Genomic DNA, 40,811 nt, shown 5'->3' with positions numbered 1-40,811 from the left:
CCTCGGAGGAGGCGCGGGCCGTCGTCACGGAACTACGGGACGTCACTTGGCGGCGTCGTCCTTCTTCTCGTCCTCTTCGCCCTCGATCACGGGGATGAGGGAGAGCTTGCCGCGGGAGTCGATCTCGGCGATCTCGACCTGGACCTTGGCTCCGACCGCGACTACGTCCTCGACGTTCTCCACACGCTTGCCACCGGCGAGCTTGCGGATCTGCGAGATGTGCAGCAGGCCGTCCTTGCCCGGCATGAGGGAGACGAACGCACCGAAGGTGGTGGTCTTGACGACCGTACCCAGGTAACGCTCGCCGACCTCCGGCATGGTCGGGTTGGCGATCGCGTTGATCGTGGCGCGGGCGGCCTCGGCCTGCGAGCCCTGCTGGGCACCGATGTAAATGGTGCCGTCGTCCTCGATCGTGATGTCGGCGCCGGTGTCCTCCTGGATCTGGTTGATCATCTTGCCCTTGGGGCCGATGACCTCACCGATCTTGTCCACCGGGATCTTGACCGTGATGATCCGCGGGGCGTTCGGGGACATCTCGTCCGGGACGTCGATGGCCTCGTTCATCACATCGAGGATGTGGAGGCGGGCGTCACGGGCCTGCTTCAGCGCGGCGGCCAGGACCGAGGCGGGGATGCCGTCGAGCTTGGTGTCGAGCTGGAGCGCGGTGACGAACTGCTTCGTACCGGCGACCTTGAAGTCCATGTCACCGAACGCGTCCTCGGCACCGAGGATGTCGGTCAGGGCGACGTAGTGGGTCTTGCCGTCGATCTCCTGGGAGATCAGCCCCATGGCGATACCGGCGACGGCGGCCTTGAGCGGCACACCTGCGTTCAGCAGCGACATGGTGGAGGCGCAGACCGAGCCCATGGACGTCGAGCCGTTGGAGCCCAGCGCCTCGGAGACCTGACGGATCGCGTAGGGGAACTCCTCGCGCGACGGCAGCACCGGCACGATGGCGCGCTCGGCGAGCGCACCGTGGCCGATCTCGCGGCGCTTGGGCGAGCCCACGCGGCCGGTCTCACCGACGGAGTACGGCGGGAAGTTGTAGTTGTGCATGTAGCGCTTGCGGGTCACCGGGGAGAGGGTGTCCAGCTGCTGCTCCATGCGGAGCATGTTGAGCGTGGTGACGCCCAGGATCTGGGTCTCGCCACGCTCGAACAGCGCCGAGCCGTGCACGCGCGGGATGGCCTCGACCTCGGCGGCGAGCGTACGGATGTCCGTGACGCCACGGCCGTCGATGCGGACCTTGTCCTTGATGACGCGCTCGCGGACCAGCTTCTTGGTCAGCGCGCGGTAGGCACCGGAGATCTCCTTCTCGCGGCCCTCGAACTGCGGGAGCAGCTTCTCGCCGGCGATCTCCTTGATGCGGTCCAGCTCCGCCTCGCGCTCCTGCTTGCCGGCGATGGTGAGCGCCTTGGCGAGCTCGGTGCTGACGGCGGCGGTGAGCGCCTCCAGGACGTCGTCCTGGTAGTCGAGGAAGACCGGGAAGTCGCCGGTGGGCTTGGCAGCCTTGGCGGCGAGGTCCGACTGGGCCTTGCACAGGACCTTGATGAACGGCTTCGCGGCCTCGAGACCGGCGGCGACGATCTCTTCGGTCGGGGCCTCGGCACCGTCCTTGACGAGCTGGATGGTCTTCTCGGTGGCCTCGGCCTCGACCATCATGATCGCGACGTCGCCGTCCTCGAGGACGCGACCGGCGACGACCATGTCGAAGACGGCGTCCTCGAGCTCGGTGTGCGTCGGGAAGGCGACCCACTGGCCCTTGATCAGGGCGACACGGGTGCCACCGATCGGGCCGGAGAAGGGCAGGCCCGCCAGCTGCGTGGAGCAGGAGGCGGCGTTGATCGCGACCACGTCGTACAGGTGGTCGGGGTTGAGCGCCATGATCGTCTCGACGATCTGGATCTCGTTGCGCAGGCCCTTCTTGAAGGAGGGGCGCAGGGGCCGGTCGATCAGGCGGCAGGTGAGGATGGCGTCCTCGGAGGGGCGGCCCTCGCGGCGGAAGAAGGAGCCGGGGATCTTGCCGGCGGCGTACTGCCGCTCCTCGACGTCGACCGTGAGGGGGAAGAAGTCCAGCTGGTCCTTGGGCTTCTTCGACGCGGTGGTGGCCGACAGCACCATGGTGTCGTCGTCCAGGTACGCAACGGCGGAGCCGGCGGCCTGCTTGGCCAGGCGGCCCGTCTCGAAGCGGATGGTGCGGGTGCCGAAGGTTCCGTTGTCGATAACGGCCTCGGCGTAGTGGGTCTCGTTCTCCACTAGCGTTTTCTCCGATACATATCGTCTTCTCGCCCCCACGCCCGTGTGGCGGGGGACGGTGCGGAGAAGCCCTCCATCGGCGGGCCGGTCTTCGATCGAAGCACCCGGGTTGCAGTGTCCGGGGGCCACTACCGAGGACCGGCGGCGGGGAGGCTGCTTCTCACTCGTCTGTAGGACGTCCTGGGACCAGGTTACTGAGAATCGGCTCAGCTTGGCATTCCGGTCGTCCGGGCGAGCCGGACACGTCCCGTGCATACAGCAAAGGGAGCGGCTCCCTCAGTCGTGGGAACCGCTCCCTTCACGGCGTCTTACTTGGCGCCGCCGGCCGCACCGCGGCGGATGCCGAGGCGGTCGACCAGGGCACGGAAGCGCTGGATGTCCTTCTTGGCCAGGTACTGCAGGAGGCGGCGACGCTGACCAACCAGGATCAGCAGACCACGACGGGAGTGGTGGTCGTGCTTGTGGACCTTGAGGTGCTCCGTCAGGTCCGAGATCCGGCGGGAGAGCATGGCCACCTGGACCTCGGGGGAACCGGTGTCACCCTCCTTGGTGGCGAACTCGGACATGATCTGCTTCTTCGTAGCGGCGTCGAGCGACACGCGGTACTCCTCTTTGATGTTCGATGCGCCCGCGAGTGCCCCTGGTCTTGATCTCAGGGGGTCTTCCGTTACTCGGGGGCGAAGGTCCGATGAGCGCAGCCCTCAGGATGATCCGGGGGCGCGTACACAAACGGCCGTCACACAGCGTACCAGGCCGACGGAGCCGGGCTGCCCGGGGGTTCGTGGCCCCTGGAGGCGCCCCGGCGCACGGTGTCCTCGGTCACGGGACGGGCTTGGTCCAGTGTCCCCCCGGCAGGCCTTGCCCCGGGGCAAACCTCTCCGGTCGCAGCACTAGCCGGTCAGGGCCCTGGCTCTGGCGAAGATGTCCAGTACGGCCAGGCAGAGCGGGACCAGGGAGAGGAGAAGGGCGCCCTCCGCGAGGTCGAGGAGGCGGCCCCAGAACGGGGAGAGTCCCTTGCGCGGAATGATCAGGCCGATCGCGGTGAGCAAGGTGGCGCCTGCGGCCACGGCGGCGGAGAGCCAGATCGTACGGATGTCCAAGGAGCCGCGGTCGCCGTAGCGGGCCAGCTCGTACAGCAGGTCGGCCGGCGGGTTCAGGCAGAGGCCGAGGATCAGCAGGGCGATCGCGCCGATGCCCGCCACCAGAGCGCAGACCACCTGTGACGTGTAGCGGAAGAGACGGGCGCGCAGCAGCATCGCGAGGCCGGTGGCGAGAGCGAGGAACTGTCCCCAGATGTTGTCGGAGAATCCGAGGACGGCAGCGGACCCGACGACGACCGCGGCGCAGCCGCCGACCAGGCCGAGCAGCATCTCGTGACCCCGGCGGGCCTGGGCCGCGATGCGGTCGGCGTCGACGGGGACGCCCTCGGGGACGGTGTTCGGGTCGGCGAAGGCGTCGTCGTATCCGGCGGGGGCGGTGCGCGGCGACGCGTAGCCGATGGGCAGCCGGGCGAAGCGGGCGGAGAGACCGGGCAGGAAGGCGACGAGTCCGAGGGCGACCGGGGCGCAGACCGCGGCGGTCCCGGTGGCGGAGGACTCGGTGAGGATCGCCACGAAGGTGGCGAGGGTGCCGACGGTGGCGAGGAAGGTCGTCGCGACGAACGGGGCGTCGCCGCTGGGAATGAGGGCGACGAGCACGACCGAGGCGATGAGCACGGCGACGCAGCCGAGCAGGAACTGGAGACGGCCGCTGCCCTGGCCGGCGTCCGGGCCGATGATGCCGGAGCCCCCGATGAGCACGAGGGGCAGGGCGCCGATGCCGAGGGCGACGGCGGTGGCGCGGTCCGCGTAGACCCGGGCGCGTACCCCCGCGTACGCGGTCAGCAGCAGTCCGGCGCAGCCCGCGATGATGCCGGGCAGGCTGTGCATGTCGTGCCGGAGGGGGTCGGCGAACCAGAGGACGAAACCCATCAGCACGAGGAGCAGGACGCCGCCCACCAGACCGGCGCCGTGCAGCAGTTCGTCGCTCCACAGGTGCCGGTCGCGGGTGACGGCCGAGGCGACGGCGTCCGAGACGTCGTCGAAGACGGCGGGGGGCAGCGACTGTGCGAACGGGCGAAGGCTGAGGAGTTCACCGTCGAGCACCTGCTGGGCGGCAAGGGTGCGCGCGCCGTCGAGGACGGTCCCGTCGCGGCGTACGAGGTGGTAGCCGGCCGGGGTACCGACCGGCTGGGTCTGACCGGTGAGCCGGAGGATCTCCGGGTAGACGTCGGCGGCGGCGATGTCCACCGGAAGAGCGACATCGATACGGCTGTCGGGCGCCACGACAGTGACCCGGCAGAAGCCCGTCGCTGCAGTCGTACTCACGTGTCTGGTCCCCCTGATTCGCGGTTGCGCACAGTGCGCGCGCCACACTACCGGGAGGGACGAAGGTCATCGGCAAGTAGGATCGCCGTCGCGCGGAGGGACGTTCGCGCGCAGAGCCAGCCACGGGGGGTCCGGCGCCGGTCCGGTCGGCCTTCCGCCCGTCCGTTCCGAGGGATTGGTGTTCCGGTGAGCCAGATCGTCGTGAAGCGAGCTCCGCGGTCACTGCCGCCGGAACTGCCCACGGACGCATTGACGTTGGAGGCCCCTCCCGAGCTGCCGCGCGGTCAGCAGGAGGGCATGCTGATGCAGATCCTGCCGGTGCTCGGCATGGGGTCGTCGGTGGTCTTCTTCTTCTCTCCGCAGGCCCCTCCGTTCATGCGGATCATGGGGGTTCTGATGCTTGTCTCGACCGTCGGAATGGTGGTCGCGCAGCTGGTCCGGTACCGCCGCGGTACGCAGGGGCAAATGGCGGATGTGCGGCGCGACTACCTCAAACACTTGGCGCAGACGCGGCGTGCGGTGCGTCGGACCGCACGCGCCCAGCGTGACGCACAGCTGTATCTGCAGCCCGCCCCCGAGCAGTTGTGGTCGGTGGTCGCCGAGGGCAGCCGGGTGTGGGAACGACGGGTCGGGGACAAGGACTTCGGGCAGGTGCGGGTCGGCCTCGGGGCACAGCAGCTGTCGACTCCGCTGGTCGCTCCGGACACGGCTCCGGTGGATGAGCTGGAACCGGTGTGCGCGGGGGCGATGCAGCGGTTCCTCGCGGTGCACGGGTCGTTGGACGGGCTGCCGATGGCCGTGTCGATGCGGGCGTTCTACCACGTGACGGTCTCCGGTCAGCCCGAGGCGGCGCAGTCGGCGGCGCGCGCGATGGTCGCGCAGCTGGTGACGCTGCACTCCCCCGAGGATCTGCTGGTTGCCGTGGTGGCGGCGCCGGGTGCGGTGGCGCGCTGGGACTGGACGAAGTGGCTTCCGCATGTCCAGGTTCCGGGGCAGATCGACGGGGCCGGCACGAAGCGGCTGTTCAGCGATGATCTGAACGAGTTGGAAAAGCTGTTGGCGAGCAGGCTGGAGGGTCGGCCGCGGTTCGGCCGGGAGAGCCGGCCGCTTCTGGACCGGCCGCATGTCGTAGTGGTGCTCGACGGTGGGACGGTGCCACCGGACTCGCTGTTCGCTGCGGCCGAGGGGCTGCAGGGCGTGACGATCGTCGAGCTGGTGTCCGCCGAGCTCGACGAGCCGCGCGGCGGTCTTTCCGTGGTGGTGCGGCCCGGGCTGCTGCGCCTGGAGTCGGGGGCGGGTCTGGCGTACGAGGGTGTTCCGGACGGGATGTCGCTCCCGGAGGCGGAGGCGCTGGCCCGGCAGCTGGCGCCCCTGCGGATGGGCGGGGGCGACGACGAACCGCTGCTCGCCAACCTGGACTTCACGGATCTGCTGAACCTCGGCGACGCGGGGTCGGTCGACGTGGCACGCACCTGGCGGCCTCGGTCGGTCTCGGAGCGGCTGCGGGTACCGATCGGGGTCGGCGAGGACGGTCGGCCGGTGATGCTGGACCTGAAGGAGGCCGCGCAGGAGGGCATGGGTCCGCACGGGCTGTGTGTCGGGGCGACGGGGTCCGGCAAGTCGGAGCTGCTGCGGACAGTGGTGCTGGGGCTCGCGGTCACGCACTCCTCGGAGACACTCAACTTCGTGCTGGCGGACTTCAAGGGCGGTGCGACGTTCGCCGGGATGTCGCACCTGCCGCACGTGGCGGCGGTCATCACCAATCTGGCGGACGATCTGACGCTCGTGGACCGCATGGGTGACGCGATCCGCGGTGAGCTGCAGCGCCGGCAGGAACTGCTGCGCTCGGCCGGCAACCACGCCAACATCCACGACTACGAGAAGGCGCGCGCGGCGGGAGCGGCTCTGGAGCCGCTGGCCTCTCTGGTCCTGGTCATCGACGAGTTCAGCGAACTGCTGACCGCCAAGCCGGACTTCATCGACATGTTCATCCAGATCGGCCGCATCGGCCGGTCGCTGGGTGTGCATCTCCTGCTCGCCTCGCAGCGTCTGGAGGAGGGCAAGCTGCGCGGGCTCGACACCTATCTCTCGTACCGGATCGGTCTGCGGACCTTCTCGGCCGCCGAGTCCCGTACGGCGCTGGGGGTACCCGACGCGTATCACCTGCCGTCGGTGCCGGGCTCCGGCTATCTCACGTTCGGTACGGACGAGATGACCCGGTTCAAGGCGGCGTACGTGTCCGGGACGTACCGCACAGGTGGTCCCGACCTGTCCGTGGGGACGCTGCCGATCGAGCGGCGGCCCGCGGTGTTCAGCGCGCTGCCGGTGCCGGTGGTGTACGCCGCGCCGGATCCGGCGCATGTGGTGGCCGCGCGCACGAGGGCGGAGGACGACGCGCTCGCGGACACGGTGCTCGATGTGATCGTGCGGCGTCTCGAGGGTCAGGGGGTGCCCGCCCATCAGGTGTGGCTGCCGCCGCTGGACCGGGCGCCGACGCTGGATCAGCTGCTGCCGGGGCTCGCACCGACCGCGGAGCGAGGATTCACCTCGACGGAGTACACGCCTGGCGGGCTGACCGTTCCGCTCGGGCTGATCGACAAGCCCTTCGAGCAGCGGCGCGAGGTGCTGCACCGGGACTTCTCGGGAGCGGCGGGCCACATGCTGGTCGTCGGCGGTCCGCAGTCCGGCAAGTCGACGCTGGTGCGCACGCTGATCTCGTCGTTCGCGCTGACCCACACCCCGCGGGAAGTGCAGTTCTACGGGCTCGACTTCGGTGGCGGCGGCATGGTGTCGCTTGCGGAGCTGCCGCATGTCGGCGGGGTGGCCTCGCGGCTGGACCCGGAGCGGGTACGGCGTACGGTCGCGGAGGTCGCCGGCGTACTGAACAGGCGCGAGGAGCTCTTCCGCGCGCACTCCATCGACTCCATCGCCACCTACCGGCGCAAACGGGCCCTCGGCGAACTCCCCGGTGAGGCCTGGGGCGACGTCTTCCTGGTCGTCGACGGCTGGGGTGGCTTCCGGGCCGAGTACGAGATGCTGGAGCAGGTCGTCACGGACATCGCCGCGCGCGGTCTCGGGTACGGCATCCACGTCGTCATCACGGCCGCCCGGTACATGGAGGTGCGGGCCGCGCTGAAGGACCAGATCCTCGGGCGGCTCGAACTGCGGCTCGGCGATGTCATGGACTCCGAGTTCGACCGCAAGGTCGCGGTGAACGTGCCGCAGGGCGTCCCGGGCCGTGGTCAGGTGCCGGAGAAGCTGCACTTCATGGGGGCGCTGCCGCGTATCGACTCCAGCAGCAGCGCTGCCGATCTCGCCGACGGTGCGGCGGCGTTCGTCGAGACGGTGAAGACGAACTGGGCGGGGTCGGCGGCCCCTGCCGTGCGCGTGCTGCCGCGCAAGCTGCCTGCCGACCAGCTGCCGAAGGGCTTCGAGTTCCCGCAGCGGGGCATCGCGATCGGGATCGACGAGACCGATCTGGAGCCGGTGTTCGTCGATTTCGAGACGGATCCGTTCTTCCTGGTCTTCGGCGAGAGCGAATCGGGGAAGACGAACCTGCTGCGGCTGATCGCCAAGCAGATCTCGGAGCGCTACTCCCCGGACGAGGCGAAGCTCGTCGTCGGCGACTACCGGCGGGCCCTGCTGGGTGCGTTGCCGGAGAGCCATCTGCTGGAGTACGCGCCGATGGCGAGCTCGATGCAGATGCATATGGAGGCGCTGGCCGGCGTGTTCGCTCGGCGGCAGCCGCCGACGGATGTCACGCCGCAGCAGTTGCGCGACCGCAGCTGGTGGACCGGGCCGCAGATCTTCGTCATCGTCGACGACTACGACCTGGTGGCGACGAACGCGGGCAATCCGCTGGCCCCGCTGGCGGAGTATCTGCCTTTCGCACGGGACACGGGTGTCCGGTTCGTCATCGCGCGCAACTCGGCCGGGGCGTCGCGGGCGATGTACGAGTCGTTCATGCAGCGCATCAAGGAGCTGGGGGCGCAGGGCGTGGTGCTGTCCGGCGATCCGTCCGAGGGCGATCTGATCGGTTCGGTGCGCGGGCATGCGATGCCACCGGGACGCGGTTGCTTCGCCTCGCGGCGGCGGGGGAACCCGCTGGTGCAGATCGGACGGCTGCCGGAGCTGCGCTGAAGCGACGGGGGCCACGCCGCGGGCAACCGCACCCGGTTCGCACGCGTGCTCCGGTGAGGTTGCGTGCAGGCCGGTCGCAGCACCAGTGCCCCTCCCGGCAAGCTTTGCCGGTCAAGGCACTAGCACTGCGGTACGGAGGCTGTCCATACCGGCCGGTGGGGCGTGGGAGCGGCGATAGTCTGCACGCGGGCGACGCAACGTACCGCCGTGGGAGAGGGAAGGCACCTGATGGGCACACAAGCGGAGAAGGACGAGCTGTACGCACTCGACATCTCGGGGGTGGAGTGGCTGAGTGCCCCCGGTACGGAAGACGTTGAGGAGCGCGTCGAGATCGCTCATCTGCCGGGCGGGGCAGTGGCGATGCGGTCCTCGCTGGATCCGGAGACGGTGCTGCGGTACACGGAGGCCGAGTGGCGGGCCTTCGTCCTGGGCGCGCGGGACGGCGAATTCGACCTGACCTAGGACTCCGTACGGACAGGGGAAGGGGCTGCTCCGGTGGGTGTGCCCCTTCTCCGTGTGTGGTGCGCGGTCAGTACGCCTCGGTGAACGCGCGCGAGGACTTGAGGTCAGTGGCGCGGTAGTGGTCCTTGCCGTTCTCGATGATCTTCGCGACCTCCTCCAGCCGGTCCTTCATGTCATCGGCCCTGCCCCTGTACTTGTGCTGGAGGGCCACATACTCCCGGTGGGCCTCGCCGTCCCAGGTGTCGGTGACGACCTTCAGCGCGGCGTTCATCTCCTGCAGGTCCTTGACGATGTTCTTCGAGACCGCACGGATGCGGTTCGCCATCTCCTGGACGCTCTCGTACCTGACCTTGGTGTTCGAGTCATGTCCGGTCATTGTCTGCTCCTCGGTGCTCGGCTGGTGTGCGGAAGGCGGCTGCGGCGTGGTTCAGACGCCGTTCAGCCCGGAGGTGTTGACGGGCGACGCCTGCCCCTTGACCGCGCCGAAGGCCGCACGGACCTCTTCGTCGTTGGCGTTGCTGAGGTTCTTGGTCTCGCCCACCGCGTTCAGAAGGACGTTGAGCATCCGGCGGATCTGGTCGTGATCCTCGTTGATCATGATCTGTGCGGAAGTGAATCCCGACGCCCCGACACCGGTCCATCCGACGGCAGCCGTCTCAAGGATGTTGGCCAGCTCCCTGGACTGCCTGGACACCGCTCCCGCGGTTTCGATGATCTTGTTCTTCGCCTGGGTGATCGGATCGTCGGCGAGTCCGAAACCGCCTGAAGGGTTGGTCATCCGGAGGTCCAATCTCTCGGTTCCCGGTCCCGGCCGCATCGTGCGGCCAGGCTTTCTTCCAGCCCCGAGTACTCCTGGTGCGGAATCGGGGAAGCGCGGGGACGGGGAGGGGTACGGCGGTGTCCCCGCGCCCCTGGACCGGATGCGACCACGTGTCGTTCCCCCGTCACATTCGTGAAGTCGACTCCTACCCTAGCCACTTCACCGCCTCCCACCGACTGCACTTTCCGAGAGTGGAGTCAGTTCACCGGAACGTGTGCTCTCCGCTCACTGCACACCCCGCCGTCGCCGGAGATCTCGGACGACGGTCGCGATGCCGGCGACCACGGAGATCAGCACGGCCGCCAGGACCACTGCGTACGTCGCATACCGCTCGCTGCGCTCCTGCGAGGTCTCGGACATCGACAGCCGTGCCGGGTCGGGGGCCTGGGCCTTCGGCGGTCCCGCGTCCGGGGTCGCGGCGTCCTGCGGGGTGTCGTCGCCGGAGAGTGCACGGACCGGGTCGACGACGCCCCAGCCGACGAAGTCGTCATGGCCGTTGACGGAGCGTTCAGCGGTCTGTTCGATCCGGGCGACGATCTGGGCGGCCGTCCATTTCGGGTACTTGGCGCGCATCAGGGCGGCGACCCCGGCCACGTACGGAGCGGAGAAGCTGGTGCCGTTGTCGGTGCACTGGCCGTAGCCGGGGACGGTGGAGACGATGTCGACACCCGGTGCGGCGACGCCGACGAACGCACCGGCCTGGGAGAAGGGGGCGCGTTCGTTGTTGCGGTCGGACGAGGCGACGGCGAGGACGCCCTCGAAGGCCGCCGGATACGTGCTCCGCAGCTTGCCGTCCATGCCGTCGTTGCCCGCGGAAGCGACCACGACGATGTTCTGGTGGAGCGCCCTGGCCACTGCCCTGCCCAGCGCGGATGCGGGCGTCAGGGGCTTCGTGGTGTCCTGGGAGATGTTGATGACCTGGGCCCCTTCGGCGATCGCATGGTCGATCGCGGTGGCCATCGTGGTGTCCCTGCCACTGTTCTTCTCGTCGTTCTGGCGGATCGGGACGATCGTGGCCTCGGGGGCGAGTCCGACGAAGCCGGTGCCCTTGCGGGGGCGAGCGGCGATGATGCCGGCGACCTTGGTGCCGTGGCCGACCTCGTCGACCGTGCCGTCGCTCTTGCCGCCCTCCAGGTAGTCGGCGCCCGCGGAGGCGTCGACGGCGTCCTGGAGCTGGGGGTTGGTGTTGTCGACGCCGGTGTCGATGACGGCGACGCGGACGCCCTTGCCCTTGGTGTCCTGCCACAGTTCGTCGAGGAGGACCCGCTGCAACGACCAGGGGCGGCCGACGAACTGCTTCTTCATCGGGAACGTGCATTCGCCGCTGCCGTCCAGGGCCGGCCGGCCGGTTCCCCGGGCGTCTTCGGCGGCGTATGCGGCGTGCGGCGCCGCGAGTGCGGCCAGTGCGGCGCCGCACGCCGTCAGCAGGGCCGTCTTCCGGTACAACATTCTTTCCTCTCCCCCGAGTTCCACCGGCTCCGAGCGATTGTCCCGGTCACGAGCCCTGGGGCTGACGGGCGCTGTTGGTGTCGAGCCGGGGCCCCTTGGACAGGAACTCGGACCAGGCGATCGGTACGAGGACGGGCGCCACCTTTTCGTATCCGAGCCTGATCTGCGCCTGGCTGGGCTCGGGGCGGCCGTCCGTCTGGTTCTGCTGGCCGCCGGCTCCGATGTCGGAGCGGGCGGCGTCGCTGTCGCCATTCGCCTGTACCGCGTACCGCAATCCGGTGTCGGTCACCAGGAAGAGTGATCCGTCGGGGCGCGTCTGCGCCCCCCGGACCGGGGTATAGAGGAGACCGCTGCCGGGGGTGACATACGTGCTGGTGCCACCGGTGCCGACAGTGGCGGGGTACGAGGTGCCCGCCCAGGTGCTCAGGGTCGTACGGCCCGTGTCGTCCACCCTGCGCAGTACGCTGCAGATGGTGTCCCGGTCGCCGCTGCCGCCCTCCACGGAGTTCACCTGTTCGGCCTTGCGGGCCGGCCAGTGCGCGGCCTGGCCGGCGAAGGTCGCGCGGTCGGGGACGAAGTCCTGCAGACCGACGGCGCGTGCCTCGCTGTCCAGGTTCAGCCCCGCGGTCTGCGGGGAGTTGATCAGCAGCCAGGCGGTGAACGCGGAGATCGGCTGAATCCTGCCGTCGAGCACGACGTAATGGCCGATGCCTTCGCCGTTCCTGGTTCTGAGGACCATGCCGACCCGGTTCTCCTGGGCGGAGAGCCGGCCCTGGACGTGTGCGGGCGCGCCGACCGTGCCGGGGATCCGCGGGAAGACGATCGGACTGCCGTCGTGCAGTGTGGCCAGCCAGTCGTCGGTGACGGACTGCGGAGGCCGGCTGCCGACCAGCGCGCTGGTCAGATGGCCGTTGTCGGCGGCGGTCTCGTCGATGCGGTACTTGGTGCCGCTCGCGTCGACGAGGTAGCGGGCGCCGGTCTGGCCCTTGACGTAGAGCACCTGGCCGCCGCTGAGCTGCCTTCGGCCTTCGGTCAGCTCGTTGTCGCGTTCGGCGAGGACGAAGGCGGCCTTCTGCACGGTGTTGCCCTTGCCGCCGGGCTGAACGCAGACCGCCCACCGCTTCGCTGTGCCCGCGTCCTTCGCCTCGGGCAGCCGGTCGGGGGCGTACGGGATGCCGAGGATCGGTCCGCGCGGCGGTTTGCCCGCGTCGAGGATCTCGTCGGGGACCTGGATGACCTCGTACTGCTGCGGGGTGAGGAGCAGCCGGGCCGAAGCGAGGTTCAGTACGGGATGCAGCAGGGTCCTTTTCTTCTTGCCCTTGCCGGTGGTGAGCACCACGTAGCGGGTGGTGGACTTCTTGCCGACGATCACCTTGGCGAAGGGCTTGTCCCAGTCCTTGGGTGCCGTGGGCTTGAACATGCCGTAGGCGCCGAAGCCCGCGAGGAGCAGCGCCCCGACCACCATGCTCGGCAGGACGGCGCGCAGCGGGCGCGGGGCGCCCTCCTCGGTGCCGGTGGGCGAGGGTTGAAGGAATGCCGCCACTGTGCGTCTCTTCGCAAAGGTGTACGCGTTGAGCTCATCCCGCCGTGATGCCATGAGTTCGTCTGTCTCCCGTGTCTCCCCGCGCGGCTCCGGGAGTTCGCGTCCGCCGACCCCTGTGCCGGACCCCGGTTGCCGGACCTCGCTGCCGGACCGGCCCCCACTATGCCTGCCGATGGCGGGCGGCTGCGGGGCGGGTAGGCTGATCCAGCCGCCAAAACCCCCGGCGGGACAGGGGTGATCGGGTCGAATGGGGGCCTTATGAACGGGGGAATGCCGGAATGATGGGTTCCGCAACGCGGGCACGTCCGGCCGGTGACACCCGGCCCTCCGGTCCTCCCCGGACCACCGGAACAGCAGCCTCCGGCGTCCCGGACCGAGGCGCCCACGGCCCTGGCGGGCAGGCCGTGCCGCGGCTGAACGGATGCCCCGGGCACATTGGTTCGTTCCGATTGCAACAACTCGTGTTGATCGAGATCGCGGCCGCGCTGCTCTTCGCCGCGTGGGTGGTCGAACCCGTGCTGCTCATCCCGGCCACCGTGTTCGCCGCTCTGCTGGTGATGCTCGCCGTCGTCCGCAGGCGACGCCGTTCGCTGCCGGAGTGGCTGGCCACCGCGCTCGCCCTGCGCGCACGCACCCGCAGGGCCGCGTCGCTGGTGCTGCCCGCGGGTACCGAGCCGGGGATCGCTCCCGTCGTCGAGTGCGAACCGGCGCTGCGTACCTACACGTTCAGCGATCGCGACCGGCGGCCGGTCGGCATGATCGGCGACGGTACGTTCGTCACAGCTGTCCTGCAGATCGAGTCGGACACCACGGCGCTGCGGCCCGACCGGTCCGCGCGGCCGCTGCCCCTGGCGCTCGTGGGGGATGTGCTCCACGTCGACGGCATCCGCCTGGAGTCGGCGCAGATCGTGCAGCACACCCAGCCCGCCCCCGCCCCGCATCTGCCCGCACAGTCCATCGCAGCGCGCAACTACACGCCACTGCAGGCGCAGACGGGATCGCCCGCGCTCCGGATCACCTGGATCGCACTCAAGCTCGACCCCGAGCTCTGCCCGGAGGCCGTTCAGGCGCGCGGCGGCGGCATCACAGGGGCGCAGAAGTGCGTGGTGCGCGCCGCCGACCAGCTGGCCAGCCGACTGACCGGGGCGGGATTCCGCGCGACAGTGCTGACCGAGCAGGAGTTGACGTCGGCGATCGCGACCTCGGCCTGCGTCAGCCGGACGGCGACGGCGCAGGCGAGCCGGACCGGGTCGCCGGTACGGCGCACCGAGGAGACCTCCCGGACCTGGCGCTGCGACGACCGGCATCACACCACCTACTGGGTGGGCCGCTGGCCGCAGTTCGGCACCGGCGGCGGGGGCGGTGCGGGGAACGGCGGCGCGTCGATGCCTCAGCTGGTCGCCCTGCTCACCTCGATGCCGGCGCTTGCCACGACCTTCAGTTTGACGATGAGTCACACCGCACGACAGGAGATCTCGATCGCGGGGCACGTCCGGATCACCGGACGCAGCGACGAGGAACTGCTGGCCGCACGACACGAGTTGGAACGCACCGCGCGCGGCGTGAAGACCTCACTGGTTCGGCTCGACCGCGAGCAGCTGCCCGGCATGCTCGCCACACTGCCGCTCGGGGGTACGCGGTGATGTCGTCCTCCACCCGTGCTCGCACCCGGCTGGGCTTCGGGCTGATCGGACCGCGACGGGGGCGGCACACGGTCTCCGTCGACCAACTGGCAGCACTGGCCCTTCCGGTGGGCGACGACGGCACCGTGATCGGCGTGGACGCCGAAGGGCGGCCCGCCGTGCTGGGCCTCAACCGGCCGACCCCGTACGACGTCACGCTGATCGGCGGGCTTTGGACGGCACAGGTGCTGGCGCTGCGGGCGGCGGCGACCGGCGCCCGGATCGCGGTGGAGACCGGTCGCGCCCACGCCTGGACGACTCTCGCGCAGGCGGCCGGCGGCGGCCGGCCGTGCATCTCGCTGCACGACGTGGGGCGGGTGCCGCCGCAGGGCGCCTCGGCCGGCAGTCCGGTGGTCGTGGTGCGGGACTGCGGCATGCGGCCGCCGCGCGGGCGCGTGGCGGCCGGTCCCTGGCAGTCGGTGCTGACGCTGCTTCCGTATCTGAGTCCCGTGGCGCCCCGGCTGATCGAGAAGTCGTCCCTGGTGGGGATTCAGCGGGTGTCTCCCGATGAAGCAGCGCAGTTCGGGCGAATCGCGCACCTGTCGGCGACCGAGACGCAGGCACTGTCGACCCTGGCGGACGGGGTCACCCTCTGGTGCGGGAAGGGGGATCGGCAGTTCGTGACGACTCGGGCGACCGATGCCGAGAGCGGACTGCTGGGCAGTGCGCGCCGGATGGACTGAGCGTACGGAAAGTTTGGAATTCCGTACGCAGATGTACAAGTTTGACCGCTTCGCCGTTCACAATCCGCCGCACTCGGTTCACTTGAGGGCAGTGAGTGATGCACGGGACAGCCCTTACGGTGCCCTACGGCCTGCCGGAGCGGGCCCGATGACGATTAGGGTGGGTCCGGGCGCGGCAGAAGACCTGCGGGCAGGCAATGCGCGCCCCGAGGGGGAGAGCCGGGCGGTTCGGAATACGGGAACGGCCGCCCCCACCCACCACGGCACAAGGGTGCTCGACCACACCAGGAGGCAAAGTGAACAGCGATCGGGACGAAATCCGAGGGGGCTGGAGCAGGCCCGTCGACGAGTCGTCCGACGCGGAGCCCGCCGAGATGACGGGTGAGTTCACCATCGACTACACCCCGCCCGCCTGGTACACGCAGAACGCGTCGGGGGACTCGTCGGGCGGGGCCGGAACGCACCTGGCGCCACCTCCGCCGCCCAGCGGGGCGCCTGTGTCCGCGCCCGGCCTGCCGGCCGGGGGCGGCTTCGAACCCGACTGGACCCCGGCGCCGCCCGCGCCTGCGCCCGCTCCGCCTGCGGCCCCCGTGGCCCCTGTGGCCCCTGTGGCCCCTGTGGGTCAGACGCCTCCTGTCGCTTCCGCCGCAGCTCCTTCGCCCTCCCCTGCGGAGGGCGCGGGGAACGGTGCGCCGGATCCGTTCGGAGGTGGTGATGTGGAGAGCGGCGCGACCATGCGGTTCTCACCTGCCGCGCTGAAGCGCGAGATCGCGGAGCGGGAGGCAGCTGCACTGGCGGCTGCGGACGGGGTGCGGGTCGGTTCCGGTGCCGGCTCCGAAGCCTCCGGTGACGGCCCCGTCGGTACGGACACGGACGTGACGGGCGGCGCCGATTCCGTACCGTCGGATTCCGTCCGGTCCGAGCAGCCCGATCAGCCCGGCCGGGCCGATGCCGCACAGCCTTCGGACGCGGAGGCCGACAACGGTACGGACTCCGTTGCCGAGGACGCTCCGGATGACGGCGCCGACGCTCCGTCCGACACACCCGCCGACTCCGTGCCCGCTGCTGCCGCTCCGGCTCCGGCACCTCAGGACGCCACGCCGCCCGCCGCCCCGACGCCGTGGGCCCCGGCGCCGCCCGCGCAAGGCGGCCTGCCGCCGCTGCCGCCCTCCTTCCAGCCCGCCACTCCGCAGCCCAACGCGCCCCAGCCGGCGCCGCAGTGGCCCGCGACGACTCCGGCTCCCGCTCCGGCGAGCGAGGCGCCCGGTGGTTACGGATTCCCGAACGCTGCACAGACACCGCAGCCGCCTCAGGCACCGCAGTACCCGCAGCCCGCCCAGCTGCCCGCACCGCAGCCGCCGGCTCAGGGAGCACCAGCGCAGCAGGGCAGTTACGGATTCCCCCAGGCGCCCCAGGCACCCCAGTGGCCCGCACGGCAGGAAGCAGCACAGAGCGGTTACGGATTCCCCCAGGCGCCCCAGCCCCACCAGGCGCTCCAGCCGCCCCAGGCGCCCCAGGCACCCCAGCCGCCGGTTCAGGGTGCTCCCCACCTGCCCACGCCGGTCGCCCCGCAGCCGCCCTCCCACCAGCAGCAGCCGCCGCAGCAACAGCAGCCGCCGCAGGGAACACCCGTGGATCCGCGGACCGGGGCGGCCTGGCCGACGGCGGTCACGCATGACCAGCGCGAGCGGTCCGTACCGGGTGCTCCGCTCGGCTACACGGCGGCCGTGGAGCTCTCCTCCGACCGTCTGGTCCGGGGCAAGCAGAAGGCGAAGAGCAGCCGCGCACCGTCCGCTGCATCCCGCTTCAAGCTGGGCAGCAAGAAGGAGGAGATCGAGCGGCAGCGCAAGCTCGACCTGATCCGTACCCCCGTGCTGTCCTGCTACCGGATCGCGGTCATCAGCCTCAAGGGCGGTGTCGGGAAGACCACGACGACCACCGCGCTCGGCGCGACGCTGGCCACCGAGCGGCAGGACAAGATCCTCGCCATCGACGCCAACCCGGATGCCGGTACGCTCGGCCGCCGGGTGCGCCGCGAGACCGGGGCGACCATCCGTGACCTGGTCCAGGCGATCCCGTACCTCAACTCGTACATGGACATCCGCCGCTTCACCTCGCAGGCGCCGTCCGGCCTGGAGATCATCGCCAACGACGTGGACCCGGCGGTCTCGACGACCTTCAACGACGAGGACTACCGGCGCGCGATCGACGTCCTCGGCCGGCAGTACCCGATCATCCTCACCGACTCGGGCACCGGTCTGCTCTACAGCGCGATGCGTGGCGTGCTGGACCTCGCTGATCAGCTGATCATCATCTCGACCCCGTCGGTCGACGGCGCGTCCAGCGCCTCCACCACACTGGACTGGCTCTCGGCGCACGGGTACGCGGATCTGGTGCAACGGTCCATCACCGTCATCTCCGGGGTCCGGGAGACCGGCAAGATGATCAAGGTCGATGACATCGTGCAACACTTCGAGACGCGCTGCCGGGGCGTGGTCGTCGTCCCGTTCGACGAGCATCTGTCGGCCGGTGCCGAGGTCGATCTCGACATGATGCGTCCGAAGACGCGTGAGGCGTACTTCAACCTCTCCGCGATGGTGGCCGAGGACTTCGCGCGCGCCCAGCAGCAGCAGGGACTGTGGACCTCGGACGGCAGCAACCCGCCGCCGCAGTACGCCCCGCCGATGCCCGGACACCAGATGCCCGGTCAGCAGCAGTACGCACCGCAGCAGCCGGGTCAGCCGTATCCGCCCCAGCAGCCGCAACACCCCCAGGGTCCGGGGCAGCCGTATCCGCCCCAGCAGCCGTACCCTCCCCAGCCGGGCCCCGGCGGACAGCAGAACGGCTGGCAGCAGCAGCCTCCGCAGCTGCCGCCAGCGCCTCAGCAGTAAGGCATCAGAGGTCTGAACCAATGAGGGCCCGCACCGTTCCCACGGTGCGGGCCCTCTGCGTATTCCTGCAGCCCACACGCCATTTGACACACCGTTGACGCGGCTCGACCACCGCTGATAAACCTTCGCTTCACCAGCTGGCGAACCAGAGATCAACCCGCCTTCTCCGTGCGAGTCATGACGCGAGGTCCCTGTCCATGGTCACAAGAGTCCCACCACCCTCCGCTCAGCCACGCTCACGTCTGCGTACCCTCCTGGCTTCCGGTGCCGCGGCCCTTGCCCTGGCCGCGGGGTCGATCGTCCCGGGGATGCCCCTCGGCGCCGCGCCCCAGCAGGCACAGGCCGCCGACAACGGCAAGACGACACTGACTGTCGCGGTCGCGCAGAGCGTCGACTCACTGAGCCCGTTCCTCGCTCAGCGGCTCATGAGCACCAGCGTCCACCGGCTCATGTACGACTTCCTCACCAACTACGACGCCAAGGACAACCACACGATCCCCGCGCTCGCCACCAAGTGGGAGCCGTCCGCGGACAAGTTGACCTGGACGTACACCATTCGGTCCAACTCCAAGTGGTCGGACGGACAGCAGGCCACCGCCGAGGACGCGGCGTGGACCTTCAACAAGATGATGACCGACGAGGGCGCCGCCACGGCGAACGGCAGCTTCGTCGCCAACTTCAGGAAGGTGACCGCGCCCAGCCCGGACAAGCTGGTCATCGAGCTCAAGGAACCGCAGGCCACCATGGCCGCGCTCGATGTACCGATCGTTCCCAAGCACGTCTGGGAGAAGGTCGGGGACTTCTCGAAGTTCAACAACGACACGAAGTTCCCCATCGTGGGGAACGGGCCGTTCATCCTGACCGACTACAAGGTCGACCAGTATGTGAAGCTCAAGGCCAACAAGAACTTCTGGCGCGGTGCGCCCAAGTTCGACGAGCTGGTCTTCAAGACGTACAAGGACCAGGACGCCGCGGTCGCCGCGCTGCGCAAGGGTGAGGTGTCCTTCGTCGCGGGTGCCCCCGCGCTGACGCCCGCCCAGGCCGCGTCCCTCAAGGGCGACAAGAACATCAAGGTCAACGAGGGGCCGGGCCGCCGTTTCTTCGCACTGGCGACCAACCCGGGCGCGCAGACCAAGGACGGCAAGAAGTTCGGCAACGGCAACAAGGCCCTGCTCGACCAGAAGGTGCGTCAGGCGCTCTTCCTCTCGGTCGACCGCAAGACCATCATCGACAAGGTCTTCCAGGGGCACGCCGTCGAGGGCCAGGGGTACATCCCGCCGCGCTACGGGGACTATTTCTGGCAGCCGTCCGGCAGTCAGACGCTGGCGTACGACCCGGCCCGGGCGGCCAAGCTGCTCGACCAGGCGGGCTACAAGCTCAAGGGCGACCAGCGTGTCGGCAAGGACGGCAAGCCGCTCGACCTGCGCATCCTCTGCCATGCCACGGACCCCAACGACAAGGCGATCGGCAAGTACCTCAAGGAGTGGTGGGGCAAGCTCGGCATCGGGCTGAAGGTGGACTGCCTCGACGACGTCTCCGTGCCCTGGTATGCCGGTGAGTACGACCTCGCGTTCGACGGCTGGTCCGTCAACCCGGACCCGGACTTCGTCCTCGGCATCCACACCTGCTCCGCCCTGCCCGCCAAGGCCAAGGAGAGCGCCGCCACGGACAACTTCATCTGCGACAAGACGTACGACGACCTGTACAAGAAGCAGCTCGCCGAGTACGACCCGGTCAAGCGGGCGGACACCGTGAAGCAGATGGAGTCATGGTTGTACGACTCCGGGTACATGAACATCATCGCGTACCCGAACGCGGTCGAGGCGTACCGGACGGACCAGATCAAGTCCATCACCACCATGCCCGAGGCGGCCGGCAACATCTACGGCCAGGATGGGTACTGGAGTTGGTGGTCGGCCGTTCCGACGGCCGACGGCAAGAGCGGTTCGGGCAGTGACAGCGGTGGCAACTCCACCGGTGTCGTCATCGGCATCGTCGTCGCCGTGGTGGTGCTCGCCGGTGGCGGGTTCCTCATCACGCGTCGCCGCCGCACCACGGCGGAGGACCGCGAATAATCACGCGAACGGGATGAGAGGGGCCGGCAGCACGGGTTCGCGACACCCTCCCTGCCGGTCCCTCCAAGTGCAGCACGAGTAACGAGAGTTCCCCATGACAGCTGACAGCACTCCGGCGCTCGTGCAGAACGCGGATGCGGACACCGGCGGCCCGGCTCCGGCCGGGCCGTCGGCCGCCCGCGGCCCACGGGCGCGCAACACCAAGGCCTATCTCCAGTACGTGGCGGCCAAGATCGCGGGAGCGGTCGTCTCACTGTTCGCCGTTCTGGTCACCAGCTTCTTCCTATTCCGGCTCATCCCCAGCGACCCTGTGAAGCAGATGACCGGCGGCCGCCGCGTCTCCGCGGAGCAGCTGGAGTCGCTCAGACACCAGTTCGGCCTCGACCAGCCGCTCTGGAAGCAGTTCACGAGTTACGTGGGTGACGCGCTGACCGGGGACTTCGGTACCTCGTTCCAGTTCCACGCCCCCGTCATCGACAAGATCACCGAGGCGCTCCCGGCGACGCTGCTGCTCACCGGCACGGCGTACGTCCTCTACACGGCGCTCGGCATCTGGCTGGGCACCCGTACGGCCTGGCGCAACGGGTCCCGCAGCGACCGCTTCAACACCGCCTTCGCGCTCACGCTCTACTCGGTGCCGTCGTTCTGGCTCGGTCTGCTGCTCATCATCGTCTTCTCGGTGGGCATCGGCCCGATCCCCGGCATGTTCCCGACGGGGGGCCTGGAGTCAGGAGGGGAGACCGGCTTCGCGTACGTCGTCGATGTCGCCCATCACCTGGTGCTTCCCGTGATCACACTGGTCGCGGTCGGCTACGCGCAGACGCTCCTCGTGATGCGTTCCTCGCTCCTCGACGAGATGGGCAGCGACTATCTGACGACGGCCCGCGCAAAGGGGCTCCGTGACGATGTCGTACGGCGCAAGCACGCCGTCCCGAACGCGATGCTGCCGACATTCACACTGATGTTCGTGAACCTGGGGCATGTCGTGGCGGGCCAGATCCTGGTCGAGACGGTGTTCTCCTGGCCTGGTCTCGGCGGTCTCTTCTATCAGGGGCTCAGCGTTCCCGACCTCCCTCTCGTCCAAGGACTGTTCTTCGTCTTCGCCACTGCGGTGATCCTGGCGAACACCCTCGCCGACGTGCTGTATCCGCTGCTCGATCCCCGGGTGGGCCGATGACGACCGAACCATTGCCCGTGCAGAACGAAGCGGGCGTGACCACGAACCCGCGCGCCCTGGCCCGGGCCCGCAAGCGCCAGTCCCTGGCCCGCTTCTGGCGGGAGTACCGCACGCACCGGGGAGGCCTGTGGGGGCTGGCCGGGCTCATCCTGATCGCGCTGATCGCCGTGTTCGCGCCCACGCTGGCCGGCGCCGACTCGCAGAGCGTCACCGCCGCACCGGGCGGCGCACTCGAGTCGCCCAGCGGAGAATTCCCGCTCGGTACCGACCAGTTCGGACGCAGCGTCCTGGCACTCCTGGTGTGGGGTGCGCGCGTCTCGCTCACCGTGGGACTGCTCGCCGCGTTCCTGTGCGTGGCGATCGGCACGGTCGTCGGGATCGTCGCGGGCCACTTCCACGGCTGGTACTCGACCGTGCTCATGCGGGTCACCGACTGGTTCCTGGTGATGCCGACGCTGGTGCTCGCGATCGCGCTCGCCACCGTGATGGACCGCTCCATCTGGACGATCATCATCGCGATCGGCGTCACAACCTGGCCGACCACGGCCCGGCTCGTCCGTGCCCAGACGCTCGCCGTGGAGTCACGTCCGTACATCGAGCGCGCCCACGCGCTGGGCGGCGGGCACGGGCACATCATGATCCGCCATGTGCTGCCGAACGTGATGCCGCTGGTGCTCGCGCAGACCACGCTCGTGATCTCCAGCGCCATCCTCACCGAGGCCACGCTCGCCTTCCTCGGCCTCGGCGACCCGACCATCACCTCCTGGGGCGGCATGCTCCAGGACGCACGTGAGGCGGGCGCGGTGAGCGCGGGCGACTGGTGGTACCTGGCACCGCCCGGTGTCGCCATCGCCCTGGTGGCCCTCTCGTTCACTCTGTGCGGCCGCGCGATCGAGTCCGTCCTCAACCCCAGATTGGGGGTGGCCCGTTGAATACACCGAGCACACAGAAAGCGCCCCTGCTGGACGTCCGCGACCTCTCGGTCACGTACGCCGGCGGTGCCCGCGCGGTCCGCGGCGTGAACCTCACCGTCGACGCGGGCCAGAAGCTCGGCATCGCCGGGGAGTCGGGCTGCGGCAAATCCACCCTGGCGCTGGCGCTGCTGCGCCTGCTGCCCGCCGGGACGAAGGTCTCCGGCCGGATCCTGCTGAACGGCGAGGACGTCCTCTCCATGAAGTGGGGCCAGGTCAGGGCGGTGCGCTGGGCAGGTGCCTCGATCGTGTTCCAGGGCGCGATGCATTCGCTGAACGCCGTGCACCGCATCGGGGACCAGGTCGCCGAGCCGATCCTGCTGCACAGGAAGGCCACCCCGTCCGGGGCGAGGAAGAAGGTCGGCGAACTCCTGGAGCAGGTGGGACTGCCGGCCTCCCGCGCCGACTCCTATCCGCACGAGCTCTCCGGGGGGCAGCGACAGCGCGTGATGATCGCGATGGCGCTCGCCTGCGATCCGGGCCTGATCATCGCCGATGAGCCGACGACCGCCCTCGATGTGATGATCCAGGCCCAGATCCTGCGCCTGATCGAGCAGCTGGTGTCCGAACAGGACCTGGGTCTGATCATGATCAGCCATGACCTGGCCGTGCTCTCGGACACCTGTGACCGGCTCGCGGTGATGTACGCGGGCCGGGTCGTGGAGGAGGGCCCCGCGTCCCGGGTCTACGAGGACGCGCACCATCCGTACAGCAAGGCACTGTCGGGCGCGTTCCCGCGCATCGGGGACCCGGCGTCCCGGTTCGCGCCCCGAGGGCTGCCCGGCGATCCGCCTGACCCGTCGGCCCTGCCCACCGGCTGCACGTTCCATCCGCGCTGTCCGGTGGCGCTGGACTCCTGCACCACGCAGGACCAGGAGCTGCGGGAGTCGGATGCCCTGCGACGGGCCGCCTGTGTGCTGGTCGAGCAGGGGGCGGCCGGCGCCGCACCCCGGCAGGGTGCCGAGGAAGCAAGGAGCACAACATGACCACCCCCACTCCCCTGCTGAGCGCGGAGGAACTGAAGGTCGCCTTCCCCGGTCGGCGCGGAGCCGCGACGGCGCGCGCGGTGGACGGTGTCGACCTGGACATCCGCCCGGGCGAGATCGTCGCGCTGGTCGGCGAGTCCGGGTGCGGCAAGACGACGCTGGCGCGTTCCCTGCTGGGGCTCGTCCCTCCGACGTCCGGCCGGGTCGCCTTCGGCGGCAAGCCGCTCGCCTACTCGGGCCGTGCCCTCAAGGCGTACCGCAAGCGCGTCCAGCTCGTGCTGCAGGACCCCAGTGGCTCGCTCAACCCGCGGCACACGGTGTACGACGCGGTCGCGGAGGGGTTGCGGATCCACGGGTACGCGGGTGATGAACGGGCGGCGGTCGCGGAGGCGCTGTCCCGGGCGGGGCTGCGGCCTCCCGAGCGGTTCTTCCTGCGCTATCCGCACGAGCTGTCGGGCGGTCAGCGCCAGCGCGTCGTGATCGCGGGCGCCCTCGTCCTGGAACCGGAACTCATCGTTGCCGACGAACCCGTGGCCTCGCTCGACGCCTCGGTGCGCGGTGAGATCCTGGCCCTGCTGCTGCGGCTGAGGGACGAACTGGGACTGTCCGCACTGGTGGTCACGCACGACCTGGGGCTGGCGTGGAACATCGCCGACCGGGTCGCGGTGATGTATCTCGGCCGGATCGTGGAGACGGGCGAGGTCGAGCAGATCCTCACAGCTCCCCAGCATCCGTACACCCGGGCACTGCTGTCCGTGCTGCCGGAGGCCGAGGGCGATCCGGTGATCCTCACGGGCGAGCCGCCGGACCCGACCAAGGTGCCGTCCGGCTGCCGGTTCCATGCCCGCTGTCAGGTCCTCGCTTCCGGTGAGGCCGAGCGGGCGGGGGTGGCGGATGCCTGCCGTACGAAGGATCTTCCGGTGCTCGCGGGCAGCGGGGAGACGCAGGTGGCGTGCCACTGGGCGCACGCGACGGCGGGCGTGGAAGTCTGACGCCCCCGCCCCGGACGGCTCCGGCCGGGACCGCGGGCAGCGGTCCCGGCCGGAGGCGTACGCGAGGAAGGTCAGCCGCGGTCGTTCACCGCGGTCAGTTCGCCGGCCCGCTTCACATCGGCGGCCATCGCCACCAGCAGGTCGTCTATCGAATCGAACTTCTGCATCCCGCGGACGTACGCGAGGAAGTCGACGGACACATGGAGCCCGTACAGATCAAGGCCGACGCGGTCGATCGCGTACGCCTCGACCGTCCGCTCCGTACCGTCGAACTGCGGGTTGGTGCCGACCGAGATCGCGGCGGGCATCGCCTCGTCGCCCACGTTCAGCCAGCCCGCGTACACGCCGTCGGCGGGGATCGCGGTGTGCGGCAGGGTCTCCACGTTCGCCGTCGGGAAGCCCAGTGCGCGGCCACGCTGCGCGCCGCGGACGACGATGCCCTCGACCCGGTGCGGGCGGCCCAGGACCTCGGCCGCGCCCGCCACATCGCCCGCGGCAACGAGCCTGCGAGTGAGGGTGGAGGAGAACGGCTCGCCGCCGCCCGCCTCGCCGCTGAGAACCAGATCGATGACCTCGACGCCGTAGTCGTACGTCGCGCCGAACTCGGTGAGCAGCTGCACGTTCCCCGCGGCCCTGTGACCGAACCGGAAGTTGGGGCCCTCGATCACGAGCTGCGCATGCAACTTGTCGACCAGCACCTTCACGATGAAGTCGGCGGGCGCCAGCTTCGAGAACTCGGTGGTGAACGGCAGGATCAGCAGCGCGTCCACGCCCAGCTCGGCCATCAGCTCCGCGCGCCGGTGGTGCGGGGCGAGCAGCGGCGGGTGGCTGCCGGGCCTTACGACCTCGCTGGGGTGCGGGTCGAAGGTCACGACGACCGACGGCACGCCGAGCTCGCGCGCCCGGTCGACGGCTCTGCCGATGATCAGCTGGTGCCCCCGGTGCACCCCGTCGTAGGAGCCGATGGTGACGACGCTGCGTCCCCAGTCCTGGGGGATGTCCTCCAAGCCACGCCAGCGCTGCACTCTGACCGCTCCTCGCCCGAACCTGTGTACGTGGGTGTATCTCTTATGCAGGTCTAAGACTGCCATGCCCACGACCCGCGGCCTGCATCGGCATCGGCATCGCGGTGGACACCGCCTCCACGGTCCGCCGCGCACCGGGGCCGACGACCGCCGCCCACTCCTGCGGGGCATCGGCCAGCCACCCGGTGACCAGTTCCGCAAATCCGGGCACGTCCCGGGCCAATTCGACCAGCCGACGGTCGAAACGGGCGGCGCCTTCAGCGGTGCGGACCAGCAGCATCCCGGTGCGGTGGACGAGCGCCCGGGTACGGACCGGGGCACGCCGGTCGGATCCGTGGGCCGCCGCGCAGAGCAGCGCGTCGAGGACGATCGGGTCCCGGTGGGCGCCCTGCTCGAGCCGCAGCCGCAGCCAGAACCACGGGCCGAACTCGCCGTACGCCCCGAGCGCACCGGCGCGTCGGACGATGCGCCCCGTGAGCAGCCGGGCCACCCCGAGGTACGGCCTTGCGTCGGGCACCCTGAGCAGCGCCGCGAGCAGGTGGGCGGCCCACCAGGAGGCATCGCGCGGCGGACCGGTCCTCTCGGCGCCGCCGGCCGGTGCCCGGCCCCCGGCTCCCCCGTCCGTCCGTGTCGACAGCCGGTCCATCGCCTCGATCAGATCGGCCAGCCGGTGGGCGAGCGCGGCGGAGCCCTGACGGCGGCCCAGGAGCAGGAGTGCCTGGATCACCGGGCCGATCCGATGGCGCGGTACGGGGAGAGTGCGGGGCTCCCGCGACGCCACCGGCGCTGTCGGTTCGGCACCGGGCAGTGTCCGGCGACTGCCCGGCTGCTGGCTCCGGGGTGCCGGGACACGCTCCTGCGCCACCCTCACCTGTCGGCCCGGCTCGTCCACGTGCCACCGGTGCACCAGGGCCCGCAGCGCCGCGTCCAGGTCCAGATGCGCGCCCTGCACCCGGTCCCCCAGCTCCTCGTGGGCGAAGCGGTAGCCCGCACCCGCCGGGACGAGCAGCCCCTCTGCGAGGACCGCCGTGGCCCAGCCCGTGCACCAGGGGAAGACCTCCTCGAACGCCGCCCGGTCCAGTTCCCCCTGTCCCGGTCCCAGACAGCGCCGTGCGGCCTCGTGGACCCGTCCGGCAACCTGCGCGGCCGGCCGGCGCACCGCCGTGCCCCTGAGGGCCGGGCGGGACGCCGCGGCGATGCGGACCGCGATGCGCAGGCACATCAGGTCCAGATGGGCGCCGAAGACGTCCTCCGAGTCCGGCTGCCCGGGCACGTCCGCGGGGAGCGCCTTGCGTACCTCGGCGAGCAGCCGCAGGGTGAGCGGGTGCCGGTCGTGGCCGGGGGCGAGGGCATCGGACGGGAGGGCGTAGCGCGCCCTGGCCTGTTCGGCCTGGCTCGCGGTGAGATCGGTGCAGAGCACCGCGATGACAGCGCCGGTCTGCGGATCGAGGACGGGCCCGCCGATCGCCGCGCCACGCTGCCGCAGGGCGTCGCTGCCGTCCGTGCCGAGCGCCAACTCCAGGGCGGCGCCGACCCGGTGGGAACGGCCGGCCGCGCCGTACGTCACGGGCACCATGCCCAGCACCCGCGCCTGGCGCCACCCATGGGCGGCGGTGCGTACGTACGTACCCGGGTCGATCCGGTCCTGCAGGACGATCCGCAGCGGCTCCACGCCGAGCACGTCGAGCCCCCCGGTGCGCACGAGCGCGAGGTCCAGCTCCGGGAGCGCGGTGATCGCCTCGGCCCCGACGGAGCGCCTCCGGTCACCTTTTCCGTACAGGACAAGCCGGGCAACTCCGTCGACCGCTTCATGACTGGTCACGACCGTGCCGCGGTCGTCCGCGACGAACCCCGTCCCCCGCGGCCGGCCGGTCGGATCGCAGATCCGTACCAGCGTCGACCGGTCCCCGCTTCCCATGGTCCGACGTTAGGTCGGCGATGATCGGCGCGAGAAGCGCTCGGAGCAAAAGCGCCCCCGAGTGCACCCCTGAATCACTCCGAGCGCCTGCCCCTTCAGGTGAATCAATGGGTTCCGGTGGACAGACCCCAGAGGGGGGATCGTGGAGCGGGCGCGGGGGGCTGCCCGCTCCACGATGGGGACCCGGATCTGCGACCGGCGGAACCCGTCCCGTCAGGCGAAGACGGCAAGGCTCCTGGCCTTGCCCTTCTGTTCCTCGACGAGCACCAGGAAGGTCCCGTCGGGCCCGAAGACCGCGACCGGCCCCGGCGGGTACGAGGGCATGTCCAGCCGCACACCGTTCAGCAGCAGCCTGGCCCGCTTCTCGTCCACGTCCCAGCGCGGGAACGCTGCGGCGGCGGCCTCCGCGACCGGCATCACGGTCAGCTTCTCCTGATGCTGATCGAGCGTCCGCGCCGCATCGAGACCGTACGGACCGACGCGGGTGCGCCGCAGCGCGGTCAGATGCCCACCGACGCCGAGCCCGGCGCCGAGATCGCGGGCGAGGGCACGGATGTACGTACCGGAGGAGCAGACGACGGAGACGACCAGGTCGACGACCGGCGTCCCGTCCTCCGCGACCGCCTCACGGACGTCGTAGACGTTGAAGGACGAGATGGTCACCGGCCGGGCCGGGATCTCGAACTCCTCGCCACCGCGCACCCGGGCGTACGAACGCTTTCCGTCGATCTTGATGGCGCTGACCTTGGACGGCACCTGCATGATCGCGCCGGTCAGTGCGGCGACGCCCACGTCGATGCCCTCACGCCTGACGCCCGACGCGTCGGTGGACGACGTGATCTCGCCCTCCGCGTCGTCCGTGACGGTGTCCTGGCCGAGGCGGATCGTGCCGAGGTACTCCTTCTCGGTCAGCGCGAGGTGACCGAGCAGCTTGGTGGCCTTCTCGACGCCGAGCACGAGAACGCCCGTCGCCATCGGGTCCAGCGTGCCGGCGTGGCCGACGCGGCGGGTGCGGGCGATGCCGCGCATCTTGGCGACGACGTCGTGCGAAGTGAAGCCGGACGGCTTGTCGACGATGACAAGGCCGTCCGGCGTCTTGTTCTGCTGTGTCATTCGGAGGCTGAGCCCTCGTTCTCGTCGGACTCGTCGGCGGCATCCTCCGGCTTGCGGTACGGGTCCGCGTCGCCCGCGTACTTCGCACCGGTCGACACCTCGCGCACCTGCGCGTCCTTGGCCCGCGCCTTGTCGAGGAGGTCCTCGATGGTGCGTGCGTTGTCCGGCAGTGCGTCGGGGACGAAGGCCAGGGTCGGCGTGAACCGGACCCCGGTCTGCCGGCCGACCTCGGAGCGGAGCACGCCCTTGGCGCTCTCCAGCGCCGCAGCGGAGGCCGCCCGCTCCTCGTCGTCGCCGTAGACCGTGTAGAAGACCGTGGCCTCCCGCAGGTCGCCGGTGACCCGGGCGTCCGTGATCGTCACGAATCCGAGCCGCGGATCCTTGATACGCCGGTCCAGGGTCTCCGCGACCACGACCTGGATGCGATCGGCCAGCTTTCGGGCCCGTGCGTTGTCGCTCACCGGTCCGTCACTCTTCCTTCTGGGGGTTGCTTACGGTCCGACGCTTCCGGCGTCCTGCGCTTCCGCGTCGGACGATTTCACGTCTGACAGTTCTGACGTTGTTCAGTCTTCGTCGCTGTGCAGCCGCCGTCGAACCGACAGCAGCTCCACCTCGGGCCGGGCGGCCACCAGCCGCTCGCACCGGTCCAGTACGTCCGTGAGGTGTCCGGTGTCCCCGGAGACCACGGCAAGACCGATCTCGGCCCTGCGATGGAGATCCTGTCCGCCCGTCTCCGCCGCACTCACCGCGTACTTGCGCTGGAGCTCGGCGACGATGGGACGGACGATGGAGCGTTTCTCCTTCAACGACCGTACGTCGCCGAGGAGCAGATCGAAGGACAGTGTCCCCACATACATGGATGTCCGGATGTCCCGCCGGTTCGGGTTCGCGCCCTGCCAGCGCTTGGCAGGGACACAAGAACCGTACACGGAACGGCCGGGGCCGATCGACGGAAATACGACCCGTCGACCGGCCCCGACTGTTGAGGTACGGGTCAGCCTCGCGGCTTCTCGCGCATCTCGTACGTCGCGATGACGTCGTCGATCTTGATGTCGTTGAAGTTTCCGAGGTTGATACCGCCCTCGAAGCCTTCGCGGATCTCGGTGACGTCGTCCTTGAAGCGGCGCAGACCGGAGATGTTGAGGTTCTCCGCGATGACCTTGCCATCGCGCAGCAGGCGCGCCTTGGTGTTGCGCTTGACCTCGCCGGACCGGACCAGCACACCGGCGATGTTGCCCAGCTTGGACGAGCGGAAGATCTCGCGGATCTCCGCCGTACCGAGCTCGACCTCTTCGTACTCCGGCTTGAGCATGCCCTTGAGGGCCGCTTCGATCTCTTCGATCGCCTGGTAGATGACCGAGTAGTACCGGACGTCCACACCTTCGCGCTCGGCCATCTGCTGCGCACGCCCTGCGGCACGCACGTTGAAGCCGATCACGATGGCGTCGGAGCCGGTCGCCAGGTCGATGTCCGACTCGGTGACCGCACCCACACCGCGGTGCAGGACCCGGATGTCGACCTCGTCACCGACGTCGAGCTGGAGCAGCGAGGACTCGAGAGCCTCCACCGAACCGGACGCGTCGCCCTTGATGATGAGGTTGAGTTCCTGGACCAGACCGGCCTTGAGCGCCTCGTCGAGGTTCTCCAGGGAGAACCGGACACCCTTGCGGGCGAAGTTGGCGTTGCGCTCACGGGCGGCACGCTTCTCGGCGATCTGACGGGCCGTACGGTCCTCGTCGACGACCAGGAAGTTGTCGCCGGCGCCCGGGACATTGGTGAGACCGAGGACGAGGACGGGGGTCGACGGACCCGCTTCCTCGACGTTCTCGCCCTTGTCGTCGAGCATCGCGCGGACTCGGCCGTACGCGTCGCCGACCACCATCGTGTCGCCGACCCGCAGCGTGCCTCGCTGGACCAGGACGGTCGCAACGGCACCGCGGCCGCGGTCGAGGTGGGACTCGATCGCAATACCCTGCGCGTCCTGCTCCGGGTTGGCCCGCAGGTCGAGCGAGGCATCGGCGGTGAGGACGACGGCCTCCAGAAGAGCCTCGATGTTGAGGCCCTGCTTGGCGGAGATGTCGACGAACATCGTGTCGCCGCCGTACTCCTCGGCCACCAGCCCGAACTCGGTGAGCTGACCGCGCACCTTGGTCGGGTCGGCACCCTCGACGTCGATCTTGTTGACCGCGACCACGATCGGCACGTCGGCCGCCTTGGCGTGGTTCAGAGCCTCGATCGTCTGGGGCATCACACCGTCGTTCGCCGCCACCACGAGGATCGCGATGTCGGTGGACTTCGCACCACGGGCACGCATGGCGGTGAACGCCTCGTGACCCGGGGTGTCGATGAAGGTGATCCTGCGGTCCTCACCGTTGACCTCGGAGGAGACCTGGTACGCACCGATGTGCTGCGTGATGCCGCCGGCCTCGCCCGCAACGACGTTCGTCTTGCGGATCGCGTCCAGCAGTCGGGTCTTACCGTGGTCGACGTGACCCATGACGGTCACGACCGGCGGACGCGAGACCAGAGCCTCTTCGCCGCCCTCGTCCTCGCCGAACTCGATGTCGAAGGACTCGAGCAGCTCGCGGTCCTCCTCCTCGGGGCTGACGATCTCGAGGACGTAGTTCATCTCCTCGGCCAGCAGCTTCAGCGTCTCGTCCGAGACCGACTGCGTGGCGGTGACCATCTCGCCGAGGTTCATCATCACGGCGACGAGCGACGCCGGGTTGGCGTTGATCTTCTCCGCGAAGTCGGTGAGGGAGGCACCGCGCGACAGACGGACAGCCTGCCCGTTGCCGCGGGGCAGCATGACGCCGCCCACCGACGGGGCCTGCATGGCCTCGTACTCCTGGCGCCTCTGCCGCTTCGACTTGCGACCACGACGCGCCGGACCGCCGGGACGGCCGAACGCACCCTGTGTGCCACCACGGCCACCGGGGCCGCCGGGACGACCGCCGAAGCCGGGACGACCGCCGAAGCCGCCGCCACCACCGGGACGGCCTGCGCCGCCACCGCCACCGCCGCCGCCGGGACGACCGGCGAAGCCGCCGCCACCGCCACCGGGACCGGCCGGACGACCGGCGAAGCCGCCGCCGGGACGACCTGCACCGCCGCCGGGACGGCCTGCGCCGCCACCGGGACCACGGCCACCGCCGGGGCCACCACCGGGACGCGGGCCGGCAGCGGGACGCTGCGGCATCATGCCCGGGTTCGGACGGTTACCACCGGGCGCACCGCCCGGACGCGGAGCCTGCGGACGGGGCATGCCGCCCGGAGTCGGACGGGCACCGCCCTGGCCCTGCGGACGCGGGGCGCCACCGGGGCCGCCCTGCGGACGCGGGGCGCCGGGACGCTCCTGGCCGCCACCGGGACGCGGGGCGCCACCGGGGCGGGGTGCCTGCGGACGGGCCATGCCCGTCGAGCCACCGGAGGTGAAGGGGTTGTTGCCCGGACGGGGACCGGCCGGACGGGCGCCGCCGGGGCGCGGGGCGCCCTGGCCTGCGGGACGGGCCGGACGGTCGCCACCACGGCCACCGTCGCGCTCGCCACCACGGCCGCCGTCACGCTGACCGCCGGCCGGGGCCGGACGGGCGGGGCGAGGACCGGGGGTGGCACCCGCGGGACGCGGGGCCTGCTGCGGCGCGGCCGGCTGGGCCGGGGCCGGAGCGGAGAACTCTGCCGCGGGCACCGGGGTGACCGGAGCGGGCCTCGGCGCGGGCTTGGGACCCGGACGCGGGCCCGCCGACGGCGCGGAGGGCGCGGCAGCGGAAGGGGTGCTGCTGGGAGCCGCGGCCGCGGCCGGCTTGGGGGCCGGGGCGCCGGGCTTCGGGGCAGCGGGACGTGCCGCAGCAGCCGGGGAGGGCGCTGCGGGCTTCACGGGCGCGGCCTTGCGGGGCGCGCCAGGCTTCGCAGCGGACTTGCCGGCGTTGCCGCCGGGCCCCTGCAGTGCGTCAGTCAACTTGCGTACAACCGGCGCCTCGATCGTCGAGGACGCCGAACGGACGAATTCACCGAGTTCTTGGAGCTTGGCCATGACGACCTTGCTCTCGACGCCGAACTCCTTGGCGAGTTCGTATACCCGGACCTTAGCCACTTCGCTCCTTTTAGGTCCGGGTTACCGCCGGACCGTCGCTACTTCATGGGCGTACTCATCGCGTACTCATCGAGTGCTCATCGCAATCTCGACCTACTTCCAACTCGCGAGGTACCTGACCGCACGGGGTCCCGTGCCGTTCTAGTTTCTTACGGTGTCACCCGCTCGACATACCGCTGCAGTGCCGCGGAATCGAACGGCCCCTTGGCCTTGAAGGCCCGAGGGAATGCCCGACGGCGAACCGCCAGATCGAGACAGACAGTGACGGGGTGCACATATGCACCCCGGCCGGGCAGCGTACCGCGAGGATCGGGGACGCACGCGTCCTCATCCACCACGATGCGCAGCAGCTCGCTCTTGGCCGCTCGCTCCCGGCATCCCACACAGGTTCGCTCAGGGCAAGCGCGGGCGTGCGTCCGGCCAGACACGATTAAGTCTACCTCCCCGCACCGACCTCACCCCTTTGGGGCAAAAATCGAACGGATGTTGTCGTGATCTCAGCGGCATGCCGCGTGGATTTATTCCCCGGGACCGCTTCGGTCCCGTACTCCGGACCCGGGCCCGACCGGCCTCCGGACCGTTTCGGTCCATCCTCCGGACGGGCGCCGGTCCACTGCTCGGACCGGCGCCGGTCCCGTACCGGTTCAGCCCCGCTCGGACCGGTCCCGGACCCGCTCGGCCCGCTCGCGGTCGGCGATGTCCCGCTCGGCGTCGGTCTCGGTGTCCGGGCGGATGTCGATGCGCCAGCCGGTGAGGCGGGCGGCGAGGCGGGCGTTCTGCCCCTCCTTGCCGATGGCGAGCGAGAGCTGGTAGTCGGGGACCGTGACCCGGGCGGACCGCGCTCCGAGGTCCACGACCTCGACCTTGCTCACCCGGGCGGGCGACAGCGCATTGGCGACCATCTCGGCCGGGTCGTCCGACCAGTCCACGATGTCGATCTTCTCGCCGTGCAGCTCGGCCATGACGTTGCGTACGCGTCCGCCCATCGGCCCGATGCAGGCGCCCTTGGCATTCAGACCCGAGCGGGTCGAACGGACCGCGATCTTGGTGCGGTGGCCGGCCTCGCGGGCGATCGCGCAGATCTCCACGGAACCGTCGGCGATCTCCGGGACCTCCAGCGCGAAGAGCTTCTTGACCAGATTGGGGTGCGTCCGGGAGAGGGTCACGGACGGACCGCGGACGCCCTTGGCGACGCGCACGACATACGTACGCAGCCGCAGCCCGTGGGTGTAGTCCTCGCCCGGCACCTGCTCCTGCACCGGCAGGATCGCTTCGAGCTTGCCGATGTCGACCAGGACGTTCTTCGGGTCCTTGCCCTGCTGGACGACACCGGTGACGACATCGCCCTCGTGGCCCGCGTACTCGCCGAACGTCTTGTCGTCCTCGGCGTCGCGCAGCCGCTGCAGGATGACCTGCTTGGCGGTGGTCGCGGCGATCCGGCCGAAGCCGGACGGGGTGTCGTCGAACTCCTTCGGCTCCTGGCCCTCTTCGAGGTCGGCCGGGTCCTCCTTCGCCCACACCGTCACATGGCCGCGCTCGTTGAGCTCCACGCGCGCACGGCGGTAGCTCCCGTCGGTGCGGTGGTAGGCGATGAGGAGGGCCGACTCGATCGCCTCGACGAGCACGTCGAAGGGGATCTCCTTGTCCTGTGCCAAGCCCCTCAAGAGCTTCACATCGATGTCCACGGCTACGCCTCCTCTTCCTTCTTGTCCTTGCGGTTGAATTCGATCTCCACGCGCGCCTTGGCGATCCCGTCGAAGGGGACCCGGCGGGACGTGGGCTTGCGACCCTTGACGCCCGGCACTTCGAGGTCGAGCCCCTCGTCGTCGACGGCGATGATGCGGGCGACCAGCTCGCCGCCCTCATGCAGCTGCAGCTTGGCCAGGCGGCCGGTGGCGCGTACGTAGTGGCGGTGCTCCGTCAGCGGACGGTCGGCACCGGGAGAGCTCACTTCGAGGACGTACTCGTCCTCACCCATCGCGTCGGTCTCGTCGAGCTTCTCGGAGATCGCGCGGCTCAGCTCCGCACAGGCGTCGAGCTCCACGCCCTCGTCGGAATCCACGACGATGCGCAGCACACGTCGGCGGCCGGCCCGGGACACCTCGATCTCTTCAAGATCCAGCTGCTTGGCGCTGACGAGCGGTTCGAGCAGCCCGCGCAGCCTCTCGCTCTGGGTGGTGCTCATCCGGGTGACTCCTCGGCCGCGTGTGCTGTTGTGTGGTTCGTCGCGTGTCAGGTCAAAGGGTATCCGGTCCCGAGGGGTGTTGCCGTCCGCCGACCGGTCGGCCGCGGGTACGCTCGCCTGCGGTGATCACTTCAGGACAGATCCAGTCAGGACAGATCAACGCCCGAAGGAGAAGCAGGTGCGGCGCACGGGGACGACGCGCAGGGATGCGCTCACCGTAACGGGGGCGATCGCCCTGGGGGCGGCGCTGGCCGGCTGTGGGGACGGCGACAGCGGCGCGGGCCGAAAGGGTTCTGCGCCGGCCGGTGCGCGGGAGTCGGCGGCGAAGGCGGAGAACGCTCTGCGATTGAGGGCCGCGCGTACGAGCGGCACCCTGCTCGCCCAGTACGAGCAGGTCGTCGCCGCCCATCCGGCGACCGCGGCCGGGCTCGCACCGCTGCGTGATGCCGTAAGGGCCCATACGGAGGCACTGTCGCCCGCGGCGGACGGAACGGCGCGGCCGCGTGCCGACGAAACCGCGGGCACGACTGCGATGCGCGGCGCGGACCGGGCACCGGCCGTCTCGGGTTCGCCCGCCCCCTCGGGTTCGCCCACCGTTTCGGGTTCTCCCGCCGCCGATGCCAGGACCGCCGTCAAGGAACTGGCCGCGGCGGAACGCCGCACCGCCAACACCCACACGGCGACACTCCTCACAGCGCCACCCGAGCTGGCCCGGCTGCTCGCGTCGATCGCGGCCGCCGGTGCAGCCCACGCCTATCTGTTGACCGAACTGGCCAAGGAGACCTCGTCATGAGTGCGCAGACGCTGCAGGCGGCGCAGGCATCGCTCGCCGCCGAGCACGCGGCGGTGTACGGGTACGGGGTGGTCGGCGGCCGGGTCGCCGACGGCCGCCGGGCGGAGGCCACGGCCGCCTACCACCAGCACCGGGCCCGGCGCGACGCACTGATGCGGACCGTGCGTGACCTGGGCGGTGAGCCGGTGGCGGCGGAGTCCGCGTACGCTCTGCCGTTCGCGGTGCCGGATTCGGCAGCAGCGGTGAAGCTCGCCGCCGTGCTGGAGGACCGGATCGCAGGCGTCTACTCCGACCTCGTACGGGCTGCCGGGGGGCCGCTCAGGCGAGAGGCCGCAGACGCACTGCGGGAGGCCGCGGTGCGTGCGGTCCGCTGGCGGGGCAGCGGCGTAACCTTTCCCGGACTCACCGAGCGGTCCGCCGACGGCACCGCCTGAGCGGGCGGGCCTGCTGGGCTGACGCGAAGCCCGGGACCGGTCCGACGGACGCGACCGATGCGAAGACCGGGACCGGTCCGACGCACTCAAGAAGGCTCTGAAAGGGAACACAGCACGTATGGGTTTCGAACCGCCGCAGCGTCTCGTGCGAGCGCTCGGCGAAGTGCACGGGGAGAGGGCCGCCGCCGACTGGCTGGCGCGGCTCCCCGAGCTGATCAACGAGTCGCTGTCCGCCAACGGGCCGGAGCTGGCTCTCGAGCGTGTGGCTGCCCCCGGTGGGCGCAGCAGCCTCGTTCTGCTGGTGCGCCGCGCCGACGGCACCCCGGCCGTACTCAAGATCGCTCCGGCCGGGGCGGCGCCCGACCTGGAGCAGGCGGCGCTGGCGCACTGGAACGGCTGGGGAGCCGTCCGACTTCTCGGCTCCGGCGGCGAGGCACTGCTGCTGGAACGGCTGCATCCCGAGGTGTCGCTGCGCTCATTGCCGGAGGCGAAGGCACTCCTGGAAGCGGCGGGTACGGTACGACGGCTGTGGGTCGAGCCGCCCAACGGGCACTCGTTCGAGACGGTCGCCGAGCGGACCGGCCGGCGCACCGACCCGATGCGGGCCGCCGCCGCGGCCGACCCGGCGCTCGAACCTCTGGTCTCCGCGGCCCTGGCCGCGCGGGAGGAGCTCGTCGCCCACTCCCCCGAAGTCCTGCTGCTGCACGGCAACTTCCGCCAGAGCAAGGTGCTGGCGGGGGAACGGGCGCCCTGGCTGACGGTCGGCCCCGAGCCACTGGTCGGCGAGCGTGCCTACGACCTGGCGCGGCTGGTACGGGACCGGGTGGAGGACCTCATCGCCTCCCCGGGCGGCCCCGTGACGGCCCGTCGCCGGATCAACAAGCTCGCGGATTCACTGGACGTGGACCGGGAACGGCTCCACGGCTGGACGTTGTTCCGTGCGGTGGAGTCGGGCACCCGCGCGCTGACCGTCGGCCGTCGTCAGGAAGGCGAACTGTCGCTGGAGTTCGCGGGCTGGCTGTAGGAGCCGGCCCCGCTCTCGCGGAACGGCCGCAGGCCCCCGTGCTGTCGGACAGCACGGGGCCTGCGGCAATTCCGGGTGTCAGCCCTGGGCGACGAGACGAGCGATCGCCTCGTCGACCGTGAGCTCCTCGCGCTCGCCCGTACGGCGGTCCTTGAGTTCCAGGACGCCCTCGGCCGAGCGGCGGCCCGCGACCAGGATCTTCGGGACCCCGATCAGCTCGGCGTCGGTGAACTTCACACCGGGCGAGACGCCCGCACGGTCGTCGACCAGGACCCGCACGCCCGCGGCGCCGAGCTTCTCGGCGACGTCGAGGGCCAGCTCGGTCTGGAGCGCCTTGCCCGCGGCGACGAGATGGACATCGGCCGGGGCGATCTCGCGGGGCCAGCAGAGACCCTGCGCGTCGGCGGTCTGCTCGGCGAGAGCGGCAACGGCGCGGGAGACGCCGATGCCGTACGAGCCCATGGTGACCCGCACCGGCTTGCCGTTCTGGCCGAGCACATCGAGCTGGAACGCGTCCGCGAACTTGCGGCCCAGCTGGAAGATGTGGCCGATCTCGATGGCACGGTCCAGCTTGAGGCCTGTGCCGCACCTGGGGCACGGGTCACCCGCCTCGACCACGACGACATCGAGGTAGTCGTCGACCTCGAAGTCGCGGCCGCAGACGACGTTCTTCGCGTGGGTGCCGGGCTTGTTCGCGCCGGTGATCCAGGCGGTGCCGGGGGCGATGCGCGGGTCGGCGATGTAGCGGACCTTCTCCAGACCCTGCGGGCCGACATAGCCACGCACCAGGTCGGGACGGCCCTCGAAGTCCTCTGCGGTGACCAGCTCGACCACGGCGGGGGCGAGGTGCTCGCCGAGCTTGCCGAGGTCGACCTCGCGGTCGCCGGGCACGCCCACGGCGACGATCTCGCCGTCGACCTTGACCAGGAGGTTCTTCAGGGTCGCGGAGGCCGGGACACCGAGGTGCGCCGCGAGCGTCTCGATGGTCGGGGTGTCGGGGGTGTCCAGCTCCTCGACGGGGCCGTGTGCCGAGCCGTCCGCGGGGGTGGCCGTGAAGGTCACGGCCTCCGTGTTGGCCGCGTAGTCGCAGGCGGGGCAGTCGACGAAGGTGTCCTCACCGGCCGGGGCGGGTGCCAGGAACTCCTCGGACGCCGAGCCGCCCATCGCACCGGAGACCGCGGAGACGATGCGGTGGTCGAGACCGAGCCGCTCGAAGATGCGGATGTAGGCGGCGCGGTGCAGCTGGTAGGCCTCGATGAGACCCTCGTCGGTGGTGTCGAAGGAGTAGGAGTCCTTCATCTGGAACTCGCGGCCGCGCAGCACACCGGCGCGGGGGCGGGCCTCGTCGCGGTACTTGGTCTGGATCTGGTACAGGATCACGGGCAGGTCCTTGTAGGACGTGATCTGATCCTTGACGACCTGGGTGAAGATCTCTTCGTGGGTGGGGCCGAGGAGGTACTCGGCGCCCTTGCGGTCCTTGAACCGGAACAGCAGGTCGCCGTACTCGTCGTAGCGACCGCTCGCGTCGTACGACTCCTTGGGCAGCAGCGCGGGCAGCAGGACTTCCTGGCCGCCGATGGCGTCCATCTCCTCCCGCACGACGCGGGTGATGTTCTCCAGGACCTTCTTGCCCAGGGGCAGCCAGGTCCAGATACCGGCCGCGGTGCGACGTACGTAACCGGCCCGGACGAGCAGCTTGTGGTTGAGCGTCTCGGCGTCCGCCGGGTCGTCGCGCAGTGTCTTGATCATCAATCGGGACATGCGCTGGACCTGGGCCATGATGAACTCCTGCTCGGAAGGGTGATGTGCAGGAGGTTAGCCGGGTGGCGGGGGCGGGCGGAAATCGATTGGTTCAGCCCCGGTCCCGGCGGCGCAGCGGAAGAGGCGCCCCCATCACCGCGTACGGCTTGGGAGCGCTGGGAAACAGCACCTGCCGGGCCAGGTCCCGGTAGCCGAGAGTGCGATACAGACCACGCGCCGGGCTCTCCGTGTCGATGGCGGAGAGGATGGAGCGCGGCTGATCGACGGCGTCCGTGATGGTGGTGATCAGGGTGCGGCCGATGCCCCGGTTCTGGAACTCCGGATGGACATGCAGTTCGGTGATCACGAAGGAGTCGTCGAGCCAGTCCTCGGAGCCGGTGGCCCGCAGATAGGGCTCGACGACGGTGGACCACCAGTGGCCGCGTTCGTTGGGCATGCCGTAGACGAACCCGACGAGGCGGCCGGTCGCGGTGGTGGCGCCGAGGGCGCGGGCACAGGGGTGCTCAAGGTGTCTGAGGACGATATGGCGACGTACCTGGACCTCGTCGTGACCGAGACCGAAGGCGACGGCCTGCACGGCAAGCGCCTCGTCCACCCGCGCGGCGAGGTCGATCGGCCCGACCAGAACGCTGGGTGTGCGGGCGCCGCCCCCTGAATCAGCTGCCATGCGCCGAACCCTACTGTCCGCGCCGGGCTGGGGATACGTGCCAGGAGTGCTCGCGGCTACGGAGAGGAGCGCTGCCGACGGCGGCGTCGGAAGCCCATGTCGACGAGGCCGTGCCGCTCCGGCCATTTCGTCCCGGTCAGAAGAGCACGCTCATGAACGCGCCGACCTCACGGAAGCCGACCCGCGTGTATGCCCTGCGGGCCGCGGTGTTGTAGTCGTTCACGTACAGGCTCACGACCGGTGCGACATCGGCCAGTGCATAGCGCAGGACCGCTGCCATCCCGGTCTCGGAGAGGCCGCGGCCGCGGTGTTCGGGGGCGACCCAGACGCCCTGGATCTGGCAGGCCTGCGGGGTGGCAGCGCCGATCTCCGCCTTGAAGACGACCTTGCCGTCCTCGATCCGGGCGAAGGAGCGGCCGGTGCCGATGAGTTCGGCGACGCGTGCCTGGTAGAGGAGTCCGCCGTCACCGGCCAGCGGCGAAATGCCTACCTCCTCGGTGAACATCGCCACGCAGGCCGGCATCAGGATCTCTATCTCGTCCTTGCGGATGCGGCGTACCAGTGGGTCGGGCGTCACACCGGCGGCAGGGTGCTCGGTGACCATCAGCGGCTGGTTGGCCCTGACCTCGCGGGCGGGACCCCAGCCCGGCTCGAGCAGCCGCCAGAGCTGGGCGGTGGGCTCGGCGGGGCCCACGATCGAGGAACAGCGGCGGCCGGCCCGACGGGCTCGGTCGGCGAACGCCCTGATGGCCTCGGGGGTGGCACAGATGGGTACGAGATTGGCACCGGAGTAGCAGAGCGAACGCAGTCGGCCGTCCGCGTACCAGCCCCACATCTCGCCGCCGAGGCGCCAGGGATCGAGCCCTGCGATCTGGACCCGGGACGTCACGAAGGCATTGGCGACGGGGTCGCTCTCGAGGATGGCGAGCGCGGCGCCGAGGTCGCTGGGTTCGAGGACCCGGGTGGTGGTCTGCGTCAACACAAGGGGGCCTCACCATGCGGTCTGCTGATTTCCGCACTGTACCGAAAGAGGCTGGCAGGCGCCGCCCCATGCCCGTCAACAGCCTGCACTGCCACCGTGAGGTCTCTCACGACCGTGCCCCGCCCGACGGATCGTTCGTCGGACGGGGCACGGTCACAGGACAAGAATTGGGCCTCAGCCGATGGAGACCTCGGGCTCGCCGGAGGCGATCCCGTCCTTCTCCATCTGCTCGGCGATCTTCAGGGCTTCCTCGATGAGCGTCTCGACGATCTTCGACTCGGGAACCGTCTTGATGACCTCGCCCTTGACGAAGATCTGCCCCT

At 70.2% G+C, this 40,811-nt stretch carries 32 protein-coding genes and 1 pseudogene; 13 read left to right on the top strand and 20 right to left on the bottom strand.

Annotated elements, in window-relative coordinates:
• Positions 1 to 42 precede the first annotated feature (42 nt).
• The 3 genes from ACFU6I_RS32365 to eccD all read right to left on the bottom strand — a co-directional run bounded on the left by ACFU6I_RS32365 (position 43) and on the right by eccD (position 4,622).
• Complete coding sequence (locus ACFU6I_RS32365; protein WP_266980869.1) at positions 43 to 2,256, bottom strand: polyribonucleotide nucleotidyltransferase; 2,214 nt, start codon at positions 2,254 to 2,256, stop codon at positions 43 to 45.
• Between the two features lie 308 nt (positions 2,257 to 2,564).
• Positions 2,565 to 2,855 (bottom strand): 30S ribosomal protein S15, encoded by a 291-nt coding sequence (rpsO, locus tag ACFU6I_RS32360; protein WP_266980871.1) that lies wholly within the window; start codon positions 2,853 to 2,855, stop codon positions 2,565 to 2,567.
• 291 nt (positions 2,856 to 3,146) lie between these two features.
• A complete protein-coding gene (eccD, locus tag ACFU6I_RS32355) occupies positions 3,147 to 4,622 on the bottom strand; it encodes a type VII secretion integral membrane protein EccD (protein ID WP_384373078.1) in 1,476 nt (491 codons plus the stop codon).
• Positions 4,623 to 4,808: 186 nt separating this feature from the next.
• On the opposite strand from eccD, the gene eccCa reads away from it, so the two are divergent.
• Positions 4,809 to 8,762: a type VII secretion protein EccCa gene (eccCa, locus tag ACFU6I_RS32350; protein WP_384373076.1), complete on the top strand. Its 3,954-nt coding sequence runs from the start codon at positions 4,809 to 4,811 to the stop codon at positions 8,760 to 8,762.
• 228 nt (positions 8,763 to 8,990) lie between these two features.
• Positions 8,991 to 9,224 carry a DUF397 domain-containing protein gene (locus ACFU6I_RS32345; RefSeq protein ID WP_384373074.1) on the top strand — a complete coding sequence of 78 codons (234 nt, stop codon included), beginning with the start codon at positions 8,991 to 8,993 and terminating at the stop codon, positions 9,222 to 9,224.
• 67 nt (positions 9,225 to 9,291) lie between these two features.
• On the opposite strand, the gene ACFU6I_RS32340 is transcribed toward ACFU6I_RS32345, so the two are convergent.
• The 4 genes from ACFU6I_RS32340 to eccB form a co-directional block, all read right to left on the bottom strand.
• Positions 9,292 to 9,600 carry a WXG100 family type VII secretion target gene (locus ACFU6I_RS32340; RefSeq protein ID WP_384373072.1) on the bottom strand — a complete coding sequence of 103 codons (309 nt, stop codon included), beginning with the start codon at positions 9,598 to 9,600 and terminating at the stop codon, positions 9,292 to 9,294.
• Positions 9,601 to 9,651: 51 nt separating this feature from the next.
• Positions 9,652 to 10,002 (bottom strand): hypothetical protein, encoded by a 351-nt coding sequence (locus ACFU6I_RS32335; RefSeq protein WP_384373070.1) that lies wholly within the window; start codon positions 10,000 to 10,002, stop codon positions 9,652 to 9,654.
• A 267-nt stretch (positions 10,003 to 10,269) separates the two neighbouring features.
• Positions 10,270 to 11,493 carry a type VII secretion-associated serine protease mycosin gene (gene mycP / locus ACFU6I_RS32330; RefSeq protein ID WP_384373068.1) on the bottom strand — a complete coding sequence of 408 codons (1,224 nt, stop codon included), beginning with the start codon at positions 11,491 to 11,493 and terminating at the stop codon, positions 10,270 to 10,272.
• Positions 11,494 to 11,539: 46 nt separating this feature from the next.
• On the bottom strand, positions 11,540 to 13,090 hold the full coding sequence (eccB, locus tag ACFU6I_RS32325; RefSeq protein WP_384373066.1) for a type VII secretion protein EccB: 1,551 nt from the start codon (positions 13,088 to 13,090) through the stop codon (positions 11,540 to 11,542).
• 227 nt (positions 13,091 to 13,317) lie between these two features.
• Between eccB and eccE the strand changes: the two genes are divergently transcribed.
• The 8 genes from eccE to ACFU6I_RS32285 all read left to right on the top strand — a co-directional run bounded on the left by eccE (position 13,318) and on the right by ACFU6I_RS32285 (position 24,493).
• Positions 13,318 to 14,679: a type VII secretion protein EccE gene (gene eccE / locus ACFU6I_RS32320; RefSeq protein WP_384373080.1), complete on the top strand. Its 1,362-nt coding sequence runs from the start codon at positions 13,318 to 13,320 to the stop codon at positions 14,677 to 14,679.
• A complete protein-coding gene (locus ACFU6I_RS32315) occupies positions 14,679 to 15,401 on the top strand; it encodes a hypothetical protein (RefSeq protein ID WP_384373064.1) in 723 nt (240 codons plus the stop codon). Before eccE ends, ACFU6I_RS32315 begins: the two co-directional genes overlap by 1 nt.
• 296 nt (positions 15,402 to 15,697) lie before the next feature.
• The gene (locus ACFU6I_RS32310) at positions 15,698 to 18,292 is read left to right on the top strand and encodes an SCO5717 family growth-regulating ATPase (RefSeq protein WP_384373062.1); all 2,595 of its coding nucleotides are present in this window, start codon (positions 15,698 to 15,700) and stop codon (positions 18,290 to 18,292) included.
• Between the two features lie 197 nt (positions 18,293 to 18,489).
• The gene (locus ACFU6I_RS32305) at positions 18,490 to 20,367 is read left to right on the top strand and encodes an ABC transporter substrate-binding protein (RefSeq protein ID WP_384373060.1); all 1,878 of its coding nucleotides are present in this window, start codon (positions 18,490 to 18,492) and stop codon (positions 20,365 to 20,367) included.
• A gap of 94 nt (positions 20,368 to 20,461) precedes the next feature.
• Positions 20,462 to 21,544, top strand: coding sequence for an ABC transporter permease (locus ACFU6I_RS32300; protein ID WP_384373058.1), 1,083 nt, complete (start codon positions 20,462 to 20,464; stop codon positions 21,542 to 21,544).
• A complete protein-coding gene (locus ACFU6I_RS32295) occupies positions 21,541 to 22,476 on the top strand; it encodes an ABC transporter permease (RefSeq protein ID WP_384373056.1) in 936 nt (311 codons plus the stop codon). The genes ACFU6I_RS32300 and ACFU6I_RS32295 overlap by 4 nt, the downstream gene beginning before the upstream one ends.
• On the top strand, positions 22,473 to 23,501 hold the full coding sequence (locus ACFU6I_RS32290; protein ID WP_384373053.1) for an ABC transporter ATP-binding protein: 1,029 nt from the start codon (positions 22,473 to 22,475) through the stop codon (positions 23,499 to 23,501). The genes ACFU6I_RS32295 and ACFU6I_RS32290 overlap by 4 nt, the downstream gene beginning before the upstream one ends.
• Positions 23,498 to 24,493: an oligopeptide/dipeptide ABC transporter ATP-binding protein gene (locus tag ACFU6I_RS32285; protein WP_384373051.1), complete on the top strand. Its 996-nt coding sequence runs from the start codon at positions 23,498 to 23,500 to the stop codon at positions 24,491 to 24,493. Before ACFU6I_RS32290 ends, ACFU6I_RS32285 begins: the two co-directional genes overlap by 4 nt.
• 71 nt (positions 24,494 to 24,564) lie before the next feature.
• On the opposite strand, the gene ACFU6I_RS32280 is transcribed toward ACFU6I_RS32285, so the two are convergent.
• The 9 genes from ACFU6I_RS32280 to rimP form a co-directional block, all read right to left on the bottom strand.
• Positions 24,565 to 25,518: a bifunctional riboflavin kinase/FAD synthetase gene (locus ACFU6I_RS32280; protein ID WP_384373049.1), complete on the bottom strand. Its 954-nt coding sequence runs from the start codon at positions 25,516 to 25,518 to the stop codon at positions 24,565 to 24,567.
• Between the two features lie 43 nt (positions 25,519 to 25,561).
• Entirely contained in the window at positions 25,562 to 27,436 is a 1,875-nt protein-coding gene (locus ACFU6I_RS32275) for a trypsin-like peptidase domain-containing protein (protein WP_384373047.1), read from the bottom strand.
• A 213-nt stretch (positions 27,437 to 27,649) separates the two neighbouring features.
• Positions 27,650 to 28,549: a tRNA pseudouridine(55) synthase TruB gene (truB, locus tag ACFU6I_RS32270; RefSeq protein ID WP_384373045.1), complete on the bottom strand. Its 900-nt coding sequence runs from the start codon at positions 28,547 to 28,549 to the stop codon at positions 27,650 to 27,652.
• Positions 28,546 to 29,010 carry a 30S ribosome-binding factor RbfA gene (rbfA, locus tag ACFU6I_RS32265; RefSeq protein WP_266980906.1) on the bottom strand — a complete coding sequence of 155 codons (465 nt, stop codon included), beginning with the start codon at positions 29,008 to 29,010 and terminating at the stop codon, positions 28,546 to 28,548. Before rbfA ends, truB begins: the two co-directional genes overlap by 4 nt.
• A 102-nt stretch (positions 29,011 to 29,112) precedes the next feature.
• Positions 29,113 to 29,406 carry a DUF503 domain-containing protein gene (locus ACFU6I_RS32260; RefSeq protein ID WP_030933278.1) on the bottom strand — a complete coding sequence of 98 codons (294 nt, stop codon included), beginning with the start codon at positions 29,404 to 29,406 and terminating at the stop codon, positions 29,113 to 29,115.
• Between the two features lie 137 nt (positions 29,407 to 29,543).
• Positions 29,544 to 32,642, bottom strand: a complete 3,099-nt coding sequence (gene infB / locus ACFU6I_RS32255) for a translation initiation factor IF-2 (RefSeq protein ID WP_384373043.1) — start codon at positions 32,640 to 32,642, stop codon at positions 29,544 to 29,546.
• Positions 32,643 to 32,791: 149 nt separating this feature from the next.
• Complete coding sequence (locus ACFU6I_RS32250) at positions 32,792 to 33,070, bottom strand: YlxR family protein (RefSeq protein ID WP_266980910.1); 279 nt, start codon at positions 33,068 to 33,070, stop codon at positions 32,792 to 32,794.
• Between the two features lie 216 nt (positions 33,071 to 33,286).
• Positions 33,287 to 34,327 (bottom strand): transcription termination factor NusA, encoded by a 1,041-nt coding sequence (gene nusA / locus ACFU6I_RS32245; protein ID WP_345514435.1) that lies wholly within the window; start codon positions 34,325 to 34,327, stop codon positions 33,287 to 33,289.
• Positions 34,328 to 34,329: 2 nt separating this feature from the next.
• On the bottom strand, positions 34,330 to 34,827 hold the full coding sequence (gene rimP / locus ACFU6I_RS32240; protein WP_345514436.1) for a ribosome maturation factor RimP: 498 nt from the start codon (positions 34,825 to 34,827) through the stop codon (positions 34,330 to 34,332).
• Between the two features lie 178 nt (positions 34,828 to 35,005).
• On the opposite strand from rimP, the gene ACFU6I_RS32235 reads away from it, so the two are divergent.
• From ACFU6I_RS32235 to ACFU6I_RS32225, 3 genes are all read left to right on the top strand, one after another.
• Positions 35,006 to 35,620, top strand: a complete 615-nt coding sequence (locus ACFU6I_RS32235; protein WP_384373040.1) for a hypothetical protein — start codon at positions 35,006 to 35,008, stop codon at positions 35,618 to 35,620.
• The gene (locus ACFU6I_RS32230) at positions 35,617 to 36,054 is read left to right on the top strand and encodes a ferritin-like domain-containing protein (protein ID WP_384373038.1); all 438 of its coding nucleotides are present in this window, start codon (positions 35,617 to 35,619) and stop codon (positions 36,052 to 36,054) included. Before ACFU6I_RS32235 ends, ACFU6I_RS32230 begins: the two co-directional genes overlap by 4 nt.
• Positions 36,055 to 36,172: 118 nt before the next feature.
• A complete protein-coding gene (locus ACFU6I_RS32225) occupies positions 36,173 to 37,078 on the top strand; it encodes an aminoglycoside phosphotransferase family protein (RefSeq protein WP_384373036.1) in 906 nt (301 codons plus the stop codon).
• 78 nt (positions 37,079 to 37,156) lie between these two features.
• Here the strand turns inward: ACFU6I_RS32225 and ACFU6I_RS32220 are convergent, their stop codons facing one another.
• The 4 genes and pseudogenes from ACFU6I_RS32220 to ACFU6I_RS32205 form a co-directional block, all read right to left on the bottom strand.
• Entirely contained in the window at positions 37,157 to 38,857 is a 1,701-nt protein-coding gene (locus ACFU6I_RS32220) for a proline--tRNA ligase (RefSeq protein WP_384373034.1), read from the bottom strand.
• A gap of 73 nt (positions 38,858 to 38,930) precedes the next feature.
• The gene (locus ACFU6I_RS32215; RefSeq protein WP_266980923.1) at positions 38,931 to 39,506 is read right to left on the bottom strand and encodes a GNAT family N-acetyltransferase; all 576 of its coding nucleotides are present in this window, start codon (positions 39,504 to 39,506) and stop codon (positions 38,931 to 38,933) included.
• A 136-nt stretch (positions 39,507 to 39,642) separates the two neighbouring features.
• Positions 39,643 to 40,488 (bottom strand): GNAT family N-acetyltransferase, encoded by an 846-nt coding sequence (locus tag ACFU6I_RS32210; protein ID WP_384373031.1) that lies wholly within the window; start codon positions 40,486 to 40,488, stop codon positions 39,643 to 39,645.
• 174 nt (positions 40,489 to 40,662) lie between these two features.
• Positions 40,663 to 40,811 (bottom strand): annotated as a pseudogene (locus ACFU6I_RS32205) (4-hydroxy-3-methylbut-2-en-1-yl diphosphate synthase); the annotation flags it as partial.

It is taken from the genome of Streptomyces sp. NPDC057486 (assembly GCF_042802415.1).
Taxonomy (GTDB): Bacteria; Actinomycetota; Actinomycetes; order Streptomycetales; family Streptomycetaceae; genus Streptomyces; species Streptomyces yanii.
The sequence above is the reverse complement of the archived record's forward strand: the minus strand, read 5'-3'. Positions and strand labels throughout refer to the sequence as shown.

Bases quoted from the DNA above. Each gene is read 5' to 3' on its own strand.
- ACFU6I_RS32345 (WP_384373074.1), top strand. From the start codon at position 8,991: ATGGGCACACAAGCGGAGAAGGACGAGCTGTACGCACTCGACATCTCG.
- ACFU6I_RS32340 (WP_384373072.1), bottom strand. From the start codon at position 9,600: ATGACCGGACATGACTCGAACACCAAGGTCAGGTACGAGAGCGTCCAG.
- ACFU6I_RS32335 (WP_384373070.1), bottom strand. From the start codon at position 10,002: ATGACCAACCCTTCAGGCGGTTTCGGACTCGCCGACGATCCGATCACC.
- mycP (WP_384373068.1), bottom strand. From the start codon at position 11,493: ATGTTGTACCGGAAGACGGCCCTGCTGACGGCGTGCGGCGCCGCACTG.
- eccB (WP_384373066.1), bottom strand. From the start codon at position 13,090: ATGGCATCACGGCGGGATGAGCTCAACGCGTACACCTTTGCGAAGAGA.
- eccE (WP_384373080.1), top strand. From the start codon at position 13,318: ATGGGTTCCGCAACGCGGGCACGTCCGGCCGGTGACACCCGGCCCTCC.
- ACFU6I_RS32315 (WP_384373064.1), top strand. From the start codon at position 14,679: ATGTCGTCCTCCACCCGTGCTCGCACCCGGCTGGGCTTCGGGCTGATC.
- ACFU6I_RS32305 (WP_384373060.1), top strand. From the start codon at position 18,490: ATGGTCACAAGAGTCCCACCACCCTCCGCTCAGCCACGCTCACGTCTG.
- ACFU6I_RS32300 (WP_384373058.1), top strand. From the start codon at position 20,462: ATGACAGCTGACAGCACTCCGGCGCTCGTGCAGAACGCGGATGCGGAC.
- ACFU6I_RS32295 (WP_384373056.1), top strand. From the start codon at position 21,541: ATGACGACCGAACCATTGCCCGTGCAGAACGAAGCGGGCGTGACCACG.
- ACFU6I_RS32285 (WP_384373051.1), top strand. From the start codon at position 23,498: ATGACCACCCCCACTCCCCTGCTGAGCGCGGAGGAACTGAAGGTCGCC.
- ACFU6I_RS32275 (WP_384373047.1), bottom strand. From the start codon at position 27,436: ATGGGAAGCGGGGACCGGTCGACGCTGGTACGGATCTGCGATCCGACC.
- truB (WP_384373045.1), bottom strand. From the start codon at position 28,549: ATGACACAGCAGAACAAGACGCCGGACGGCCTTGTCATCGTCGACAAG.
- ACFU6I_RS32260 (WP_030933278.1), bottom strand. From the start codon at position 29,406: ATGTATGTGGGGACACTGTCCTTCGATCTGCTCCTCGGCGACGTACGG.
- rimP (WP_345514436.1), bottom strand. From the start codon at position 34,827: ATGAGCACCACCCAGAGCGAGAGGCTGCGCGGGCTGCTCGAACCGCTC.
- ACFU6I_RS32230 (WP_384373038.1), top strand. From the start codon at position 35,617: ATGAGTGCGCAGACGCTGCAGGCGGCGCAGGCATCGCTCGCCGCCGAG.
- ACFU6I_RS32225 (WP_384373036.1), top strand. From the start codon at position 36,173: ATGGGTTTCGAACCGCCGCAGCGTCTCGTGCGAGCGCTCGGCGAAGTG.
- ACFU6I_RS32220 (WP_384373034.1), bottom strand. From the start codon at position 38,857: ATGGCCCAGGTCCAGCGCATGTCCCGATTGATGATCAAGACACTGCGC.
- ACFU6I_RS32215 (WP_266980923.1), bottom strand. From the start codon at position 39,506: ATGGCAGCTGATTCAGGGGGCGGCGCCCGCACACCCAGCGTTCTGGTC.